This window comes from Vibrio mediterranei (assembly GCF_900088415.1).
GTDB lineage: Bacteria > Pseudomonadota > Gammaproteobacteria > Enterobacterales > Vibrionaceae > Vibrio > Vibrio mediterranei.
On record NZ_FLLQ01000002.1, the window covers coordinates 346,029 to 402,823 of the forward strand.

64 protein-coding genes and 1 riboswitch (2 of these 65 cut by a window edge) are annotated in these 56,795 nt (G+C 44.6%); of the genes, 17 read left to right on the forward strand and 47 right to left on the reverse strand.

The window, feature by feature from the left end:
* The 4 genes from purR to VME0621_RS07660 all read left to right on the forward strand — a co-directional run.
* Window positions 1–914, forward strand: partial view of an HTH-type transcriptional repressor PurR gene (purR, locus tag VME0621_RS07645; protein ID WP_038229597.1) — the 3' portion only. 91 nt of this gene lie to the left of the window's left edge; only the last 914 of its 1,005 coding nucleotides appear in the window; its start codon lies off the left edge, out of view; its stop codon occupies window positions 912–914.
* Between the two features lie 179 nt (window positions 915–1,093).
* Window positions 1,094–1,181, forward strand: a riboswitch (cyclic di-GMP riboswitch).
* A 115-nt stretch (window positions 1,182–1,296) separates the two neighbouring features.
* A complete protein-coding gene (locus VME0621_RS07650) occupies window positions 1,297–1,887 on the forward strand; it encodes a TfoX/Sxy family DNA transformation protein (protein WP_006074950.1) in 591 nt (196 codons plus the stop codon).
* 119 nt (window positions 1,888–2,006) lie between these two features.
* A complete protein-coding gene (locus VME0621_RS07655; protein WP_062457071.1) occupies window positions 2,007–2,690 on the forward strand; it encodes a TVP38/TMEM64 family protein in 684 nt (227 codons plus the stop codon).
* The gene (locus VME0621_RS07660) at window positions 2,690–3,025 is read left to right on the forward strand and encodes a putative signal transducing protein (protein WP_062457068.1); all 336 of its coding nucleotides are present in this window, start codon (window positions 2,690–2,692) and stop codon (window positions 3,023–3,025) included. Before VME0621_RS07655 ends, VME0621_RS07660 begins: the two co-directional genes overlap by 1 nt.
* On the opposite strand, the gene VME0621_RS07665 is transcribed toward VME0621_RS07660, so the two are convergent.
* The 4 genes from VME0621_RS07665 to topA form a co-directional block, all read right to left on the reverse strand.
* Window positions 3,003–3,803, reverse strand: a complete 801-nt coding sequence (locus VME0621_RS07665) for an alpha/beta fold hydrolase (RefSeq protein ID WP_006074947.1) — start codon at window positions 3,801–3,803, stop codon at window positions 3,003–3,005. The two genes, VME0621_RS07660 and VME0621_RS07665, sit on opposite strands and share 23 nt — an antisense overlap.
* A gap of 161 nt (window positions 3,804–3,964) precedes the next feature.
* Window positions 3,965–5,428 (reverse strand): glycogen synthase GlgA, encoded by a 1,464-nt coding sequence (glgA, locus tag VME0621_RS07670; RefSeq protein WP_062457065.1) that lies wholly within the window; start codon window positions 5,426–5,428, stop codon window positions 3,965–3,967.
* A gap of 1 nt (window position 5,429) precedes the next feature.
* Entirely contained in the window at window positions 5,430–6,647 is a 1,218-nt protein-coding gene (gene glgC, locus VME0621_RS07675) for a glucose-1-phosphate adenylyltransferase (RefSeq protein WP_062457062.1), read from the reverse strand.
* A 537-nt stretch (window positions 6,648–7,184) separates the two neighbouring features.
* On the reverse strand, window positions 7,185–9,812 hold the full coding sequence (topA, locus tag VME0621_RS07680; RefSeq protein WP_038229594.1) for a type I DNA topoisomerase: 2,628 nt from the start codon (window positions 9,810–9,812) through the stop codon (window positions 7,185–7,187).
* A 332-nt stretch (window positions 9,813–10,144) separates the two neighbouring features.
* Here topA and VME0621_RS07685 point away from each other — a divergent pair, with 332 nt between their 5' ends.
* The gene (locus VME0621_RS07685) at window positions 10,145–10,393 is read left to right on the forward strand and encodes a YciN family protein (protein ID WP_031494484.1); all 249 of its coding nucleotides are present in this window, start codon (window positions 10,145–10,147) and stop codon (window positions 10,391–10,393) included.
* Between the two features lie 40 nt (window positions 10,394–10,433).
* Here the strand turns inward: VME0621_RS07685 and aroA are convergent, their stop codons facing one another.
* A complete protein-coding gene (gene aroA, locus VME0621_RS07690; RefSeq protein ID WP_062457058.1) occupies window positions 10,434–11,714 on the reverse strand; it encodes a 3-phosphoshikimate 1-carboxyvinyltransferase in 1,281 nt (426 codons plus the stop codon).
* 227 nt (window positions 11,715–11,941) lie between these two features.
* Between aroA and aat the strand changes: the two genes are divergently transcribed.
* The 3 genes from aat to infA all read left to right on the forward strand — a co-directional run bounded on the left by aat (window position 11,942) and on the right by infA (window position 13,664).
* Window positions 11,942–12,667 (forward strand): leucyl/phenylalanyl-tRNA--protein transferase, encoded by a 726-nt coding sequence (gene aat, locus VME0621_RS07695; protein ID WP_062457055.1) that lies wholly within the window; start codon window positions 11,942–11,944, stop codon window positions 12,665–12,667.
* Window positions 12,667–13,365: an arginyltransferase gene (locus VME0621_RS07700; RefSeq protein ID WP_062457048.1), complete on the forward strand. Its 699-nt coding sequence runs from the start codon at window positions 12,667–12,669 to the stop codon at window positions 13,363–13,365. The genes aat and VME0621_RS07700 overlap by 1 nt, the downstream gene beginning before the upstream one ends.
* An 80-nt stretch (window positions 13,366–13,445) precedes the next feature.
* Entirely contained in the window at window positions 13,446–13,664 is a 219-nt protein-coding gene (gene infA / locus VME0621_RS07705) for a translation initiation factor IF-1 (RefSeq protein WP_006075347.1), read from the forward strand.
* An 85-nt stretch (window positions 13,665–13,749) separates the two neighbouring features.
* Here the strand turns inward: infA and clpA are convergent, their stop codons facing one another.
* Both clpA and clpS read right to left on the reverse strand, forming a co-directional pair.
* On the reverse strand, window positions 13,750–16,032 hold the full coding sequence (clpA, locus tag VME0621_RS07710; RefSeq protein WP_006075346.1) for an ATP-dependent Clp protease ATP-binding subunit ClpA: 2,283 nt from the start codon (window positions 16,030–16,032) through the stop codon (window positions 13,750–13,752).
* A gap of 41 nt (window positions 16,033–16,073) precedes the next feature.
* A complete protein-coding gene (clpS, locus tag VME0621_RS07715; protein WP_031494481.1) occupies window positions 16,074–16,394 on the reverse strand; it encodes an ATP-dependent Clp protease adapter ClpS in 321 nt (106 codons plus the stop codon).
* A 563-nt stretch (window positions 16,395–16,957) separates the two neighbouring features.
* On the opposite strand from clpS, the gene cspD reads away from it, so the two are divergent.
* Entirely contained in the window at window positions 16,958–17,179 is a 222-nt protein-coding gene (gene cspD, locus VME0621_RS07720; protein ID WP_006075342.1) for a cold shock domain-containing protein CspD, read from the forward strand.
* A gap of 197 nt (window positions 17,180–17,376) precedes the next feature.
* Here the strand turns inward: cspD and VME0621_RS07725 are convergent, their stop codons facing one another.
* The 23 genes from VME0621_RS07725 to VME0621_RS07820 all read right to left on the reverse strand — a co-directional run bounded on the left by VME0621_RS07725 (window position 17,377) and on the right by VME0621_RS07820 (window position 28,831).
* Complete coding sequence (locus tag VME0621_RS07725; protein WP_062463835.1) at window positions 17,377–18,231, reverse strand: DUF6236 family protein; 855 nt, start codon at window positions 18,229–18,231, stop codon at window positions 17,377–17,379.
* Window positions 18,232–18,299: 68 nt separating this feature from the next.
* A complete protein-coding gene (locus tag VME0621_RS07730) occupies window positions 18,300–18,704 on the reverse strand; it encodes a hypothetical protein (protein WP_062463833.1) in 405 nt (134 codons plus the stop codon).
* On the reverse strand, window positions 18,683–19,099 hold the full coding sequence (locus VME0621_RS07735; protein ID WP_062463831.1) for a hypothetical protein: 417 nt from the start codon (window positions 19,097–19,099) through the stop codon (window positions 18,683–18,685). The genes VME0621_RS07730 and VME0621_RS07735 overlap by 22 nt, the downstream gene beginning before the upstream one ends.
* Before the next feature lie 177 nt (window positions 19,100–19,276).
* Complete coding sequence (locus tag VME0621_RS26570; protein WP_167542850.1) at window positions 19,277–19,435, reverse strand: hypothetical protein; 159 nt, start codon at window positions 19,433–19,435, stop codon at window positions 19,277–19,279.
* Window positions 19,428–19,628, reverse strand: a complete 201-nt coding sequence (locus VME0621_RS07740; RefSeq protein ID WP_031493849.1) for a hypothetical protein — start codon at window positions 19,626–19,628, stop codon at window positions 19,428–19,430. Before VME0621_RS07740 ends, VME0621_RS26570 begins: the two co-directional genes overlap by 8 nt.
* A 97-nt stretch (window positions 19,629–19,725) precedes the next feature.
* Window positions 19,726–20,196: a hypothetical protein gene (locus VME0621_RS07745; protein WP_062463829.1), complete on the reverse strand. Its 471-nt coding sequence runs from the start codon at window positions 20,194–20,196 to the stop codon at window positions 19,726–19,728.
* A gap of 13 nt (window positions 20,197–20,209) precedes the next feature.
* On the reverse strand, window positions 20,210–20,860 hold the full coding sequence (locus VME0621_RS07750) for a hypothetical protein (protein ID WP_062463827.1): 651 nt from the start codon (window positions 20,858–20,860) through the stop codon (window positions 20,210–20,212).
* Window positions 20,861–20,862: 2 nt separating this feature from the next.
* Window positions 20,863–21,582, reverse strand: a complete 720-nt coding sequence (locus VME0621_RS07755; protein ID WP_062463825.1) for a hypothetical protein — start codon at window positions 21,580–21,582, stop codon at window positions 20,863–20,865.
* On the reverse strand, window positions 21,579–22,076 hold the full coding sequence (locus tag VME0621_RS07760) for a hypothetical protein (RefSeq protein WP_062463823.1): 498 nt from the start codon (window positions 22,074–22,076) through the stop codon (window positions 21,579–21,581). The genes VME0621_RS07755 and VME0621_RS07760 overlap by 4 nt, the downstream gene beginning before the upstream one ends.
* A gap of 3 nt (window positions 22,077–22,079) precedes the next feature.
* Entirely contained in the window at window positions 22,080–22,454 is a 375-nt protein-coding gene (locus tag VME0621_RS07765) for a hypothetical protein (RefSeq protein WP_062463821.1), read from the reverse strand.
* Window positions 22,451–22,642 carry a hypothetical protein gene (locus VME0621_RS07770; RefSeq protein WP_062463819.1) on the reverse strand — a complete coding sequence of 64 codons (192 nt, stop codon included), beginning with the start codon at window positions 22,640–22,642 and terminating at the stop codon, window positions 22,451–22,453. Before VME0621_RS07770 ends, VME0621_RS07765 begins: the two co-directional genes overlap by 4 nt.
* A gap of 1 nt (window position 22,643) precedes the next feature.
* Window positions 22,644–22,769, reverse strand: a complete 126-nt coding sequence (locus tag VME0621_RS26980) for a hypothetical protein (RefSeq protein ID WP_256200733.1) — start codon at window positions 22,767–22,769, stop codon at window positions 22,644–22,646.
* A complete protein-coding gene (locus VME0621_RS07775; RefSeq protein WP_062463817.1) occupies window positions 22,769–23,101 on the reverse strand; it encodes a hypothetical protein in 333 nt (110 codons plus the stop codon). The genes VME0621_RS26980 and VME0621_RS07775 overlap by 1 nt, the downstream gene beginning before the upstream one ends.
* Window positions 23,102–23,112: 11 nt before the next feature.
* Window positions 23,113–23,943: a major capsid protein P2 gene (locus VME0621_RS07780; RefSeq protein ID WP_062463815.1), complete on the reverse strand. Its 831-nt coding sequence runs from the start codon at window positions 23,941–23,943 to the stop codon at window positions 23,113–23,115.
* A 3-nt stretch (window positions 23,944–23,946) separates the two neighbouring features.
* A complete protein-coding gene (locus VME0621_RS26985; RefSeq protein WP_256200732.1) occupies window positions 23,947–24,075 on the reverse strand; it encodes a hypothetical protein in 129 nt (42 codons plus the stop codon).
* Window positions 24,076–24,199: 124 nt separating this feature from the next.
* Window positions 24,200–24,949, reverse strand: a complete 750-nt coding sequence (locus VME0621_RS07785) for an ATP-binding protein (protein WP_062463813.1) — start codon at window positions 24,947–24,949, stop codon at window positions 24,200–24,202.
* Entirely contained in the window at window positions 24,924–25,361 is a 438-nt protein-coding gene (locus VME0621_RS07790) for a hypothetical protein (RefSeq protein ID WP_062463836.1), read from the reverse strand. Before VME0621_RS07790 ends, VME0621_RS07785 begins: the two co-directional genes overlap by 26 nt.
* Window positions 25,354–25,872 carry a hypothetical protein gene (locus VME0621_RS07795; RefSeq protein ID WP_062463811.1) on the reverse strand — a complete coding sequence of 173 codons (519 nt, stop codon included), beginning with the start codon at window positions 25,870–25,872 and terminating at the stop codon, window positions 25,354–25,356. Before VME0621_RS07795 ends, VME0621_RS07790 begins: the two co-directional genes overlap by 8 nt.
* Entirely contained in the window at window positions 25,859–26,182 is a 324-nt protein-coding gene (locus VME0621_RS07800) for a hypothetical protein (protein ID WP_062463809.1), read from the reverse strand. The genes VME0621_RS07795 and VME0621_RS07800 overlap by 14 nt, the downstream gene beginning before the upstream one ends.
* 72 nt (window positions 26,183–26,254) lie before the next feature.
* The gene (locus VME0621_RS07805; protein ID WP_062463807.1) at window positions 26,255–28,147 is read right to left on the reverse strand and encodes a replication endonuclease; all 1,893 of its coding nucleotides are present in this window, start codon (window positions 28,145–28,147) and stop codon (window positions 26,255–26,257) included.
* A gap of 7 nt (window positions 28,148–28,154) precedes the next feature.
* Window positions 28,155–28,373, reverse strand: coding sequence for a hypothetical protein (locus VME0621_RS07810; protein ID WP_062463805.1), 219 nt, complete (start codon window positions 28,371–28,373; stop codon window positions 28,155–28,157).
* A 1-nt stretch (window position 28,374) separates the two neighbouring features.
* Window positions 28,375–28,572 (reverse strand): hypothetical protein, encoded by a 198-nt coding sequence (locus tag VME0621_RS07815; RefSeq protein ID WP_370736763.1) that lies wholly within the window; start codon window positions 28,570–28,572, stop codon window positions 28,375–28,377.
* Window positions 28,573–28,579: 7 nt separating this feature from the next.
* A complete protein-coding gene (locus VME0621_RS07820) occupies window positions 28,580–28,831 on the reverse strand; it encodes a hypothetical protein (RefSeq protein ID WP_062463801.1) in 252 nt (83 codons plus the stop codon).
* A gap of 107 nt (window positions 28,832–28,938) precedes the next feature.
* On the opposite strand from VME0621_RS07820, the gene VME0621_RS07825 reads away from it, so the two are divergent.
* Entirely contained in the window at window positions 28,939–29,601 is a 663-nt protein-coding gene (locus tag VME0621_RS07825; protein WP_062463799.1) for a helix-turn-helix domain-containing protein, read from the forward strand.
* Window positions 29,598–30,578: a phage integrase gene (locus VME0621_RS07830; RefSeq protein WP_062463797.1), complete on the forward strand. Its 981-nt coding sequence runs from the start codon at window positions 29,598–29,600 to the stop codon at window positions 30,576–30,578. Before VME0621_RS07825 ends, VME0621_RS07830 begins: the two co-directional genes overlap by 4 nt.
* Window positions 30,579–30,736: 158 nt before the next feature.
* On the opposite strand, the gene VME0621_RS07835 is transcribed toward VME0621_RS07830, so the two are convergent.
* On the reverse strand, window positions 30,737–32,959 hold the full coding sequence (locus tag VME0621_RS07835) for an NADP-dependent isocitrate dehydrogenase (protein WP_062462896.1): 2,223 nt from the start codon (window positions 32,957–32,959) through the stop codon (window positions 30,737–30,739).
* 313 nt (window positions 32,960–33,272) lie between these two features.
* On the opposite strand from VME0621_RS07835, the gene VME0621_RS07840 reads away from it, so the two are divergent.
* Window positions 33,273–33,995 (forward strand): pseudouridine synthase, encoded by a 723-nt coding sequence (locus tag VME0621_RS07840; RefSeq protein WP_062462893.1) that lies wholly within the window; start codon window positions 33,273–33,275, stop codon window positions 33,993–33,995.
* A gap of 18 nt (window positions 33,996–34,013) precedes the next feature.
* On the opposite strand, the gene kdsB is transcribed toward VME0621_RS07840, so the two are convergent.
* From kdsB to VME0621_RS07865, 5 genes are read right to left on the reverse strand one after another with little or no spacing between them, the layout of a single operon-like run.
* Window positions 34,014–34,769 carry a 3-deoxy-manno-octulosonate cytidylyltransferase gene (kdsB, locus tag VME0621_RS07845; protein WP_038229583.1) on the reverse strand — a complete coding sequence of 252 codons (756 nt, stop codon included), beginning with the start codon at window positions 34,767–34,769 and terminating at the stop codon, window positions 34,014–34,016.
* The gene (locus VME0621_RS07850) at window positions 34,769–34,948 is read right to left on the reverse strand and encodes a Trm112 family protein (protein WP_038229582.1); all 180 of its coding nucleotides are present in this window, start codon (window positions 34,946–34,948) and stop codon (window positions 34,769–34,771) included. Before VME0621_RS07850 ends, kdsB begins: the two co-directional genes overlap by 1 nt.
* Window positions 34,929–35,939, reverse strand: coding sequence for a tetraacyldisaccharide 4'-kinase (lpxK, locus tag VME0621_RS07855; RefSeq protein WP_062462890.1), 1,011 nt, complete (start codon window positions 35,937–35,939; stop codon window positions 34,929–34,931). The genes VME0621_RS07850 and lpxK overlap by 20 nt, the downstream gene beginning before the upstream one ends.
* On the reverse strand, window positions 35,936–37,690 hold the full coding sequence (gene msbA / locus VME0621_RS07860) for a lipid A ABC transporter ATP-binding protein/permease MsbA (protein ID WP_038229578.1): 1,755 nt from the start codon (window positions 37,688–37,690) through the stop codon (window positions 35,936–35,938). The genes lpxK and msbA overlap by 4 nt, the downstream gene beginning before the upstream one ends.
* A 31-nt stretch (window positions 37,691–37,721) precedes the next feature.
* On the reverse strand, window positions 37,722–40,004 hold the full coding sequence (locus VME0621_RS07865) for a DNA internalization-related competence protein ComEC/Rec2 (protein ID WP_062462888.1): 2,283 nt from the start codon (window positions 40,002–40,004) through the stop codon (window positions 37,722–37,724).
* Between the two features lie 8 nt (window positions 40,005–40,012).
* On the opposite strand from VME0621_RS07865, the gene VME0621_RS07870 reads away from it, so the two are divergent.
* Window positions 40,013–40,522: a DUF2062 domain-containing protein gene (locus tag VME0621_RS07870; RefSeq protein WP_006075333.1), complete on the forward strand. Its 510-nt coding sequence runs from the start codon at window positions 40,013–40,015 to the stop codon at window positions 40,520–40,522.
* Window positions 40,523–40,658: 136 nt separating this feature from the next.
* Here VME0621_RS07870 and lolE read toward each other — a convergent pair whose 3' ends face one another.
* Genes lolE through lolC form a run of 3 tightly spaced genes read right to left on the reverse strand, consistent with a single transcriptional unit; the run spans window position 40,659 to window position 43,802 of the window.
* A complete protein-coding gene (gene lolE / locus VME0621_RS07875; protein WP_006075332.1) occupies window positions 40,659–41,897 on the reverse strand; it encodes a lipoprotein-releasing ABC transporter permease subunit LolE in 1,239 nt (412 codons plus the stop codon).
* 14 nt (window positions 41,898–41,911) lie between these two features.
* Entirely contained in the window at window positions 41,912–42,601 is a 690-nt protein-coding gene (gene lolD, locus VME0621_RS07880) for a lipoprotein-releasing ABC transporter ATP-binding protein LolD (RefSeq protein ID WP_038229573.1), read from the reverse strand.
* A complete protein-coding gene (gene lolC, locus VME0621_RS07885; RefSeq protein WP_062462899.1) occupies window positions 42,594–43,802 on the reverse strand; it encodes a lipoprotein-releasing ABC transporter permease subunit LolC in 1,209 nt (402 codons plus the stop codon). The genes lolD and lolC overlap by 8 nt, the downstream gene beginning before the upstream one ends.
* A gap of 174 nt (window positions 43,803–43,976) precedes the next feature.
* Between lolC and VME0621_RS07890 the strand changes: the two genes are divergently transcribed.
* The 4 genes from VME0621_RS07890 (at window position 43,977) to VME0621_RS07905 (ending at window position 49,523) form a co-directional block, all read left to right on the forward strand.
* Window positions 43,977–44,546 carry a PilZ domain-containing protein gene (locus tag VME0621_RS07890; RefSeq protein ID WP_062462884.1) on the forward strand — a complete coding sequence of 190 codons (570 nt, stop codon included), beginning with the start codon at window positions 43,977–43,979 and terminating at the stop codon, window positions 44,544–44,546.
* A 5-nt stretch (window positions 44,547–44,551) separates the two neighbouring features.
* Complete coding sequence (gene mfd / locus VME0621_RS07895) at window positions 44,552–48,010, forward strand: transcription-repair coupling factor (RefSeq protein WP_062462881.1); 3,459 nt, start codon at window positions 44,552–44,554, stop codon at window positions 48,008–48,010.
* A 108-nt stretch (window positions 48,011–48,118) separates the two neighbouring features.
* Window positions 48,119–48,919 carry a peptidoglycan binding protein CsiV gene (locus VME0621_RS07900; RefSeq protein WP_062462877.1) on the forward strand — a complete coding sequence of 267 codons (801 nt, stop codon included), beginning with the start codon at window positions 48,119–48,121 and terminating at the stop codon, window positions 48,917–48,919.
* Window positions 48,920–48,977: 58 nt separating this feature from the next.
* Window positions 48,978–49,523, forward strand: coding sequence for a GNAT family N-acetyltransferase (locus tag VME0621_RS07905; RefSeq protein WP_062462874.1), 546 nt, complete (start codon window positions 48,978–48,980; stop codon window positions 49,521–49,523).
* Between the two features lie 61 nt (window positions 49,524–49,584).
* On the opposite strand, the gene VME0621_RS07910 is transcribed toward VME0621_RS07905, so the two are convergent.
* From VME0621_RS07910 to hinT, 8 genes are all read right to left on the reverse strand, one after another.
* Window positions 49,585–50,874: an NAD(P)/FAD-dependent oxidoreductase gene (locus tag VME0621_RS07910; RefSeq protein ID WP_062462871.1), complete on the reverse strand. Its 1,290-nt coding sequence runs from the start codon at window positions 50,872–50,874 to the stop codon at window positions 49,585–49,587.
* A 396-nt stretch (window positions 50,875–51,270) separates the two neighbouring features.
* Window positions 51,271–52,332: an Ig-like domain-containing protein gene (locus VME0621_RS07915; protein WP_062462867.1), complete on the reverse strand. Its 1,062-nt coding sequence runs from the start codon at window positions 52,330–52,332 to the stop codon at window positions 51,271–51,273.
* A 187-nt stretch (window positions 52,333–52,519) separates the two neighbouring features.
* Window positions 52,520–53,059, reverse strand: coding sequence for an alpha/beta hydrolase YcfP (ycfP, locus tag VME0621_RS07920; protein ID WP_062462864.1), 540 nt, complete (start codon window positions 53,057–53,059; stop codon window positions 52,520–52,522).
* Between the two features lie 115 nt (window positions 53,060–53,174).
* Window positions 53,175–54,017 carry a phosphotransferase gene (locus VME0621_RS07925; protein WP_062462861.1) on the reverse strand — a complete coding sequence of 281 codons (843 nt, stop codon included), beginning with the start codon at window positions 54,015–54,017 and terminating at the stop codon, window positions 53,175–53,177.
* A gap of 10 nt (window positions 54,018–54,027) precedes the next feature.
* Complete coding sequence (gene lpoB, locus VME0621_RS07930; RefSeq protein ID WP_006072984.1) at window positions 54,028–54,618, reverse strand: penicillin-binding protein activator LpoB; 591 nt, start codon at window positions 54,616–54,618, stop codon at window positions 54,028–54,030.
* A 40-nt stretch (window positions 54,619–54,658) separates the two neighbouring features.
* Complete coding sequence (locus VME0621_RS07935) at window positions 54,659–55,051, reverse strand: YcfL family putative periplasmic lipoprotein (protein ID WP_006072983.1); 393 nt, start codon at window positions 55,049–55,051, stop codon at window positions 54,659–54,661.
* Entirely contained in the window at window positions 55,051–56,454 is a 1,404-nt protein-coding gene (locus VME0621_RS07940; RefSeq protein ID WP_062462858.1) for a COG3014 family protein, read from the reverse strand. The genes VME0621_RS07935 and VME0621_RS07940 overlap by 1 nt, the downstream gene beginning before the upstream one ends.
* Window positions 56,455–56,531: 77 nt before the next feature.
* Window positions 56,532–56,795 carry the 3' portion of a purine nucleoside phosphoramidase gene (gene hinT, locus VME0621_RS07945; RefSeq protein ID WP_006072981.1) on the reverse strand. Its footprint extends 87 nt past the window's final position, so 264 of the gene's 351 nt are visible here — the last part of the coding sequence; its start codon lies beyond the right edge, outside the window — the gene reads right to left on this strand; the stop codon is at window positions 56,532–56,534.

Sequence of the window (56,795 nt, forward strand, 5' to 3'; positions counted from 1 at the left end):
CCACACAAGAAAAAGTGATGGCAGCGGTAGATGAACTTAACTATGCACCAAGTGCGGTTGCTCGTAGTTTGAAATGTAACTCGACCAAAACGATTGGAATGCTTGTCACTCAGTCTACAAACTTGTTCTTCTCGGAAGTCATCGACGGTGTTGAAAGCTACTGCTATCGCCAAGGCTATACTTTAATCCTATGTAACACAGGTGGTGTCTACGAGAAACAGCGCGACTATATTCGCATGCTCGCAGAAAAACGTGTTGATGGCATTTTGGTTATGTGCTCCGACTTAACTGAAGAGCTACTAGAAATGCTAGACCGTCATTCAGATATTCCGAAAGTGATTATGGACTGGGGCCCAGAAAGCTCTCAAGCCGACAAGATCATTGATAACTCGGAAGAAGGCGGCTATCTCGCAACTAAATATCTGATCGATAACGGTCATACTGACATTGCATGCTTGAGCGGACACCTAGAGAAAGCCGTTTGCCAAGAACGTATTATCGGCTATCAGCGTGCTCTAGCGGAAGCGGGTATCGAGATGAAAGATGACCGAATCTTAGAAGGTAACTTCGAATGTGATACGGCCGTGATTGCCGCTAACCGTATTGCAGCAATGGAAGTTCGTCCTACTGCCGTATTCTGCTTCAACGACACCATGGCATTCGGTTTAATGAGTCGCCTTCAACAATTAGGTGTAAAAGTTCCAGAAGATATTTCCGTTATCGGTTATGACAATATCGAATTGGCTGAGTATTTCTCTCCACCACTGACAACAGTGCACCAACCGAAGCGTCGTGTAGGTAAGAATGCGTTTGAGATTCTTCTAGAACGAATCAAAGATAAAGGTCACGAAAAACGCATTTTCGAAATGCACCCTGAGATTGTAGAACGTGATTCTGTCAAAAAACTCACATAATCCTGAAAAAAGTGCCTTTCTAGGCGCTTTTTTTTGATCCTCATCCAATAAACTGAACGCTTTATTGTTTGTTTCGACACACTCTCCCGCACAAATCCCAATCGATTATCTGAAGCAATATCACACTTTTACCATACAACCGTCATAGATGTGAGTCATTTTCATTTATTCTAAATATGTCACGCACAGGGCAAACCACTTGAAAGGGTGGGACGCAAAGCCACCGGCCTAAACCAAATTTATTTGATAGGTAGCGGGGTTACCGATGGCAAAGGTATTAGCATTCTTTTGGTTTACCGCTAACAGAAGGCTGACACCCGTTTGCTATACTCTCGGACCTGATTTTGGTGACACAATCAATAACACCGAGAAAAGAATAAGCATGGACAATCCTATACTAAAAAACTCGATGCAATTGTTCGCTCAGCTTGGAAGAGTTAAGTCTCGTTCTATGTTTGGTGGATTTGGTATCTTTATTGACGATACCATGTTTGCATTAGCAGTGAATAACAAATTACATATCAGAACTAACCGTCAGACGATCGCTAAATTTAAGCAACTTGGCTACAAGCCATACGTTTATAAGAAGCGTGGGTTCCCCGTTGTCACTAAGTATTTCGCACTCCCTGAGGACTGTTGGCAAGATCAGGATGTTATCTTGACTCATGCTCGCTCTGCCTTAGAGTTTGCAAAAACAGAAAAAGTGCAACAGTCGGAAACAAAACCCAATCGACTCAAAGATTTACCTAATTTAAGACTGGCTACTGAGCGTATGCTTAAGAAAGCTGGAATTGAATCGGTATACGATCTGCAAGAGCAAGGTTCTGTGGAGGCTTTTAAAGCAATCCAACGAACTCACTCAAATACTGTAGGTCTTGAGTTACTTTGGGCGCTAGAGGGTGCCATTAATGGCACGCACTGGTCCGTGATTCCGCAAAATAAAAGAGAAGAATTGGCCAGTCTTATAAACTAGCCCTTATCGCTCTATACAAAAAATCAGCCTAACGGCTGATTTTTTTAGTTTATGATGAAAGTAAATCTATCCACGCCCTGTCTACTAAACTAATACAGAGTCGTCACAAGGACAGCATCATGAGCAAAAAGCTAATACTCGGAATCGCACTTCTCGCCGTCATTATCATTCTAGGTGTTAATTTTGGACAATATTTAACACTGGAAAATGCTCAGGCTCAGCAAGCTGCACTCAGCGAATATATCAGTCAGAATTTTGTTACTGCCACATTAGTGTACTTTTTTGCCTATATTGCCATTACCGCATTCTCAATTCCGGGAGCTGCAGTTGTTACGTTACTAGGTGCTGCTTTATTTGGCTTTTGGACCAGTCTTCTTCTTGTCTCTTTTGCTAGTACCATTGGTGCAACCATTGCGTTTTTGAGTAGTCGCTTTTTATTGCGTGACTGGGTTCAAAGCAAGTTCGGTTCAAAGTTAGAAACTATCAATAAAGGTGTAGAAAAAGACGGTGCTTTCTATCTGTTCTCGCTAAGATTGATTCCGGTATTTCCGTTCTTCTTAATCAACCTATTAATGGGCTTAACGCCAATTAAAGTGTCAAAGTACTATTTAGTGAGCCAGCTAGGCATGTTGCCTGGTACTGCGGTTTACTTAAATGCCGGCACACAGCTCGCCAGTATTAACAGTTTGTCAGGTATCGTTTCCCCAGCAGTTGTGGCCTCATTTGCCTTATTGGGATTATTTCCACTGATTGCTAAGTGGATTATGGCGCGAATTTCTCGCTCACCACAGGTACAAGAATAATGAAGGTTTTTATTGGTAATAGTCCGGCGGAAGCACATATCGTTCAACAACAGTTGGAAAATGAAGGAATCCTTTGTGAAGTTAGAGGTGAAGGGGTTTACACGCTTCGAGGTGAAGTGCCATTTGATGAAAATACTTTGCCTTATGTCTGGCTAATCGATAACAAACAACACGTTAAAGCGAGAGCTATCATCGCTGAGTGGCAAGAACAGTTAAAAGCAGATTCGGAAAAAAGGGATTGGGTGTGTCCAAGGTGTCATGAAGTGAATGAAGCGCAGTTTGGCGCCTGTTGGAGTTGCCAAGCGTTAGCACCTACTGAGGTGTCACCGACTTAATAAAGGCAATTGAGTGACGATTGAACTCTTCGGGGTTCTCGACATTACAAACATGACCACAATCTTTAATCTCTAATAGTTGGCTGGACTTATGTTCAGCCACCATTTCTTTCACCGGCTTGATGAACATGTAGTCTTTCTCACCCATTAGGTACAGGGTCGGAATCGGTAGTTCTCTCTCCTTGAAGTAACGATTAAGTGGGTTGACTTCAGTAGTTAGTCGATACCAACGCTTAAATTCGTTTTGGCACAGTTTCTTAGCTTCCCTAACAAACAAGTGGCGAGACTCTTTCTGCCCTCTCTGAGGCATCACAATGTACGCAAATAAGCTGTAGAGCCACATATAAGGGATTATGTGCTTACTCATGTTGCCAATTTTTACCAGTATTTGTGAGCGTGTGTTAAAGCGTGTTACCGCTCCACCCAGAACCATCGAGCGTACTCTTGGCATTGCCAGTTCGGCAATATTGCGCACTATGATGGTACCAAGAGACATGCCGACAAAATGGGCCGATTGTATTTTAAGGTGATCCAGCACACGAACGATATCCATTGTTACCGTTTTGAATGTGTACTTGTTGGCCATGATATCTTTTAAGAACTGATTCGATTTACCATGCCCACGCAAATCAATGAACAGTAAGTTGAAATGCTCACGATAAGCTCGTATCTGCTTAAACCATATAGATGAGCTGCCCCCTGCCCCATGCACAAATACCACCCATTCATCACTTGTAGGATGGGTATACGTTTTATGAAATAGTAGGCTTTCGGACATAGTTCTCGGATTGGTTAGTAGTACGAAAATAAAGTTATCACAACTCTACACGTCTCAGGAGAAAATTGCGCGGAAATTTAGAAAAAATGATTTCCAATTGTGTCAAAAAATGCCAACAAGTGCATATAAAAGAGCGGCATTACGCCGCTCTTCCAATGATATTAGCAATGTGAGGCTTCAAGTGCCAAATTATACATTTTGATGTATTCCTTGGCAGATTCTATCCAACTAAAGTCTTTGCGCATTGCTCGAAGTTGCATCTCACGCATCTCTTCTGGGTGTTGCAAATAGAACAGAAGCGCTCGCTGTAAGACAATCAACAGCGCGTCATGGCAAGGCTCATCAAACCCAAAGCCCGTTGCCTGCTGTGGACTATCATCAAAGTCGATTACCGTATCTTTCAGCCCACCAACTTTACGTACAATAGGTAAGGTACCGTAAGCCATACTGTAGATTTGGTTCAGGCCACATGCTTCAAATTCAGAAGGCATTAGGAAAAAGTCTGAGCCTGCCTCCACTAAATGGGCAAATCGGTTGCTATACGCCTCTACAAACGCCAACTTATCCGAAAACTGCTCAGCAATATCGTTAAGATGGGAAGCGATTTGTGGCTCACCAGTTCCGATAATGACAACCTGAACATCGTTTTTCAGAAACTTATCCAATATTGGCAGTATGTAATGGAAACCTTTTTGGTGAGTCAATCGACATACCATGCCAACCATTGGAACATTGCGTTCTGGCAGCGATAGCTCCTTTTGCAGCGCCTGCTTAGCAGCGAGCTTACCATTTAGCATACTCTCTAACTCGTCGTCGTAATTGACCGGTAGAAAGCCATCAAGCTTAGGGTTCCACTCTGAGTAGTCACAGCCATTAACAATACCATGAAGATCTTTGGAACGATGAACAAAATCGTCTACCAAACCATGTGAACCTAGAGGTGTCACTAGTTCAGCGGCATAGTTAGGGCTTACTGCGTTGATTTTATCTGCAAAGGCGATGCCCGCTCGAAGTGTGCTTACCCAACCGTCACCATACTGTAGAAATTCCATTCCAGAGAGATGAAGTTCCGGAATAATTTCCAACTGACTGTAGGAAAAGATGCCTTTAAAAATAGCGTTGTGAACCGTTAGTACTGACTTCATTCCTGCAAAACGCTCGTCATCAGCGTAGCGTGTTTTAAGCAGGAATGGGATCAAACCAGTATGCCAGTCGTTGGCATGAACAATAGAAGGCCGAATACCGAGTTTCGGTAACACATCCAGACTCGCTGCCGCGAAGAAACCAAATCGTTCGCCATTGTCAGCATAAGCTCGATTGTGCTCAGCATACAATTCAGGCCTATCGAAGTATCGATCACATTCGATCACGAACACATCAACGCCGTCGAGTTGCGTTTTCTTAACTTGGTACGGTGTATGTGGCCAGTGCTCTAACTCCGTAGCTAGAACAAACTCATACTGACCCTTGTTAGGCAGTGACTGGTAACCGGGTAAAGTAATGGCTACGTTTTTACCCAGTTCTTGCAGAGCTTTAGGCAGAGCCTTGGCAACATCTGCCAAGCCTCCACTTTTTACAAGTCCTTGCGCTTCTGAAACTGGAAACCATACATCTATGTTTCGCATTTTAGAATCCAACTTTCGTCCCTTTCTTGATGACTACAACGCCACCTGGGGAGACATGGAAACGTTTCGCATCCAATTCAAGATCTTCACCAATCACAGTCCCAGGGGCAATTTCTACGTTCTTATCGATGATCGCGCGCTTGATTGTACAACCAGCACCAATCTTAACGTCACCTAGGATAACAGATTCACTCACCACAGAACCAGCTGCAATGTTACTTCTAAAGCCTAATACAGAGCGATAGATTGATGAGCCACGGACATAACTACCACCAGCAATCAAGCTGTCAGTAATTTTGATTTTTTGATGCTCAGCGTCAACGAAAGTTGCTGGCGGTAACGGAGGATAATAAGTGTGAAGCGGCCATTTACGGTTGTATAGCGAAAACTGAGCATCTTCCTGAAGAAGATCCATGTGAGCCGCCCAGTACGAGTCGATCGTACCTACATCACGCCAGTAAGTAGTGTCTTTCTCACCGCTGATTTTGTTGGTAGAGAAATCATAAACATAGACATCTCCTTCAGGGAACATCTTAGGAATGATATCTTTACCAAAATCATGGCTAGACTCAGTATTCTCGGCATCTATACGTAGCTCATTGCAGAGACTTTCTGCTTCAAAGATATAGTTGCCCATAGACACTAACGCCATATCAGGGTGACCAGGGATTGATTTCGGGTTTTGTGGCTTTTCTTCAAAGCCAATCATTTTGCCTTCTTCATCAACTTCAATCACACCAAATTCAGACGCTTCCGCTAATGGCATTCGCAGTGCTGAAACGGTTAGTTTCGCTTCCTTGCGTTTGTGAAAGTCTAGCATCTGACGAATGTCCATTTTATAGATATGGTCAGAACCAAAGATACATACATGCTCAGGATTGGCTAACTCGATAAAACGAACGTTTTGATAAATCGCATCCGCAGTACCTTCATACCAACGTTTACCATCACGCATTTGTGCAGGAATGGGGTCAATGAATCGATCGGTGATTCCCGTCAGATTCCAACCCTTGCGCATGTGTTGATAGAGTGATTGAGACTTAAATTGAGTGAGGACATAAATTCGCATTAAGTCAGCATTGATAAAGTTGTTCAGAGCGAAGTCAATCAGACGATAGCTTCCTCCAAATGGTACCGCAGGTTTGCTACGTGATTCGGTTAAAGGACGTAGGCGAGAGCCTTCTCCACCAGCAAGAATCATTCCCAATACACCAGCCATTGATATCTCCGTTTTATTACAGCTTTTTCCATTTATTGTCGGGTAGTTAAATTACATTTGGGGGTACCCGACTTCTTTATTAACGGATGACAATGTCGATTATTTCATCGACCATTCAAACGTTGAATTTTGTATATAAAATAGGTTTTAGGCCAAGTTGTTTAATTATTGGCCTTGAGCCAACCATTTTTTTAATATGGTTTTTATCTAAATTATCGTTTTGAAATAAGAATACAATGCATCATGACGCATTATTTGGCATTGAACACAGTTGCATCAAAACTTATGTCTTTAGTCACAGAATGGCATACCGACATCACCTTATCAACACATATTGTTAACATGCAATTCACCTCAACTGCACTTTGGTGAAAACTGCCTGAAAAACAATAAGCTAAACTGCTATGACCAGTTCAATGGATATATAAAGATAATGAATGTACTAAATATATACAGTCATTTACAAAATGAAGGATTTAATAGCGAGGATAAAAAAACAGCACTCAAATGAGTGCTGTTAATTAGAAAGTTCAGAGATTATTTTTTAGGCTTTTTACGCTTATCGGTAATTTCCCATTTACCATCAACATATAGCCCAGTCCAACCCGATGGTTTACCATCGATTTCAGAACGAACATAATTCTCTTTCGTCTTACGACTGAAACGAACTACCGTTGGTCTACCATCTGGATCTTCTGTTGGTGCATCCGCAAGATAGTGGAACTTCGGCGATAAACGTTCTTTGTATTTCGCAAGTTCACTGACAAGCGGTGCGCGAGTCTCACGAGATTTAGGGAAGTTGCTAGCAGCCATAAATAGGCCTGATGCACCATCACGCAGTACAAAGTAAGCATCCGAGTTTTCACAAGGAAGCTCTGGGAAATGAACTGGGTCTTCCTTAGGAGGTGCTATTTCACCGTTTTTAAGGATCTTACGGGTGTTTTTACAGGTCTCACTGGTGCAGTCCATGTACTTACCAAAACGGCCGTTCTTAAGTACCATTTCAGAGCCACACTTGTCACATTCGACCGTCGGGCCATCATAACCTTTAACTTTAAACTCACCCTGTTCAACCACATGGCCTTCACAATTTGGGTTATTACCGCAAACATGAAGCTTACGCTTATCATCAATCAGATAAGCATCCATTGCCGTCTCACAAATTGGGCAACGTTTCTTAGCACGCAGAGCTGCCGTTTCGACGTCTTCTTCAAGAACGTTAATAATGCCTTCTTCATCACCCAAGTTAATCGTCGTTTTACAACGCTCTTTAGGTGGTAAAGCATAGCCAGAACAGCCCAAGAATACGCCAGTTGAAGCGGTACGAATACCCATAGGGCGTGAACATGTAGGACATTCAATTTCTGTCATAACGATATGATTTGGCTTCATACCGCCATGCTCTTCGTCTTGCTCAGCTTTGCCTAAATCAGTAGTGAACTCTTCGAAGAATTCGTTCAATACATTTTTCCAGCTTGCATCACCTTCGGCGATTTGATCGAGCTTCTGCTCCATGCGAGCAGTAAAGTCGTAGTTCATCAAATCGGTAAAGCTGTCATCAAGACGATCGGTCACTATCTCACCCATCTTCTCAGCATAGAAACGACGCTGGTCAACTTTTACATAACCACGATCTTGAATCGTTGAGATGATTGATGCATAAGTAGAAGGACGACCAATTCCACGTTTCTCTAGCTCTTTAACTAAAGCCGCTTCGGTGTAACGTGCAGGTGGCTTGGTAAAGTGTTGCTTAGGATCTAACGCAACAAGGTCAAGCTTATCGCCCAGCTGTACTGCAGGAAGGATAGCATCTTCGTTTTTGCCCATTGGACGCTGAACACGAGTCCAACCATCAAACTTAAGAATGCGACCCTTCGCCTTCAACGTATACTCATCAGCTTTCACGCTGATCGTTGTGGAATCGTACTTCGCTGGTGTCATTTGACAAGCCACGAACTGGTTCCAGATAAGTGCATATAGCTTATGAGCGTCGGCTTCCATACCTGAAAGATCATCAACTTTCACGTTAACGTCTGAAGGACGAATCGCTTCGTGCGCTTCCTGAGCACCTTCTTTGCTTCCGTAGAAGTTTGGTTTTTCAGGAAGATAGGCACCACCAAACTCACTATCAATATAGCCACGGACTGCATCAACGGCTTCTGCACTCAAGTTGGTAGAGTCGGTACGCATATAGGTGATATAACCCGCTTCATACAGCCTTTGAGCCAACATCATGGTCTTTTTAACACCATAACCTAGGCGCGTACTTGCAGCCTGCTGCAGCGTAGAAGTGATGTAAGGTGCTGATGGCTTACTTTGAGTTGGACGGTCTTCACGTTTACAAACTTCGTACGTCGCCTTATCCAATACAGAAACAGCGGCTTGCGCTTCTGTTTCATTAGATGGTTTGAACGCCTTGCCCGCTTTTTGAGCAACTAGTAGACGGAAATCTGTCTTATCCGAAGTTTTAGTATCCGCATGAATATCCCAAAATTCTTCTGGGATAAACGCATTAATTTCACGCTCACGCTCTACGAGAAGCTTAACGGCAACTGACTGGACCCGACCAGCAGATAGGCCTCGTGCGACCTTCTTCCAAAGAAGCGGAGACACCATAAAACCAACAACACGGTCTAAGAAACGTCGTGCTTGCTGTGCATTCACGCCATCCATATTCAGTTCACCAGGATCTTGGAATGCCTGTTGGATCGCGTTTTTGGTAATTTCGTTAAATACTACTCGTTTATATCGCTCTTCATCGCCACCGATGATCTCACGAAGGTGCCATGCGATAGCCTCTCCTTCGCGGTCCAAATCGGTTGCGAGATAAACATGGTCAGCGTCTTTCGCAAGTTTTTGTAGCTCGGCAACTACTTTTTCTTTGCCAGGCAATACTTGATAGTTTGCGGCCCAATCATCATATGGGTTAATACCCATTTTTTTAATTAGCGCTTTGCGGTCTTTTTCTTTTTTAATACGTGCTTTTTCTTCAGCACTTAAGCCTTTTGTAGAGACAGCTGCTGCTTTTTTACCAGTACTTTGCCCTGCAGTTGGTAAGTCACGCACGTGACCTACACTCGACTTCACGATAAAGTCTTTACCGAGGTATTTGTTAATGGTTTTAGCCTTAGCGGGTGACTCCACTATAACCAGTGACTTTCCCATAATGACACTAACGTCCTATATCACATTGCGACATTTAATCGCACGATGTTCGAAATTTATGCTTCTTTTTACTATTGAGCGAGAACAAAAGAAGATCAACCAGTTTTTTTGCAATTAGATTCTGATTGCTCGACAAATGTCCGATCAAATAGAACTCATCGCTTGAAAAATGGCGCAATATTAAACGCCATTTATGATTGTTGCCTAGCAACATTCACCAAAATTTGTTGCTTATCACAAATTGCTGCTAACTATAGCCGAGATATTTGTCCTTGCAAAATGTGTTGGCACTCATACACTACGCGGTAATGTTTTATATAGAGGACATCAATATGTCACAGAAAACCGCCATCACAGAGTTTGATTTGTTGCTCATCGCCAACCAAATCATTCAGGAACATGATGATTTCATTGAAGGAATGCGTGCAGACAGCGTCGAAGAAAAAGACGGTGTCCTAGTTTTCAAAGGTAACTACTTCCTCGATGATAAAGGGCTACCAACCGAGAAAACAACGGCGGTATTTAATATGTTTAAATACCTTGCACACCACCTTTCGAAAGAGTTTACTCTACAGAACTAAATAATAACGCCCCGATTCAGGGGCGTTATTGTTCAATATGTTACTGGCTTAAATCTGCCAATTTATCAAAGTAGTCAGGGAACGTTTTTGACGTACACTTAGGATCGTTGATCGTCACTGGTGTGTCACTCAACGCAACGAGAGAGAAACACATTGCCATTCGGTGATCATCATACGTGTCAATCGCAGCATGTTTTAGGGCATCCGTTGGCTCGACGGTAATATAGTCTTCACCTTCTTCTACTGTGGCACCTACTTTTCTCAATTCGGTAGCCATAGCCGCAAGACGATCTGTTTCTTTTACTCGCCAGTTGTATACGTTACGAATTGCCGTTGTGCCCTTTGCAAAGAGTGCCGTCGTAGCAATAGTCATGGCAGCATCAGGGATATGATTATAGTCCATATCAATACCCACTAATTCACCTTTACGACACAGAATGTAGTCATCACCCCATTCAATCTCTGCGCCCATTTTTTCTAGCGCGTCGGCAAATCGAATATCACCCTGAATACTGTTCTTACCAATACCCGTCACCTTTATCTCACCGCCCTTGATGGCAGCAGCAGCAAGGAAATAGGAGGCTGAAGACGCATCCCCTTCTACCAAAAACTGGCCTGGAGACTGGTATTGTTGACCACACTTAATAATAAACTGTTGATAGTCACGATTTTCAACTTTAACACCAAACTGCTCCATTATATGCAGCGTAATATCGATATATGGTTTTGATACCAATTCACCGACAATTTCGATGGTGACATCAGCCTTTGCCAATGGTGCAGACATCAAGAATGCTGTTAAAAACTGACTGGAAATGGAACCATCAATTTTGACCAGTCCACCTGTCAAACCGGTACCAACGATCTTTAGAGGCGGATAGTTTTCTGCTTCTAGATATTCGACGTCCGCACCAGCTTGCTTAAGCGCATCAACCAAGTGACCAATGGGTCTTTCCTTCATCCTTGGTTCGCCAGTAAGAACATATTCGCCTTCACCAAGGCAAAGCGCAGCTGCTAGAGGACGCATCGCGGTACCTGCATTGCCAAGAAATAGTTCTTTTGGTTCCGAGACACTGAATGGTTGACCTAAACCTTTAACGATGCATTGAGTTTTGTCTTCGGATAACTGATACTCGACACCCAAACTGGTGAGGGCGTTGAGCATATGACGAATATCATCACTATCTAGAAGATTGGTAAGTGTGGTCGTACCTTCTGCCAACGCAGCAAGCAATAAAGCACGATTCGAGACACTTTTTGAACCTGGAAGGTTAACCGTTCCGGATACTTTTTGGATGGGTTGGAGTGTTAAGCTTTCCATTAGTTGAATCTAATCCTTTGTAGACACTTCAGTCCTTGTAATGAAGCGTCTTAAATAATTTTTGGTAGTTGCAGCGTAACTAAAATACAAGGTAAACACCAGAGCTAATACACCTCTAGATGGTCAATATCTCGACACTTAGTACTAGCCAACTAGTACTAATGAAAATTAATAAATGAGTCGGTATTGCTTATAATTAATAGAAAGGAACGCAACATTACAGCACTATGACGATCTACCTGACAGAACTAGACAGCAATGACTTTACATTCCCCTCTCCTTTCGAAGCGCTTGATGAGCCAAATGGCTTACTAGCGTTTGGCGGTGATCTTAACCCACAACGACTGCTGTCTGCCTATCAACATGGCGTTTTCCCTTGGTTTGGTCCAAATGAACCACTGCTATGGTGGAGTCCAGCCCCGAGAGCCGTATTTGATCCATCTCTTTTCCGTCCATCAAAAAGCCTGCGTAAATTTCAGCGCAAAACAAATTATCGAGTCACGATGAATACATGTACATCGCAAGTCATTGAATATTGCGCAAGTACACGTCCTATCGAAGAAACTTGGTTAAATGAGGATATGCGTTCTGCGTATGGAGAGTTAGCAAAAAAAGGCCACTGTCATTCCGTCGAAGTTTGGAACCATAATGCCCTAGTCGGCGGCCTTTACGGACTTTCCATTGGCCAAGTCTTTTGTGGCGAATCGATGTTTTCTCTGGAAACTAATGCTTCCAAGATTGCTCTTTGGTACTTTTGTCATCACTTTAAAAACCATGGAGGCAAACTCATCGACTGCCAAGTTATGAACCCGCACTTGAACTCACTAGGAGCACAAGAACTGACCCGTGAACAGTTTATAGCGGCTTTGCATAATTTACGTGAACAAACCGTACAAGATTCCTGTTTTTCTCAACAAGAGCTATCATTTCCTATACAACAGGAGATGAGTTGATGAACATGGCTGTCCAACAGATCCGAATTGGTCTGAGTCGCAAACAAGCTTGTAGTTACTTGCCTGCTCAACAAGAGCGAGTCGCTATAGTTTTGGAAAAAGAACTGCATGAAGCCAATCAATACGAAATGTTATTAGCTAATGGCTTTAGAAGAAGTGGTGACGCCATTTATAAGCCTCAATGTGACCATTGCAGTGCCTGTCATGCGCTCAGAGTAGCTATCGATGATTTTAAGTTATCTAAGAGCCAGAAACGTCTGCTAGCCAAAACCAAATCATTTCGCTGGGAGATCAGACCAACATTAGATGAAGAATGGTTTGACCTTTACTCTCGATATATTGAGAAACGTCATTCAACAGGCAGTATGTATCCACCAAGACAACAAGAATTTTTTGAGTTTGCACAGTGTTCATGGATGACCATGCACTATCTGCACATCTTTGACGATGATAAGCTGATAGGGATCGCCATCACCGATATTCTCTCTGATAGCGCCAGTGCTTTTTACACCTTCTTCGACCCTGACTACACGTTGTCTCTCGGCACATACGCTGTTTTGTGTCAAATCGAATACTGCCAACGATATAACAAACAATGGCTCTATTTGGGCTACCAAATCGATGATTGTTCAGCAATGAACTACAAAACACGGTTCCAACGTCATCAAAGGCTAGTAAATCAGCGATGGCGAGGGTAGAATACACCGCAACTTTACTTATTAAGATTTTAACGGCACAATGCCTGCCGTTAAAACGCCGCATTTCGAAAGAGGATTAAATGGCTAAAGAAGACGTAATTGAGATGCAAGGTACAGTCCTTGATACTCTGCCAAACACAATGTTCCGTGTTGAACTAGAAAACGGTCACGTAGTTACTGCGCACATCTCTGGTAAGATGCGTAAAAACTACATCCGTATCCTTACTGGTGACAAAGTAACTGTAGAGATGACTCCATACGACCTAACTAAAGGCCGCATCGTCTTCCGTGCTCGTTAATCTCAACGTTTAACCGAACACAAAAAAACGGAGCTTAGGCTCCGTTTTTTGTTATCGACTCACTAACGATTCAGATGAAGAAGCGCTAGTGATGCGCTTCTGCTTCTTCCTTAGCGCCTACATACTCAAACGCTAAATCATCGTCTTTAAGGGACACTTTCACTGTTCCGCCATCAACCAACGAACCAAATAAGAGTTCATTCGCCAGTGGCTTCTTAAGCTTATCTTGGATAACACGACCCATAGGTCTTGCACCCATTGTCTTGTCGTAACCCTTAATCGCAAGCCAATCGCGGGCATCATCTGACACTTCTAACGAAACGCCTCGAGAATCCAACTGCGCTTGAAGCTCGACAATAAACTTATCAACCACTTGATGTATAACCGTGTCATCTAGGCTGTTGAACCAGATGATACCATCAAGGCGGTTGCGGAACTCCGGAGTGAACACACGTTTAATGGCACCCATAGCGTCTGGCTTGTGATCTTGTTGAATCAGACCAATAGATTTCTTCTCAGTCTCAGCAACACCTGCGTTACTCGTCATTACCAAAATCACATTGCGGAAGTCAGCTTTTCGGCCATTGTTATCCGTTAGCGTACCGTTATCCATGACTTGCAGTAGCAAGTTGAAGATATCAGGGTGCGCCTTCTCAATCTCATCCAGTAATACTACAGAGTGCGGATGCTTGATAACCGCGTCGGTTAGCAAACCACCTTGATCGTAGCCCACATAACCTGGAGGAGCACCGATTAAACGGCTTACTGAGTGACGTTCACCATACTCCGACATGTCGAAACGAAGCAGTTCGATACCCAATAGCTTAGACAATTGAACGGTCACTTCTGTTTTACCAACCCCAGTTGGGCCAGCAAACAAGAATGAGCCAACAGGTCTATCATCATTACCTAATCCAGCGCGAGTCATCTTGATTGCTTCACAAAGCACGTCAATGGCTTTGTCTTGACCAAAGACCAGCATCTTCATCTTGTCATCAAGGTTTTGAAGAATATCCTTGTCTGAAGAAGATACAGACTTTTCTGGAATGCGCGCCATCTTGGCAACCATCGCTTCGATATCTGCCACACCAACCGTTTTCTTACGACGGCTTACCGGAACCAAACGACTGCGAGCGCCCGCCTCATCGATAACGTCAATAGCCTTATCAGGTAAATGGCGCTCGTTGATGTACTTCGCTGACAATTCAACGGCAGCACGCAACGCTTTGTTAGTGTAACGAACCTCATGGTGCTCTTCATATTTTGGCTTAAGACCCATCAAGATCTTAGTCGTATCATCTAAAGAGGGTTCCACTACATCAATTTTCTGGAATCGACGTGATAGTGCACGCTCTTTATCAAAAATGTTGCTGTATTCTTGGTAAGTTGTAGAGCCAATACAGCGCAGTTTGCCGCTGCTTAGAAGAGGTTTAATAAGGTTTGCTGCGTCTACTTGTCCACCAGAAGCCGCACCCGCACCGATAATTGTATGGATCTCATCAATGAATAGAATGGCGTCATCTTCTTTTTCCAGTTGCTTGAGAATTGCTTTGAAGCGTTTCTCGAAGTCACCACGGTATTTAGTACCCGCAAGTAGCGAGCCGATATCGAGAGAGTAAATAACACTGTTTTGGATAACATCTGGCACTTGGCCTTCAACGATTCTCCATGCCAAACCTTCAGCGATAGCAGTTTTACCAACACCGGCCTCACCCACCAATAATGGGTTGTTCTTACGACGGCGACATAGCACTTGAATCGTACGCTCAAGCTCTTTATCACGGCCAATAAGAGGGTCTATGTTGCCTGCTTTCGCCACTTGGTTCAGATTCGTTGCAAAGCTTTCAAGACGATCTTCACCGTTGGCTTCTTCAATGTTCTCACTACCACCACCAAGTGAGCCACTCGATGGTTCGTCACCAGTTGGACCGATGTTTTTGGTGATGCCGTGAGAAATAAAATTAACGATATCTAAACGGCTAATGTCATTTTTCTTAAGAAGGTAAGCAGCATGTGATTCTTGTTCACTAAAAATCGCTACTAAGACGTTAGCGCCTGTTACTTCACTGCGCCCAGAAGACTGTACATGGAATACGGCGCGTTGAAGAACACGTTGGAAACTTAAAGTAGGTTGTGTTTCTCGCGTGTCGTCGGCATCAGGGATAAGAGGAGTTGTTTGATCAATGAAAATGTCGAGCTCATTACGCAGATTCTCTAAATTTGCGTTACAAGCAGTTAGTGCCTCTTTAGCCGAGTCATTTTCCAACAAAGCTAAAAGGAGATGCTCTACGGTCATGAATTCATGTCTTTTGTCACGTGCACGAGCAAATGCGCCGTTCAGACTCGATTCTAATTCTTTATTAAGCATAAGTACCTCCTAAGGAATGACAAACGTCATTCATGCGAAAATTAGGCTTTTTCCATGGTACACAAAAGTGGGTGTTCATTTTCCCTTGAATACATGGTCACTTGAGCAACTTTCGTTTCCGCGACTTCAGATGTGTAGGTGCCACAGACAGCTTTACCTTCATAATGCACCGCTAACATCACTTGAGTCGCTTTATCTTCGTTGAGTGAAAAAAAGCGTTCCAAGATTTCTACTACAAAGTCCATCGGCGTATAGTCATCATTGTTTAACACAACGTTGTACATTGCCGGCGGCTCAACCTTAGTTTTTTCTTTCTCCAGTAAGTCTGAGTCTGGAGTCACCCATTCAAAATTTTTACTCATGGCCAAATGTTGAGAGTTTTCTTTTAATTTCAAAACACTGTGCTGAATTTCAATGCTCAAAGCTTCGCTAGAAACACCTAAGACCCAACACTCAAAAAACATCTCTATTTAAGAGACTAATGCACCAATTGTATCGCTGCAAACAAAACAATGCTATTAGTGTGTGTCACATATGAGCCAAGTTGAAAAAACTTTCGCCTCCCTCATAAATAGAATACATGAAGCTCATGCAAACAGAAGATAGATTTTACACTTTTGTTAAAACTAAAGCGCATATGTATAGAATATGTGGTTATTTATACGACTTTCCTATTGACTCCGCTCAATGTTTGACTACAGTGGTTAATTAGTGACTAAAATTTAACAAGTTTTGCATCGGTATTCCCCACAGAGTAAGAATACCCTTACAACAAAAAACACATTCAAAACGGATGAATGTGGTATAGAGCCACGACTTAGGTTGTGGCTAGTTAGTTTGAATCACAGCAAAGAAGAAGCAAACACGATTGGTCAGTGTCTTCAAAGCGACTTCAGTAACAAAAAATGCATGAGGGATGTATAGCATGGCTACAGGTACAGTAAAATGGTTTAACAACGCCAAAGGATTTGGGTTTATTTGTCCAGAAGGCGAAGATGGTGACATTTTCGCACACTACTCCACGATTAAGATGGATGGCTACCGTACTCTGAAAGCGGGTCAACAAGTGAATTACGAAGTAGAAGAAGGGCCAAAGGGCTATCACGCTAGCTCAGTTACGCCTGTCGAAGGTGACATAGCGAAGTAGTTTCACAAAACAATCACCCATTACAGAAGACACGACCTATTAAAAAAACCACCTTTCGGTGGTTTTTTAATTGATTTCAACTTTGTGCTATCTTCTTTAAAATCAATCTATTGAGCAAAAATAACAATTCCCAAGGCTTTAGTCTGTCCACAAAACGTCCACCGCTCTAAACATCTACAACACTTAAAGTCGCCTTACTAAAGTTCTCTGTTCATCGATGATAAATAAGCAAAGTGCTTGAAGCGTTCAGGCACTGATTTACCTACGTTCAACTCTTTGTATGCAAACTTAATCGCACATCCTCCTAAAGCTGCAACATTCAGAGTTTGCACATATGGTTGATAGTTCTCAGGTAAATAATCCTTCACTAAGACACCTGCATTAGCTACACCAAACCAAGGGTCAGTAGCTACGGCGGTAAGTGAACGTTTTACTCTCTCGAACTTAGTTTCTTTCAGCACACGATTATAGTCATTCAAATCTCTATGCAACTTATTTATTGCTTTACTTTTTCGTTTCGGTATATCTTGCGAACTTAAAACAGAGTCAACAATCGCATCCATCGAATCCCTCAAAGCTAATAGTTCATCATTCCTTCGCTTCTTGAACTCGTAGACTTCTGCCAGTGGTACATCTCCCGTTGGGATTTGAATAGCATTGTACAACTCAAATTCTAAGCACCCTTGTGTCTTAGCATAGCTTTGGGGTATCAATAGTTGTTGAGTAGGCTGGGCTATACTCCACTCTTGTTCAGGGTTTTTATTATTGTCTTCATACGCTGACATTTGCGTTGCTAAAAAAATCAACCCGTTTTGGTCACCTCTTAGCTCTCGGAAACGAACTGAAGATGATTTTGCAACACCTTCTTGAATTAGAAACTCTATATCGTTGCAGGCTCCTATATGAATCATATTGTTTGTTGGATAATCAATTTTGTCCCAAAACAATACGTACTTTCTCAAATTTATAGGCTCCACAGGTCCATGGATTTGTATACCATGACCACCATTTAAGATATCGTAGTTAGGAGTAACTACTATTCCTCTTTCCACTTCGCCTCCGGATATCCATTAAGGTCTACAAAACACAACTAGCGTTAGGAAGTAAGGTAAGAGCTTACTTACTGCATACGGTATATATAAACATCATCAATAAAATGACCATTTATCGTATTTTTTGAAAACCGAATACCATTGATTGAGTTATCTGTTTTAATCATCATCGATAAAAGTTGAACAATCGGATTTTCAATTGTAGATACGCCAATGTCACTAATTGATATCTTGGCGTAGTCTTTTGACAATAATTTGTTAGCGTCGACAATCCGCTTATAGTACTTTCGCGGTCCCTCTTCTGCGACTTTCTTAGACACAAAAATCAACTTCCATAGATGTTCTTCAGCTAGGTAAAACCAAAAAGCAGACGTGAGAGCCGCATCATTCTCATCCATTTTTCTAACTAACTGAGCTCCAGAATCAATCATCGCATCAGAAAGTGTTTCACTTACCAGTAATTCTTTAACCATCTCAACACACCTGATTCTTCACTTGTGATTGCTTCATAAAGATCAGACGCTTTAAACTGATCTATATGTGTTTCATATCGCGTTATTTCTGACCAGTCTTTTGCAACTGCCCAGTTCAGTTTGAACTCTTCATCTTCATTCTCTTTCTCAACTAGTTTCTGCTTTAATCCAGCAACACCAATCAAATCCCTTAAGTTGTGAGTATGACACGCATTTGCTAGCTTTTTATCTGGAAAATCGTTTTCACGTACTTCTCGACAAATTTTGGCTTTCAGGGCGGCTTCAAGAGCATATCCTGCTAAATAGTATGCCCCTTGAAAGCAACCACCATCAAGTAACAACTTAGCTTCAGCGAGCCTAATATCCACCAAGCTCTCAAAATCTTGCTTGTTCATTATTTAGGTTCCATGACTTAATTATCTGCGATTTTATAGCAACATACCATAAGAGCTCCCCTTAACGCCTATTCGTATAGAACAAGTAACAGGTATGCAACCCAAGTAATATAACATATTGAATAGTTGTTTATCTTGCCTAAGGTAAGTGAAATCATAAAATCTTTTAATGAAAGCTTAATGTGTGCTTTTATTTTCAAGCCGAGTCAAACGCTCATCCATTTTTTCCATCATGAGCCGCAACCATTTAACGTCTGTTTTGAGCGCAACTCCAACCCCAAGACCACTAGAAAGTGCACTTACAGCCGCAACAATAACCGTCTGGTACTCAGCCATTAAATTCATCTCGAATCGCTTCCCATAATCCAAGCAATATAGGTGCAGCCACACCAATCAAACCACCCATTTGCACACCTTCTGGCGTCACACTTGCCGTAAGCAGTTCAGGGTGTCCGGTTGCCAATGCGATACCCGCGCCCACAAGCGCGAGCCCTTTCTTAGTTGATGGTTGTTTCAAATCTATTTTCATGAGGTTAGCTCCTAGCCGTTGATGCGCTTCCAGATATAAGCGCTGATAAGCGCGGTCAGTATCCCAACCGCGAGACGTTGCATTACTTCTTGTTTGGTCATGCGAGTTGCACCCCTTTGGCGGCGTCACTCATTGAGTAGTAGCGCCCCACTTCCATGATGGACATGGCATGAACCAAGCGCGTCATTAAGGCGTCGTCATAGAGGTTCAATGGTGCGTTTTTATTCACTCCGACCTGACCCGACACAAACTGAACGTAGTTATCGGTATCGTTGTTATCACTTTCAGGCGCCCAGCGATGGATAATGCCCGAGAGCGTATTGAGCCCGTAAATATTCTGATAGTTTCGGATAAGCTTGGTTGCCGCTCGAAAGCCGTATTTCGAATCCGAGAAGGTTTCAAACGCTTTGTCTTTTGATGGCGTCACTTTGCCTGTCCACGCATTGTTACTAATGCGAATGTTGAGCGGGTTGTTATTTCGAATCCCGCGATTGAGTTGTGATTTCATAACTTTTTGCCCCTGATACAACGTGAAAATCAAGACGATGACGAGTAGCCAGCGCAACATAAACACCCCCCGATTAGATGGAGGTGGATGACACGCCTAGCCCGACCAAAGTCACCTCACCGACTTGGAACTGTGCATGCTCCAACACATCCCGATGACTCACGCTTTGAGTCATTTGGTAAGTTGGGTCAGCGCGAACCACCACACGAGCAATCACTTTCTCTTTGTCATGGACATTGAGCTTATCGACGGACAACACGACGGTTTCATTTGCCGTGACACGCTGCCCTTGCTCAGACATAGCGCCATGCATGGTGGTGCTGTTTAAGCCAATGCCTATAGGCGTATTAAGACCGTCACGAATCGGTTCGCCGCGCTCATTGACAAGCAAAATGGTGTAAGCGAGCTCACCCGTAAAACCGGATAACATGGCGCTCAGTGACACGCTAAAACACAGCGTGACTAACGGCTCATCGTGTTCAAGCTCTGGCGTAATGAACGGTTTTAAATCCAAATCATTACTCCACCCATTGGCAAAGGTTGGGACAAATGGCTTTAGGACAAACCCATCTAAATCATCATTCCACCCCGTATCTTCGGACGGGAAGAAATTCGTTTTGATAATCGGTAGCGTGCTGCCGCCACCTAAACCCGCCATTTGCTCATAAAGAAATTCAATTTTGTTTCGACTGCTACCCGTTGGTAACGGTGCTAAACCTGACATGATTAATACTCCAATACTTGCGCTTTATCGGGCGCTGAACCTGTTAACGTAAACGCCGCCGCGCTTTCAATGGTGAGTTTTTCCCCTGCCACCAACTCAAAGCCGTTAAGACTTACAATACCTGCATTGCTTGAAGGGGCTTTGATAATGACGCCTTTACGATTGGCATTAGCGGGAATGTCTAAAGGCAGTTCCCCACTGTGCGCCGTGAGTGTGCTTCCCGCTTGAACTCGGATTGCCTGACCCGCTTCAATGCGCACTTTGGGTAAGCTCGTCACCCCGATGTTTTGATTAGCCGCCAGTTGAACGGCGGGTAAAGCGCTGACTTCGATGCTTTGCCCGTTATCGATTTTCATCTTTGGCATGGAACTCACGCCAACACTTTGCCCGCTTTCAATCTCTACTTTGGGTAGCTCGCTGACCTTCATGCTTTGACCAGGCAACAATTCCACTTGAGGCATGGTTTGAATATCGAGCTTTTGCCCTTCAATCGGTGGCGTGAAATCCCCGCTACCATGCTCAATAGATAAGGCGCCTTGACCGCTTAATAAGATGCGACCTAATGGTTTGCCATAGCGAAGCACTGAACCACTTGGCAAAGTGAACTCTTCACCCGTTGAATCAATACGTACCGACAACTTGCCGTGATAGGACTCGATGAATAGCCAGCTCGACTCCACGGTTAACGGCATCACTTGCCCTTGAATCAGGTTGAAGTTCATTTGTTCACCGCCTTAAACAGCACAAAGCCAAGCACGAGCACAATGATTGCCATGAGAATCAATTGCTGTTTGTTCAGTGCGCTTTGTCCGTTGTCTTGTTTGAACTTGGACAGCTCGGTTAGCTTGTCGAGGTTCTTCGTGTTTTGGGCTGCTTGGTTACCCGCGAGCCCCGCTATCATTTGAAGGTTTTCACTGTTGCTAGAGCTGAATTTATCCAGCGCACCAGAGGCAAACTTCATACTGTTTTCTGTGTTTTGGTCTACCAGATTGAGCGATTCACTCATTGCGCCTTTAGCGAACTCATACGATTCATCAAGCGCATCACCCGCAAAATCAAACGACTTGCCTACACTGCCGTGGTCGGTCACGGTGGCATTAATCGTTGAGCCTTCAATACCACTTAGCGCAACCCCAAGGTTGTCGCCGCTAATGGCATTTTGACTACTGGTATTCTTCGTACTGGTGCTATTGCGTGAACTGGAACTGCCGCCCATGCGCTACACCTCCCATCGTAATAATTGGTGGTCGCCTTGCTTTATGGTTGAGACATTGCCTAGCCGTTTGAGCAGCCGAGCCACCAAAGGAAAATAGGTTTTTGTGGTCATCGCTTTCAGACCGCTATTTTTAACGTAGGTCGCCAGTTCACGAGTGGCTTGCACCGCGCCCGTCCCCTCCACTGCCCATACAAAATAGTCATCCCCGACCACCTCACCCGCGACAGCAAGGTGATAGTCATCGCCTTGTATCTGGTAGATGCTCACAAGGTCATCATTGATAGCCTGTTGCATCAGTGCGAAGTCGTCAGGGCAAGCGCGAAAAGCATCACGCAAACGCTCTTGCACGCTTTGGTTTTGCGTTACCACTTGAATCATTTGAGTACCTTTAAGGCAACGACGACGGTAATAGCGATAGCAACGATAAGCCAAGGACTCACGCCACCACCCATATTGATGCCGCCAATGGATTGCCCTGATTGGTTGCTACTCTTCGCCGCCGATGGTCCAGCGCTACCGCCTTTCAAACCACCACCGCCCGTTAAACTGGTCATTGCTCCAAACATATCAACCCATTTTCAGCCATAGAATCAGCGCAAGAATCACCACAATGAGCCACGCTGATTTGTTGATTTCCTTGGCAGTCACAAACCCAAGGGTTAGACCCGCCAAGCCTAGATAGACAATCGGCATTACTTGCCCCCTTTGAGCGCGAACGCCAAGCCGCCTACAACCAGAATCAGCAACACCGCGATAATGGCGACGGTTTGCCATTGGACACCGTGACCCGTGTTCACAGGTTGACCGTTAGCTTGCTGATAGTCGTTATTGTTGGCGCGATTTTCGTCTGGACTGGCAGATTTAGCGCGGTCTAGCTCGTTACCCATCTTGATACCGAGCCAGTCACCACTAAAGTCACCCACCACATCGACAGCGCCACCAACAAGTTCACCCGCACCTTCAAGGATGCCGTCAAACCAACCGCCAGAGCTGGCGGTGGTTTTCGGTTCGTCAGGGAAGGACATTGCTTACCCCCTTAGTTCGCTGAGATAACGCCCACTTGCTCAATGGCTTCAATCAGCACTGGCACACTGCCCGTTTGAGACTTATCAAGCTCGAATTGAAGCTGTTTAGCAGCATTGGTAGGTAAACGACCTTCCACACCAAACCCAGTACGAACAAAATCAAGGCTGAACCAACCCGCGTTTTGCTCTAAACCAGAGATAGCAAGGTCAAAAGCGTTATCGGCTTTGTTGACGTTGATTTCTTCCACGCTGTCACGAAGGACGCGAACGCGGTCAATCGATGAGTCTTTGAAGTGAATACGCTTCAATGACAACAGTGGTGAACGCTCAGAAAAATCAAACGGAGTACGACCCGATGCACTGGCAAACCAAGACAATGAATAAATGCGAGGCAAATAAACACGTTGTGATTGCGCTTGTGTGGTGTGAGAGCGAGCGCGGATACTTGGCGCAGCCGTACCACCCGCTTTAGAGGCTAACTGGATGTACACAAACCAGATTTCACCTTGCAGGGTAACGAGTTCACCAGTACGAACGCCGCCTTTAGTGCGAAGCGTTAAATCCGCAAATGGGATGACATAGCGACCCGCCGCAGTGAATTGCTTACGGTGCTCTTGAAGGTCTACTAAATCTTGACCTGTCAGGTTGTAGACTTCCTTGCCGTTTAGCGTGATACGTACACGCTCAATATCAGCAGGGTCAGTAATACTCGTGACCAGTTCAATGGATTGGTAAGTTGGACCACTCACCAAGCGAAGGCTTGCTTGGTTGCCCCAATTCACACCCTCAACAGGGTCTAAATCAAGTGGACGTGGGTTAAATGGTGTGTTGAGTAGTTCCATAGCTTAAAACCACCCTGTATTACCATTGATTTGCTCTTTGATAGGCTTGAGCGCGCCTACATTGTTGATTACTGCTAATGCAATCAGCATAACGGCGACCGTCATTAGCATGGTTTTATGACTTGCTTTCATAGTTTCCCCTGCTTCACAGCGTTGGAAAGGTTAAAGGAGTCATTATCAAATCAGGTGGCGGGAGTTTCGTCACTAAGGTTCAACCTATAGGTAGAACTTTTAACCTATAGGTTGAAATGTGACATTAACGGTAGTTTCGTGAGAGCTTTTTGCCTGTCTCACAGTTCAAGGCGCCCCGCTCTAGGTTGCCAATCCCATCACGAACGATGAGGTATTCAGCTATCGCTTTACCTATAAGCCGCTTATTTACCTTGGCGCTTTTAAGGTCAGCGACTTCATTCGAGTGAATGCCTTTTTGCTTGGCGACCCAATCCGCATCCACACCAGAGTTCACCGCTCCAAGCCACCACACGCTAGATTGGTTCGTCACGGTTTTGGGGACTTCCTGCCCACGCTGAAAAATGGTGTGAACCACATGCCCAAACTGACGACCACCTCGAAGAAGCTCACCCGTTTTCCCTTCGAGCTTTCCAGAGGTTTCCGCGCAGCTTGCCAACTCTTCAATCACCACATGCAATTTAGGTTTACGACCATCACCCAATGCCCAAGCAATCGCGCTGAAGGTTTCAAGCTCAGACATACACGCGCCCTTTGGCGGGACATACGCCAGCTTGAACGAACAGCCAACACGACGACCATGCACCGCCGCTTTGATGAACTTGGCAGGGTCAGAAAAGCCGTGACACATTTGACCGTGAAACTTTTGCCCCGCGTAGTTTCGATACGGGTCAAAGAACACCGCTTGCGCCTTTTTAGGCACAAGCCCCATGTATTTCACCGCACTGGTTTTGCCGCTACCTGTACCACCTAAATACACAGTGTGTTCGGCATCATGAGAAGGGTTTGAGTTAATCGGGTTGACGACTAGCGACACGTTTTGCCTCCTCTTGTTTTTGCACTTCTAAAGCCGCAATTTGTTGTTTCGATGCCCACCATAGTCCCAAAATCGCCAAGGCTAACGTCATCACATTCATGTAGTCGCCGCACTGCTCAAGCAGCGCCCCGCCATACTGTTTAGCCACAGGTCGAGCCGCACTGATAACGCTTTGCTTGGCGCGTTCATCAAAGACAAACTCAATGTCCTTCATAATCGACACAGCTTGCTCAACCACCACTAGTCCCGTTGAGACCAAGGCGTCAAACGCCTCACTGGTATCAACCTCCGGTTCAGGTTCAGCGCTTCCACTCGGTTGGTTTTCGGTTGAACTACTGCTTTGCAGCTCGGCAACGTACATATCCAGTTCAGCAAGGTTGTCAGCACCCATTTCAACGGTTGAATCACTCATTGGCATCCCCTTCTTGCGTTGGTTGAGGCGTTGCCAATAACCGTTTAATGGCAAACAGCAATACCAGAATCAAACCCAAACATGCGCCCACCTTGAGCAGTTGCGGTTTAAGGCTTGGTTTTGGTGGTGTTACCGTTTCTTCGGTTGGTTCACTGGTAGGCATTGGGTCTACCGTAGTCATTTCGGTTGAATCGGTGTTTTCAACCACTTCGTCAACGGTTGGTTCAACGGTTAACTCAACCGTTGAATCTAGCGCTTCAACCATATCAGGCAAGGCTTGAGGCTTGTCGCTCGTGTCGCGCATATGGTCAACACAATACTCATTCACTTTATTGCTGACTGAACTATTCCCGCACTCAGGGCAACGGTAGTAAAGTTTGCCAAGGTTGCGACTGTTCTTAGGTGGTTCACCCGTATCAATCATGCGACCTTCTCCAACCATGTGAACGGTTGCCGCCGATTGGCAAACAGGGCAATCCACATAGCCGCGTACAGGGTTAGGCGTTTTCATGCTCACCCCCTTCTTGCACGTCGGTCATGTCTATTTCGGACTGTTCGATTAACTGGCGCTTGCGCTGCTCACGAACGATTTTGTTCGCTTTGGCGACCAGCTTTGCTTTGTCTATCAGCTTTGGGTCTAACCCCAACTCAACTAGCGGATTGGCTTTGCTCATCAAAAGCCGTGGTGCGATTGACATTAAATAGGTCGGTGAAAGGTCTTTGACCTTATCAAAGGCGCTTTCAAGCTCTTGCTCAAGTCCATCAATATTTTCAAGGCGCTGTAGCTCTGCTTGGCACTCTTCTTTAGAAAGTGTTTTCATAGTGTTCCCCTGTCTCTCGACGTTGGTGTAGTAATGGTAGGTTTGCCCCTGATTCACATCGTTGGCAGTAATCTATGTCACGCCGCTGGCGTAGAACTCTTCCCATTGCGGTGAACCGAATCTATCGAGTTCATTGAATAGAAAGAAATTGTTGATGATTTTTTGTTGTCTCGGTGGCGATAAGTCCAGCGTACAATTATTGCCACTAGACCAAGGCGCAAGCTCCCGCTTGCTTAGAGCAGCCTCCGACAAGTCGGAAGGCTTTTTGATAAGCTTCCATTCTGTCTCATGAGTTAACACTTCGAGACCGCTTCCCTTCAAGCCAATGACCTTTTGAGTCACTTCGCCGTATTTGTTCTCTGTATTCTCTTTGATGGTGGTAATGGTGCGCATGGATTGCGGCAGACGGTGCCCACCCATGTAATCGAAAAAGGCAGAAAAGAAACCCATATCGGCAGCACGGCGAGCTTTCTCGAACGTGCAATACTCTTGCTCGTCACTGATTCGTCGCAGCTCTCGCCAGATAGTAACGGACGGCGTTTTTTGAAACTGGAACTGACGAAAACAGAACGTGCGTGACCATGAGGTAACGTTTTTAACTGTGTCTTGTAGCTTGGCTTTTTTGTTGTCGAGATCTGATAAATCTTCAAGCCCAAAGCCGTCAACGTTCTTAGAAATGTACTTGGCAAGGTAAGCCACGGCGCCACCTTCTGTCCCATCCAACATTTTCGCCTCAAAGCGGGCTCTCATTGCTCGATAGTTTGGGTCGCCGTTTTTTGTGTAAAGCTCTTGGCTGTCACGCTGAAATTGATAATGCTGTAGTGCTTTGATAAAGGTAGGCACTTGCTCAAGAGGTACAAAGAACACACCATGCCAGTGCGGTGTACCGTCTTGATGGGGTTCAACAACTCGCATCCCATAATACGTAAGCTCATGACGCCCTGCCCACGCTCTAAAGCGCTCCCACGATTTTGACAACCAAGCGTGAGCACCTTTCGGTGTGCTACCGTCCCAATTCTTGTTTTCAATCCAATACTCACCGCGTTTAGTGAGACGATGGAAACGACTAGGCGCGGTCATTGTGACAAACACAGAAGCGTGACTATTTGAGTCAGCGTATTCCTGACAGCCAGCAATACGGGTCATGAGTTCATGACGACGATTCACAGGGTTGGATTGTGACGACTCATGCACAAGCGACATATCAATCACATCACCCTCAAGCGATTCAATCGCCATAAGCTCTAGCCATTCACGCTGTCGCTCTTGGCGTACTTTGAGCCATTCACAAGCAGAAATCGACGCATAAGGGGAAACGTGTGGTGAGACCATACCCGCCGCTCGACGTGCATTTTCAAAAGCGGCAACGGTTTGTTTGTCGATAGCGCGACGCCATACCGCCTCATCCAGCAGACGAGCTAAAAACGAATAAGCTTCATCTTCATCACACGCCATTTCAAATTGAGGCATCCAAAGCGAAGCGCCTACAAACTCATGTATACGCTTAATCGCATCAAACGGTGTGCCGCCAGTTTTAGCGACTGACTCAAAATGAAAACCCGCGCGCCCTGTTAACTCAGTAGCAAGACGTGCACGTTTTAATTCTGTATCCACTTTCCAATAAGGTTCAGGCAATACACCAAGTGCAGCAGACACCGCACCACTTCGTGACTCGATAAAATCCAGTGCGCGTTTAAATCCATATTTGCGAAAGCGAACCGCAGAGGCTTTATCGATGTAATTGCGAATGTCATTAGGTAGCTTGAACTTGTTAGCAACAGCATGAGCAAACTCAAATACTCGTGCCTTTGGCGTTTGACCTCCAAATGTATGGTGATGGTTTGAGACCATCGTTAAGTGCGGCGCGGATACTTGGTTTTTCACAACGTAAGTCGCAAGCTCCTGACGCAAATTGTTCGGGAGCTTGGACAAAGGGTTATTGGTTGGTTTATCGATTTTTCTCATTGGCAGACTAGCGCTTTTTCCACGTAAGAGGGTTAACGTTAAGCTTGCGAGAGCGCGAACGGTTGAAACCAAACTTCGAGCGAAGTTCTTCTACCTTTCGAGCGGAGTTTTCGCACTTATCAGGGTCGAAGTTGGCGCACCCTGCCATATCTTCACAGGGTGCATGTATCGGGTCACTGATTGGTGCGTCCACAATGGAGATTGCAGGCGTGTAATCAATATCCACCCTACACCTCCAAACTTTCTAAAAGCTCAACATCTTGCTTCAACTGCAAATAAACAGGGTGCAGAAATGCAAATTCAGGAGAGCTCGGGCTTAACCAATCCAGACGAGCTTTAACTATCTTGAAAAGCTCCATTGCTTCACTTGAATGTGAGAAATCAATATTGATTGAATGTATCGGTGCAGTGTTGGTTTGCATCATTGCCCCCTTAAATCGCCGCTTTCCAATCTGTGTACTCTTGAGCTTGCTCTTTCGCATACTCTTCAAGAGCTTTCATGTTGATTAACGTGCGTCCACGACGACCACCTTCACGGCGGATAACGGGTAACTTGCCTGTTTGTACCTGACATTTAACGGCGTCTACTGTGAAACCAGCTAGCTCTGCATACTTTTCAGGCGTCACAAATGGCGCATATTGTTTGTTTATATTGTTTCCTGACTGCTCATTATGTTCTAACATTACACGTAACCTCGCTTATGAATTGAATATTGTTAGTCTGTGTTAGTTTACGTTAGTTACAGTAATTCCATTCATTAGTGTTTGTCAATGTTAGTTAAGGGTTATTTATGCGTGAATGGTTCTTGAGTACAGAGTTGATAGGGCTAAAAGGAATGCCAAATTCAACTACTGGAATCTCACAAAAAGCTAAAAGAAACAATTGGATAAGCAGAAAAGCGGCTGGCAATGGACGTGCTCTTGAATACCATGTTTCGAATTTTCATGATGAAGTGTTAAATGCTCTAAATGAGAAGTACGGCACACTTGGAGAAAGTAACGTTTCAGCAATTCACACGACTGCACCTAACAACGATTCGGTATCAATTCCCGAATTTAATGTTAATGCAGCAGCGGGAGCAGGAAAGCTCGTCAGTGGCGAGCATCAAACAGGCACATTTACGGTTTCAGCGCATCTAATTCGTGACTTGGGCTTACAGCCAGAACACACGGCTGTCGTTTTCTGTTCAGGTTCAAGTATGTTGCCGACCATGAATGACAATGACCGAATTCTTGTAGACACAAGAGAGCTAACAGAACCGGTTAAAGATGGCGTTTACGTTATACGTGTCGATGACATGGTTTATGTGAAGCGCTTGAAATGGAACATCCTGCAGCAAGGCTATGAAATCATTTCTGACAATCCAGACTACGATTCATTTTCTATGTTCGGCGAAGATTTAAACCGACTAAAAATCATTGGTCGCGCTGCGATGGTGATGCGCTCACTATGACCGTAAAAAAAGACAACGATAAGTGGCTAGTTGATATTCGTCCTGCGGGTCGAGCGGGAAAGCGATTCCGTAAGAAATTCGACAAAAAGTCAGAAGCGTTGGCTTATGAAAAACACATTTTGGCAACTGAGCATGATAAGAAATGGGTCAGTAAGCCTAAAGATACCCGACTACTTTCAGAGCTAATCGAGGTGTGGTGGGAAATATCAGGGCAATTCAAAAGAACTGCCATTCCTTACAAGCGTGACTTGACTAGGTTCTGTCGTGAACTCAACGACCCACCCGCTCATAAGATTGATTCAAAACTCATTACTGATTGGGTTGCTGACTTACAAGCTAGAAAGCTAAAGGACAGCACAATAAGGCGTTCCATGCAGTGTTTGAGCAACGTCTTCACAGTTCTGATTGAGTCGGGCAATTATCGCCATGAGAATCCACTCAAGGGAATTAAGCGTCCTACAGTTAGAAAACAGGAAATGGCATTTTTGACGCATGAGCAGATAAAAACGCTTAGGTCAGAGATCCAAGGTAATCCGTTAATGTTGAATGCTGTTGATATTTGTTTGTCTACAGGGTCACGATGGCGAGAAATGATAACTCTCAAAGCAAGCAACTTGTCACCCTATAGAATCCGGTTCACCCAAACCAAAACCGATAAGTCTCGGACAGTTCCAATTAGCAAAGAACTGTATGAACGAATCTATCCAGAGGATGGAGGCGCGTTATTCCCTTACGACTTTCAAAAAGAGCTCCGACTAATTCTCATTAGGTTAGGATTCGATTTACCAAAAAGTCAGAAAACCCATATCTTGAGACATTCATTTGCTAGTCATTTCATTATGAACGGTGGCAACATCCTAACGCTCCAAAAAATCTTAGGTCATTCGGATATCAAACAGACGCTAGGTTATGCCCACCTTGCACCGGACTTCTTGCAGGACGCAGTGAGAATGAATCCCTTAGCAGTGTCCACATAATGTCCACACATATGATTTCCAATAACGATTAACAACTTTATTGAAAACTATATAACACTGATTATTAAGCATTTTATTTTAATAGACATTTCCTCAAGGCATAAAAAAACCACCTTTCGGTGGTTTTTTTATGCCTTTCACAATTCGATGTTTAGCGATTAGCCAACAATGTTATTCAATGTAGAGCTTGGACGCATTAACGTTGAAGTCTTCACATCGTCAAATTGATAGTAACCACCAAGGTCGCCTGCAACGCCTTGAGCACTGTTTAGCTCAGAAACAATAACACTCTCGTTTGACGCAAGGTGCTCTGCAATTGGCGCGAACTCATCTGCTAGTGCTTTGTCTTCTGTTTGAAGAGCTAATGCTTGAGCCCAGTATAGAGCTAGGTAGTAGTGAGAACCACGGTTGTCTAACTCACCAACGCGACGTGATGGCGATTTGTTGTTGTCTAGGAACTTGCCTGTTGCTTCATCAAGTGCTTTCGCTAGTACATTCGCTTTTTCTTTACCAGAAACGACCGCCAGATGCTCTAGAGAAGCTGCTAGTGCTAAGAATTCACCTAAAGAGTCCCAACGTAAGTGATTTTCTTTTTGAACCTGTTGAACGTGCTTAGGCGCAGAGCCACCAGCGCCTGTTTCAAATAGGCCGCCACCGTTCATCAATGGAACAATAGATAGCATCTTCGCTGATGTGCCAAGTTCAAGAATTGGGAACAAGTCTGTTAGGTAATCACGTAAAACGTTACCAGTGACAGAAATGGTGTCTTCACCTTTCTTAATTCGGTCTAGTGAGAACAGTGTTGCTTCCAGAGGAGCCTTCACATAAATTTCTAGACATGACGTATCGTGCTCTGGAAGATATTGATTCACTTTTTTGATCAACTCAGCATCGTGGGCACGGTTTTCGTCCAGCCAGAATACCGCAGGCGTGCTTGATGCACGAGCGCGTGTCACAGCCAGTTTCACCCAATCTTGAATCGGTGCGTCTTTCACCTGACACATACGGAAGATATCGCCTTCTTCAACTGACTGCTCGATAAGCACATTACCGGCTGTATCGATAACTTCGACTTTGCCATCACCTTTTAGAATGAAAGTCTTATCGTGTGAACCGTACTCTTCTGCTTTTTGAGCCATCAGACCTACGTTTGGCACACTACCCATCGTCGTTGGATCAAATGCACCATTCTCTTTACAGAAGTCGATAACTGCTTGATAGATACTTGCATAGCTACGATCAGGGATCATTGCTTTGGTATCTTTCTGCTTACCATCCGGGCCCCACATTTGGCCAGATGAACGAAGCATCGCTGGCATAGAAGCATCAACGATAATGTCACTTGGTACGTGTAGGTTGGTAATACCACGGTCAGAGTCAACCATTGCAAGTGCAGGTTGAGTTTCATAAACAGCTGCTAGATCGGCTTCAATCTCAGCTTTTTGAGCAGCTGGTAGTGAGGCGATTTTTGCGTAAACATCACCAATACCGTTGTTTACATCAACACCTAGTTCTTCAAATAGCTGACCGTGTTTTGCAAATACATCTTTGTAGTAAACTTTAACTGCGTGACCAAAAATAACTGGGTCAGAGACCTTCATCATCGTCGCTTTCATGTGCAATGAAAGCAGAACATCTTGCTGTTTCGCTTCTGCAATTTGCTCTTCAAAGAAAGACACCAATGCTTTCTTGTTCATTACAGATGCGTCGATGATTTCACCCGCTTGCAGGGCAACCTTCTCTTTAAGAACACTAGTCTCGCCAGTAGCTGAAGTAAATTGAATCTTCACATCCGTCGCATCAGCAACAGTGACCGATTTTTCACTACCGAAGAAGTCTTTATCTGCCATGCTAGAAACATGAGACTTAGAATCTTTCGACCATGCTCCCATTGAATGCGGGTTTTTCTTAGCATAGTTCTTAACAGATAGCGGTGCGCGTCGGTCTGAGTTACCTTCACGTAAAACCGGGTTTACCGCACTGCCTTTGATCTTGTCATAAGTCGCTTTGATAGCTTCTTGTTCTGGCGTGCCTGGCTCTTCTGGGTAGTTTGGTAAATCATAGCCATTTGCTTGAAGTTCTTTAATAGCAGCCTGTAGCTGTGGGATAGACGCAGAGATATTTGGTAGCTTGATAATGTTCGCTTCTGGTGTTTTCGCCAGCTCACCAAGTTCAGCTAGTGCATCACCAATACGTTGCTCTTCTTTTAGGTATTCAGGGAAGTTAGCAATAATACGCCCTGCTAGTGAAATGTCTCTCGTTTCAACACTGATACCAGATGAAGCAGTAAATGACTGAATGATTGGCAGCAACGAGTATGTTGCGAGCGCTGGAGCTTCATCAGTAATGGTATAGATAATTGTCGGCTTTTCTGTAGGCATGAAATTTCCCTATCGTTCTAATTGGGTATGAGTACCCTTATTAATCAACGTGCCTTCATCAAGGACACGTAAACGTTATGACGGAACGCGATTGAGTGGTTGATACAAAAAGTTTGTACATGAAAACCCTCTCAATTGGGCTTTTTTTGTTCAGTCAAACGAAATCCTAAGCACTTATAATTAAACAAATTTGGGTAATTAGTCTATTATCTTGTGCGTTATTCCTGTTTTTGAGCGCGCTTATGATAGCTCAAAACAACCGTAGACAAAACTACACCACACAGTTTGTTTACATTTTTGCAAGGTAGTTAACATGACGAATAAAACAGCGGCACCTCGTAGTAAGTCGAAAAGCCGCGCTGCTTCTACACGTTTCAAACAGCACTCAGGTCCAGGAAGTAGACCGCGAAAGTCCACTTCGAAACCGGCGTTTAAACGAAAAACAGACACTAACCGAAGCAGACTACCCATTGAAGAACGCAAAGTTATCCTCTTCAACAAACCTTATGACACTTTAAGTCAATTCACAGATGGTGACGGACGTAAAACCCTTGCCGATTACATACCTGTCAAAGATGTATACGCCGCCGGACGCCTCGACAGAGACAGCGAAGGGCTGATGGTTCTTACCAACGATGGTATTTTGCAAGCTAGACTGACTCAACCAAAATCCAAGTCAGAAAAAACCTATTGGGTTCAGGTCGATGGAGCGCCCAGTGAGGATGACTTAGATAAACTGCGACGTGGTGTAGTGCTTAAAGATGGGCCTACATTGCCTGCGAAAGTAAGCCTTATGGAAACGCCTGAAGTTTGGGAGCGTCACCCACCTGTGCGCTTTCGTGCCAACATTCCTACCACATGGTTAAGCATTACAATTATTGAAGGAAGAAATCGACAAGTGCGCCGAATGACAGCCAATATTGGTTTCCCAACATTAAGGCTTATTCGTGCTTCGATGGCTGGGTTTGAGATTGGAAACTTGCAACCGGGTGATTGGTTGGAAATCCCCACCAATCACCCGGCTTTAAAGAGATAAGTAATTTAAGCAAAGCTCTTATTGCTGAGCGACAATCGCCCTAACATGCTCAAGATCTTCAGGAGTATCTACCCCCGCTGGTGGTGCTTCCTGAGCTGCTGCAACGTGGATTTTCTCTCCATACCAAAGCACTCGAAGCTGCTCTAGGCACTCAATTCGTTCAAGTGCACTCGGCTCCCATTCTACATAAGTCTTAATAAACCCAGCACGATAAGCATAGATGCCAATGTGTCTCAGTAGAGGGCTAGTTGCATGTTTTTTCGGCTCTGAAGCGTAAGCATCACGATCCCAAGGTATCGTTGCTCTACTGAAGTACAACGCATAACCTTGCTCATCCGTCACTACTTTTACCGCATTCGGGTTAAAGACTTCCGATTCATTCTCAATCGTTACACCGAGGGTAGCCATTGGCGCCGTGCTGCTCTCAAGATTATTAGCGACTTGCTTAATAATGCATGCTGGAATCAAAGGTTCATCACCTTGCACATTCACAACGATGTGATCGGGTGCGATTTTCATTGACGCTACCACTTCCGCTAAACGCTCGGTGCCAGACTCGTGAGTCGGAGAAGTCATACAAACTTCGGCACCAAATTGTTTTGCTGCGAGCTCCACTCTTTGATCGTCGGTTGCAATGATTACGCGATCGGCACCAGATTGTAGCGACTTCTCATAAACGTGCTGGATCATCGGTTTGCCACCAATATCCGCTAACGGCTTACCTGGTAAACGAGAAGATTCATACCTTGCTGGGATAATGACGGTAAAAGACATTAGCGTCCCTCTTCCATACTCATGTGTCTCGCTTCAGGCTCTAGTAAAACCGGAATACCCTCTTTAATCGGATAAGCAAGACGATCAAGCTTACAGATAAGCTCTTGCTTATCTTTATCAAAAGTGAGTTTTCCTTTACATACTGGGCATGCCACGATTTCAAGAAGTCTGTGATCCATAACTTTCTATTACCTTGTTTATTTTTTTGAGTATTTCACTACCATCCTGCTCGGTAAATTGAGCAGTGACAGGTAAATACCACCAATTGTTTTGTGCAAATGAACGACATTTTACGGCATCTTTCTCCGTCATAATGACGTTATCAGACCCATCACTTAGGGCATATAATTGTTCCGGTTGAAAATCTTTATGGTCTGCAAAGCCTTGGCTGCGCACTACATCTGCATCAAGATCATTCAACGTATTAAAAAAACGTGGAGGATGGCCAATACCAGCAAACGCAGTGAGTTGCCCTAGCTCGGTCACAGCTTTACGCTCATTGGTTGTAAGATTGATAGCAAGCTCAGGCTGTAATTCAAAACGCTTCTCTTGCCCTAAACGAGGCTCCCCGCCATTGGTAACAATAAGGTCTACTTCTTCCAAGCGAGACAGAGTTTCTCGTAGTGGTCCTAGTGGAATAGATTGCTCATTACCAAAGCGACGCACTCCATCAACCACTACAATTTCCATTGCTCTATCAAGCGCATAGTGCTGCAGACCATCATCGGTGATAATCACATCAACACCAAGACTTTCTAGTGCCTTGACTGCATTCGATCTTACCGGATCGACAACAACAGGGACTTTGGTTCTTTCATAAATAAGCTTCGGCTCATCGCCACAGGCTTTAGTACTGGTCTGGGTTTCCACTTGCAAAGGATAATGGTTAGATTTACCCCCGTAACCTCGAGAGACTACTCCAGGTTTGAAACCTTGACGTTGCAAATTCTCAACCAGCCAAATAACGATCGGAGTCTTACCATTACCACCAGCGGTAATATTGCCAACGACAATCACAGGCACAGAAGCGCGGTAGCAATCTTTTGAACCCTCACTGAAAGCCTTCCTGCGTCGCTTCGCAATCGCTCTATATAACGCACTAAGTGGCCACAAAAGCGGCCACCATAAATAGTTTAGTGGATTACGACCAAACCACAGTTTCTCTATCACTCGTTGTCACCAAACTGAATTTTATGCAGTTGAGCGTACGCACCTTTATGTGTAAGTAACGTATTGTGATCACCTCGTTCGATGATCTCACCGTCATCAACAACGAGAATTTCGTCAGCTTCTTCGATTGTTGATAAGCGGTGAGCTATCACTAACACCGTTTTATCCTTTTGAAGTTCATCCAACGCAGATTGAATCGCTCGCTCAGATTCAGTATCGAGTGCAGAAGTCGCCTCATCCAAAATCAGAACGGGTGCATCACGCAACAGAGCTCGTGCAATCGCGATACGTTGTCTCTGACCGCCAGACAAGCTTGCGCCATTTTCTCCAATCACGGTATCAAGCCCGTTGTCGAGACCATTAATGAACTCCATAGCATGAGCTAATTTCGCCGCGTGCTCGATTTGCTCTCGGCTATATTCTCCATCAGTTGCATAGGCAATGTTGTTGGCAATAGTATCGTTAAACAAATGAACATTTTGAGAAACCAATCCGAAATGCTTACGCAAGTTGGTCAGCTTGATATCATCAATCTTGTGGCCGTCAAGTTCAATATGTCCGCTATCGACGTCATAGAAGCGTGTAAACAAGTTGGCGATGGTGCTTTTACCCGAACCCGAACGCCCTACAAGCGCAATGGTTTTACCCGCAGGAAGATCAAAACTAACATGACGTAACGCTGGCTTTTCGGTTCCCTGATAAGTGAAAGTGATATCGTTAACTTTAATGTCGCCTTTCACTTTCGACAGCTCAACTTTACCAGTATCGCGCTCCGTATCTAGGTCCATTAACCCAAATAAAGTTTGGCTTGCTGCCATACCACGCTGGAACTCAGCCGTAACACCAGTCAGTGCTTTCAATGGACGCATCAATGAGAACATAGCCGAGAAAATAACCGTAAAAGTACCCGCGGTAAGTTGCTCACGAATCTCATCGAAACTCGCCAAATAAAGGACCGCAACCAATGCTAATGAGGCAATCATTTGAATCACAGGATTCGCTACCGCTGAGGCTGCTACCATCTTCATGGTTTGCTGCCTCATTTGGTTACTCATCTGATCAAAACGCTCTTTCTCAACTTGCTGACCACCGTAACTCAACACTACCTTATGACCTTTTAGCATCTGCTCGGCTGAGGTGGTCATATGACCCATCGAGGTTTGCATGTTGCGAGAGATCTTTCTAAAACGCTTAGATACAAAGCTAATCGCCCAAGCTACGACAGGAGCGACAGCGAAAAGAACCAGCGATAACTGCCAGCTGCTCCAGAACATCAGTATCAATAGACCAATGATACTTGCTCCTTCTCGAACAATACTGACTAGCGAGCGACTCGTCGCTCCTGCAACTTGTTCTGAGTCATAAGTAATCCGAGAGAGCAGTCCACCAGTTGACTCTTTATCGAAAAAGGAAACTGGCATGTGCATAAAGTGACTGAATATTTTGCGTCGTAGTTCCATGACGACTTTGCCGGATACCCAACTCAAACAGTAGGTCGAGACAAATCCACTGGTACCACGTATGAACATCATTCCAAGAATGATTAAAGGAAGGATTTTCAAGAAATTCGATTCGACATCACCAAAGCCTTCATCAAGTAGAGGCTTAAGTAGTGATAGCATGTAGGTATCTGCAGCAGCATTGATCACCAGTGCGATCACCGCAACGACGAGACCCGCTTTGTACTCTCGAATATAAGTCCAAAGACGCTTAAAGGTCTGCAGCGTCGTTTCATCTTGATTTAGCGACATAATTATTGTTCGTTTTCTTTTATCTATCTGTTCATTCTACTCTGCTTCGCAACATCTGCCTATACCAAGGGTCGAGGTTCTGGTTACGAAGCGTTGAAACGGTTAATTCTCCATCAAAAAAGACGAAATTAACCTGCCCCTGCTTACCTGTTTCATACCATTGAGCACCTCGCTCTAGGTATCGTTGTTTAACCAATTCGTTAGGCAGTTGCCAGTGGGAACGAAATTTCGTAGAGGCCACAACGTGCTCAGCATGAATCAATTGTGTCAAAAACGTAGAAGAGGAGGTCCGGCTGCCATGATGAGGAACACTCATAACATCAACATCTAGTTCAGAGAGTGTTCTGGCGATCAATATTTCACTGACTTTCTCAATATCGCCTGTAAGCAATATTCGATGAACTGAATTGTCTCCCTGAACAAAACTAATCAGAACCACACAAGAGTGTGGGTTGTAAGCTCTATCCACTCTCTTCGGAGGCCACAGTGCCTCAAATCGAACTGCCTTCCATTGCCAAGTTCTACCTCGAATACAGAGTTGCTCTTCTGTCAATCCATCAGGCTTCTTGACCCAATCAGGCTTCCAATAATTACGGAGTTCAATTTCACCACCAGCGTGGTCATTATCAGCATGACTAATAATAACTCCATGCAGGTCTCTAACTCCTATAGCTAAAAGATTGGGAGTCACTACTGCGCTCGCCATAGAGAAAGTTGGACTCGCGCGTCCTGTATCATAAAGTACCGCTTGTTCTCCCTGTTTGATGGCAACAGAGAGCCCGTGGGCTACATCAAAAAAGTGGACACTAACTTTTTGCCCGCTTTGTTTTAATGGCAATGTGACAGCACATAATATCAGTAATAGTGCCAACCACTTCAATGACACTACTTTTCTCAGGACCAACGTGAAAATTAAAGGTATTGCATAGAAAGCAAAATAAGCTGGAGCGTTAAGCCAGAACCAGTTTGATAGGTTCAAAGAGTAATCAAAGGGCATCATCAGCATATCGACCAATGCCCAGATTAAATTCTCCTTCTCCGACAGTACGGTCACTACAGTCGCTAAGAGCAATAAAGGAACGACTAAAAAACTAAACCATGGGACAAACAACAAGTTATAGAAAGGCGATGCGACAGCAACCCCTTGAAATAAGCTGACCACAATTGGAATGAACAGTAAGCAGAGCAAAACATGGGTATACAACACAGTGCGAACACCAAATTGATAGGAAACAACCGAGTTGGTCACCATGAGTGCGGAGACAGCGAGAAAGGAAAGCCAAAAACTGGCACTTGCGGAAGAAAAAGGCATCAAGGTGAGTATGAGAGAGGCCGCTACTAATAAAGTGGTCATACTCATTATCCGGATGTGAATAATGCAAAGCGAGTTGACAATGACAAGCATGAGTAGAGCGCGAACTGTTGATGTAGCAAACCCACCTAAAGCAGCATAAAAAAACGCTAACACCAACCCTGTAAAGATGCCTAACAATAAACAGAACGGTGTCGTTTTACAACGTAGTTCTGTCGGTAGAAGCAAGGTCACCACCAGCAGTGTTCCCCGCCCGACAAGATAGCCAACGGCAAAAACTATTCCAATATGTAGACCAGAGATAGCAACTAGATGAGACAGTCCGCTCTGTTTTAATCGCAACCAGTCTTCACCAGCGAGTTTGCTTCTGTCACCGAAAATTAACGCTAAATAATAACCTTGATGTAGGCTGTTTGCGGTCACAGACGTTACCAACCGATGTATTTTCGAACGCCAATCATACGTACTACGAACCATAAAATGACTGTCATCCGATAGAACACCATCGGCTAAAAACCGATTAGAAAAATAGTATCGCTCTTTGTCGAAGCCAACCTGATTAAGAACACCAACAACGGGTTTGAGTTGAACCAAAGCTTGAAGTTCATCGCCCATCGTTAATGCTCTCGGTGCATATAACTTAACGCTAGGTCTCTCAAAGAATGACAATTTTTCTCCATTAATCGATAAAATCGTCAATTCAACCTCATATCCACGAGTTATTTTTTTAAAATAGCTGTCAACTCGTCCTTTTATGGTAATATCTGTGCCAAATCGGTAAAGCACCTCCGATTGGTGCTTGTAAAGATTCCCTTGTATCAAAGCCACGGACATTGCAATAAAAACCACTGCGATTATCGAGCAGCGTTTTATTAGTAAGGCTATGCTAATTAAGGATGTAGGAATCAACCAGTAGTAATGAGGCATCATTGGCCACCACGCAACACTGATAAGTGTTAGTGAAAAAACCAACGGTGCAACAATGCCTGTTAAGAGAGTCATGTTTCCCTATGCCAAGAAAGTTCATTAAACGTTTCATGCCCGATCACGAGATGATCAAGCGACAAAAGGCATTGAAAGTGTTCGGCAATGTCCTCTATAACCCAAACCTTTGGTGTTTAAATCGACGCTCAGCGGCAGGCGCTTTTGCGGTTGGTTTGTTTATGGCTTTTGTCCCACTACCAAGCCAAATGATTATGGCGGCAGGGTTAGCTATCCTGTTTGGTGTTAACCTTCCATTATCGGTTGCACTTGTTTGGATTAGTAACCCTGTGACCATGCCAGTACTGTTTTATTTTGCGTACAAGATCGGTGCGTTTTGCTTGAATACGCCTCCACAGCCATTCCATTTTGAGTTGTCTTGGCAGTATTTATCCGACCAAATGACCACCATTGGCCCCCCGTTCCTCTTAGGATGCGCCATATGTGGTATTGTTGCTTCTGTTGCCGGGTATTTCGGCATTCGTGGCCTTTGGCGTTACTCTGTGGTTCGCAGTTGGCAGCAACGCGCTACAAGATAACGTTAGCTTGGAACCGACAACAGAGTCGTAAACAGAAACTACGAGTGTGACGACACTTCTAAGTAACAAGACTGTCGACCAAATATGAAAAAGCCCGTCAATGATATTCATTGACGGGCTTTTTCTTGAGATTAAATTACTTGGCGCTCAGCACTGAAGCAGGGTTTAACTGACTTGCCTTTGTTGCTGGATACCATGTCGCAATCAGACTTAACACCGTTGCAGTCCCCGCTACTAAAGCCACATCACTCCAAACCAACTCAGATGGCAGAAAGTCTACAAAGTAAATGTCGCCAGATAAAAACTTATGACCAATGAGAGACTCGAGGCCAGAAACTAATGGTGTGAGATTCAGTGCAACTAAACTGCCCAGCATACCACCGACAATACTACCCACTACGCCAGAAAATACACCTTGCCAGATAAAGATGCGTTTTATGAGGCCATCTGTGGCGCCCATCGTGCGTAATATTGCAATTTCAGATGCGCGATCTTTTACCGCCATCATTAGCGTTGAAACAATATTGAAGCACGCAACACCAATAACCAAAACCATCACCAAATACATAATGGTACGAACTAACTGAATATCTCGATATAGGAAACCATATTTCTGTTTCCAGCTACGTAAATAGACGTACTCCGTTAAGGTATTACCCACCTCTCTAACAATCAAAGGGGCATTGAATACGTCATCTACTTTTATAGAAACGCCAGTAACTTGATTACCTAGTCGAGCATACTGCTGAGCATCTGCTAACGGAACAATCGCCAAGCTATGGTCAATCTGTCCATTTAACTCGAGCAAACCAGAGACTTGGACTCGAACTCTTCTTGGCGCTTGCACTTTGCTGGTGTTACTAGTGGTTGGGATCATTAACGTTACGTAGTCACCTACTTTCGCATCCACTTGATCTGCGACCCCTTTGCCGAGAATCACTTGCTGCTCACCGGCATGAAAATTTTGCCAAGCTGTGCCTTTGACAAAGCCCGGTAGTGTCGACACTTTGGTTTCAAGCTCAGGGTCAACGCCACGAATTTCAACAGCTTTGAGTAGGCTGCCCTTTTCAACCAGCGCTGTCATTCGAATATAGGGCGCAGCCGCCTCCACTTTTGAATGTTCCATTGCCGAGTCCATCACCTTTTGCCAGTTTTTGATAGGAGCATTCACACCTTCAAACTCACCATGGGCAATTACGGATAACACTCTATTCTTCAGCTCGCGCTCAAAGCCATTCATCGCAGACAAACCAATGACAATCACCGCCACCCCAACAGCGATGCCAACAATGGATGAAATCGAAATAAACGACACCATTTTGTTACGTTGTTTGGCTTTGCTAAAACGTTTACCAATAAAAAACGATAGTGACACGTTAGCTCCTTGAATTACGCAATTTTGGCATCGAGTAGCAGGCCGTCTTGCATATGCATCTGCCTATCCATTTTCGCGGCTAACTCATTATCATGAGTCACCACTAGAAAAGCGGTTCCGTATTCTTGGTTAAGTGTTCGCATCAAGTCATATATAGATAAAGCCGTCGTATGGTCAAGGTTACCGGTCGGCTCATCAGCCAACACTAACGCAGGCTTATTGACCAAGGCTCTAGCGATGGCAACTCGTTGGCGCTCTCCCCCCGAAAGCTCAGAAGGTCGGTGCTCTAAACGATGTTTTAGCCCCACTCGCTCAAGTAATGCACTCGCTTCGGCCTTCGCTAGTTTAGTTCCCATACCACCAATAAGTAACGGCATCGCCACGTTTTCTACCGCTGTAAAGTCACTGAGTAGATGATGGAACTGATATACGAACCCTAAGTGCTCATTACGAAGCTTGGCTTGTTGGTTGCTGCTTAAAGTCAGTAGAGGCTCACCAAGGAAAGTAACCTCCCCTTCCGTTGCCTCATCCAAAGCACCTAGTACGTGAAGTAGCGTTGATTTACCGGAGCCAGAAGAACCAATTATAGACACCAACTCACCTTTGGAGATCTCAAAACTCACGCCTTTAAGTACCTCGGTATCCACCGCCCCATCGTGATACGTTTTTCGGATGTTTTGACAGGCGATTAACGGACTACTCATATCTTAAAGCCTCTGCTGGTTTAACGGATGATGCTCGGAAAGAAGGAAACAATGTGGCTGCTAGACTCAGCAACACAGCACAAATAACAACGACAATAATTTGGCTAGGATTCACCACTATCGGTAACTGTCCGCCAAAGCTAAATAAAGCGACACCCATGACTTCCAGTAGGCTATTAAGGTTGTTTGCCAACAACACACCAAGAATGCCACCAACAATGGCTCCGAGTGCACCACTGCTGGCACCCTGAACCATAAAGATGGCGAGCACTTGACGATCAGTCATGCCTTGCGTTTTCAAAATGGCAACCTCTGATTGTTTCTCCATCACCACCATAATCAGTGCGGAAATAATATTGAACGCCGCTACGCCGATAATGAGCCCGAGCATCAGCCCCATCATATTCTTTTCCATTTTTACAGCTTGGAACAATTCGCCACGTTGATCACGCCAGTCACTCCATAACCAACCGTCCGGCAATGGCTGCTCACTTAAACTGGAGACCACAAACGGGTCATTGAAGAACAGTCTCCACCCACTCGCTTCATCGGCTTTGTAACGCATCAACTTGGCGGCATCTTTCAAATGAGTTACGACTAATTGGCCATCCACATCGGAGCCAGTGCTATAAAGCCCAGCAACAGTAAACATTCGCTGACTCGGGATTCGCCCAAGCGGCGTATACTGGCTAGCACTGGTAACCATTAGTCTTACCTTATCGCCAACGCGCACATCGAGCTCTCGGGCAAGCGTATGACCCAACAAAACCTGATACTTTCCTGCTTGTAAATTATCTAGGCTACCACTTACCAGACGATAGCGAATCGGATCATCAGTTTCGGGCTCAATTCCAATCATCATGGCAGCAGACAATCCCTGATGGCTTTGGACCACAGCCTCACTGCGGACAATAGGGACCGCTGGCTGACTAGTAGCAAAACTATTCAGCAACGCATCTGGCTTGTCATTTAAGTCGACTCGACCTGAATCATGTGAAATAACCGCTTGAGGCAAAACGCCAAGAATTCGACCTTTCAGTTGAGCTTCAAATCCGTTCATTACTGAGAGAACAGTAACGAGCGACAAAACACCGATAGTGATTCCTGCGGTCGACATATAAGATACGAACCGACTAAAGCGATCGCCTGAGCGACCTCTTAGGTAACGTAATCCAATAAAAACGGGCAAAGGGTGAAACATAATAATGGCCATGGGACGAAATCTATGAGTAATGTAACCAGAAAACCCATTGGGTTGTAGCCCCGATTGTAAATTTCCTTTTAAATTACGTACTTTTGACCTTTCATTCGGTCATTTTCTTGATAACTCAGACATACACAGAGATAATTAATTCAAGTCGATTAGGAAAAATGTATGCAGCAGAACGAATTCTTCACCGTAAATGGACCTTTAAAAGCCAACATTGAGCCACTAGCACCTGGTAGTACTCTACCCGACCTAGACCAATACATTGCTGAAATTCCAGCTCCATTTATGGCATCGAGTGAATTTAGTCTACTCGATCAGCAAAATGATGCTGCAAAGCACGAACTGAATCAACATAACCTCAAGCATGTTGCCGAGTTAATTGAACAGCAAAACAGCAAGCTTAATTTGCTGCTTAATTATATTATTTCGCAACAAGACGATCCTGCACAGCGCCACGTCACTCACAGTTTTGGCGCAGGTCAACTTACCTATATCACTTCAGAAGCACTGAAAGTTGGTCAAATAGCCAAGGTGAAGCTTTTCCTAGATCACCCACCTGCTGGTATTTATTGTTATGCAGAAGTCACCGATATACAGAACTCCGAATCAGGCCAACTGGCTACGTTGAGTTTTGTACGAATCCTTGAAGAACACCAAGACCTACTAATTAAAGCCGCTTTATACCAACAACAGAAATTGCTTCGACAGCGCTCGCTAGACAGAGACAACCAATAAATACTATGAGTAATTGTCAACTACTTCCTCTTAATGCACCAACGGGTGCCGGTGATAAAAAGTTTCTCGGTAACCTGATTGGTGGCGCATTAGCCCTTGCTATCAGCGAGCATGCTAACGCCTATACTGATCATACTTTACTGGTTGTGCCAGACCCACAGCTTGCTCTTAAACTTCAAGGTGAACTAGAACAGTTCTTTCCAGGAGAGGTTGCGCTATTTCCTGACTGGGAAACCTTGCCATACGATAATTTCTCGCCACATCAGGATATAATTTCAGATCGTATTGCACGGCTATACGCCCTACCGCAACAGTCAAAAGGGATCACTATCGTCCCGGTAAGCACTTTGTTGCAAAGGCAAAGTCCTCGCGATTTCTTAATGCAACATACCTTGATGGTAAAAACTGGTGATTTGTTTTCACTGGATAAACTACGTCTACAGCTAGAAAACTCTGGCTACCGACATGTAGACCAAGTGTTTGGTCCCGGTGAATATGCAAGTAGGGGTTCAATTCTCGATCTCTTCCCCATGGGAAGCTCTGCGCCTTATCGCATTGATTTCTTTGACGATGAAATCGACACTATTCGCACCTTTGATCCGGAAAACCAACGTTCCATCGAAGATATTAGCGAGATTCGACTCCTCCCAGCTCATGAGTTTCCTACGACAAAAGACGCGATTGAAGAGTTTCGTGTTCGCTGGAGACAACAATTCGACGCAAGGCGCGAACCAGAATCAGTCTACATGCAGGTAACAAAAGGCACTTGGCCAGCGGGTATAGAGTATTGGCAGCCTCTGTTCTTTGAGCATACTGAAACGCTATTTGATTACATCAGCCAAGACTCCCAAATTATCGCTGTGGGTGATATTGAGTCCGCCATAGACACCTTTTTATCTGACGTTGAAACGCGTTATGAGCAGCGAAAGGTCGATCCTTTGCGCCCACTGTTAGAACCGAGTGCGCTTTGGCTGCAAAAAGATGAGTTCTATTCACAGCTTAAAGCCTATCCACAGTTGCTGTGCTCAGTTGATTCTGTGGATGAAAAAGCAGGACGCGTCAATGCTCCCGTCGAGGCACTTCCTGATTTAGCAGTACAGCATCAATTAAAAGAGCCGATGGCTCAAATCCGTCAGTTTACGGAGCAGTACGCTGGTAAAGTGATTTTCTCGGTGGAATCTGAGGGCCGTCGAGAGGCGCTACTCGAATTACTGCATCGCATAAAACTGAGGCCACAAGAGAAAGAACATTTTCTCGATGCGCTGAAGAGCGACGATAAGTTCACACTTGTTATTGGTCAATGTGAACATGGTTTTGCTTATCAACAGCAGTTCGCACTGATCTGCGAAAGTGACATGCTCGGCGACCGCGTTATTCAACGACGCAAGAAAGAAAAACGCTCGATTAATAGTGACACCGTCATTCGCAACCTTGCTGAACTCAAGCCAGGCCAACCCGTTGTTCATATTGACCACGGTATTGGCCGCTACGTCGGCTTGCAAACACTTGAAGCGGGCGGCATGACGACAGAATACGTCACACTCGAATACCAAAATGATGCCAAGCTGTACGTCCCTGTCGCGTCACTAAACTTAATCGGACGCTACTCTGGTGGTGCGGAAGAATCGGCACCACTCAACAAATTAGGCAGTGAATCCTGGGCTAAAGCCCGTAGAAAAGCCGCTGAAAAAGTGCGTGATGTTGCGGCAGAGTTGCTCGACGTATACGCCAAGCGCGAGTTAAAACCTGGCTTTAAATTCAGCTTAGATCGTGACCAATATGCGACCTTTAAAGCTGGTTTCCCATTTGAAGAAACTGACGACCAAGCACAGGCCATCAATGCTGTCATGTCTGATATGTGTCAGCCTAAAGCCATGGATCGTTTGGTTTGTGGTGATGTTGGCTTCGGAAAAACAGAAGTCGCAATGCGCGCTGCATTTGTGGCAACCGACAACGGTAAACAGGTCGCAGTGCTGGTTCCTACAACACTGCTGGCACAGCAGCATTTTGAGAACTTCCGCGATCGATTTGCCAACCTGCCAATCCGTGTTGAAGTCTTGTCGCGCTTTAAATCGGCCAAAGAGCAAAAAGCCATCCTACAAGACGTCGCCGATGGAAAGGTGGATATTGTCGTTGGCACCCACAAACTGCTCTCTAGTGACATTCAGTTTAAAGATCTTGGCCTACTCATCGTTGATGAAGAACATCGATTTGGTGTGAGGCAAAAAGAAAAAGTGAAAGCGATGCGTGCCGATGTCGACATTTTGACCTTAACAGCAACGCCTATTCCACGAACGCTGAATATGGCCATGAGTGGCATGCGCGATCTTTCCATCATTGCTACACCGCCAGCGAGACGTCTTGCCATTAAGACCTTTGTGCGTCAAAGCGAAGACAGTGTTGTACGCGAAGCAATACTTCGTGAAATCATGCGTGGTGGTCAGGTCTATTTCCTTCACAATCAGGTTGAAACCATTGAAAAGGTCGCGGCAGACTTAGAAAAGTTAGTCCCCGAAGCACGCGTCACAGTTGCCCACGGCCAGATGCGTGAACGTGAACTAGAGCGAGTTATGAATGATTTCTATCATCAACGTTTTAATTTACTAGTATGTACGACCATCATTGAGACGGGCATCGACGTGCCAACCGCTAACACCATCATCATGGATCGTGCTGATAACCTTGGCTTAGCGCAGCTTCACCAACTTCGTGGACGTGTGGGTCGCTCACACCACCAGGCGTATGCTTATCTGCTGACTCCTCATCCAAAAGCCATGACAAAAGATGCAGTGAAGCGATTAGACGCTATCGCCTCGCTAGAAGATCTTGGGGCCGGCTTTACTCTAGCGACTCATGACCTTGAAATTCGTGGCGCTGGAGAGCTTTTAGGAGATGAACAGAGTGGCCAAATTCAGTCCGTTGGATTCTCACTCTATATGGAAATGTTAGAGCAAGCCGTGGAAGCGCTAAAAGAAGGTAAAGAGCCCTCTTTGGACGATCTACTTCGCGAACAAACTGAAGTGGAATTACGTATCCCCGCTTTGCTCCCTGATGACTATATTCCGGATATCAATACTCGTCTATCTATGTATAAACGGATCGCAAGCGTTATAGATAACGAAGAGCTCGACGAGCTAAAAGTGGAACTGATTGATCGATTTGGCCTGCTGCCAGATGCTGCCAAACACCTTCTTGCCGTCTCACAAATGAAGCTTCGTGGTAGAGCACTGAAAGTTAAAAAAGTAGAAGCCCATGATAAAGGTGGCTATATTGAATTTTATCCGGATGCTGACATTAACCCAGCCTTCTTGGTTAAACTACTTCAAGCGCAGCCAACAAAGTTTGCGATGGAAGGGCCAACTAAGTTCAAGTTTATGGAAGCGTTAACCGATAGGCGTAAACGCTTAAGCTACCTCAATAACATGCTTGACGAGTTTGAAGCCAATCGACTTCCGAACGCATAATTGCTTACAGCTGCAACGATTTTTCACCGTGAAATGTTTCAGCAACGTCCTGTATTAATTGATATAATGGGATTGCACTCAATGATAGTGGCAATCAATGGAGAAACAATGAAAAAACTGATCCCACTGCTACTCCTATTGGTTTCTATGCCAAGTTTGGCGCAGAGACAATTTGATATAGAAGTGATCGTTTTCAAACGTGCGGTAAACCCTGAAAAAGTAAACGAGTCTTGGCCAAACACCATGCCGCAAATAGACTTTAGCCGCGCTGGTTCAATGAACGATGCCAGTTATCGCGCGTCGAAAGGCGTTCAGATGCTGCCTTACTCTTCATACCAATTGAATGATGAAGCGGCAAAACTAAAAAATCATGCAGGCTATACGGTGCTCATGCACAAAGCATGGCGCCAAGGCGATAACGGTAGAGGCTCTGCTCCAATTTTCCATATTCGTGCAGGGAAAGATTACTCAGCTGGTTTTAATGCCGATGGAACAGAGAAGGGCAGCAACAGCAACACCACAAGCCCGGTTGATGGCGTAACGGAAGTGGCCATAGATAAACCGTTGTACGAGCTTGACGGTAAATTACAGATATACGTGCAGCATTATTTGTATGCTGAAGCCCAACTAGACCTTCGCTCGCCAAGCACAAAAGAGGTGATTGTTACTGATTCAGTCACGGCAACAGAACCGATGGAGCCGTCTGCTGACAATTCTGTAGCGACAGGGACTGCAGATAGTAACGTCATTGCTGGCAACTTACAGGCCATAGAGCCTCAACGTGAAGTTCAAACCTTTCTCAAGGACTATCGATTTGATCAGAAACGTCGCATGAGAAGTAGTGAAACGCACTACCTAGACCATCCGTTAATGGGCATGATCATCCAAGTTCGAAGAGTACAGAACTAATCCAGAAAGGGCCTAAAATAAGGCCCTTTTTTCAATTCCTGTTCCATTCCAAGGCATTATGAATACGCATTACACTATCTACACAAAAAGATTATGCCTTCGACTATTGGATGTTAACGATGCCGAGCAACTGGCAGTCGCAATCCAAGAATCTCCCTCATTGCATCAATGGATAGATTGGTGTCATAAAGACTTTACTCAACATGAAGCGATGGATTTCATTGGCGCGACTCGAGTTAACTGGGTGAAAGCCGTGGCATTTGGCTTTGCATTGTTTGACCGAAAAACCGAACAGTTTCTAGGTATGGTGGCGCTCAATGAGTTTTATCATACCTTCAACATGGGAAGCCTTGGCTATTGGCTAAGAGACGATGCTCAAAAGCAGGGCTATGCCTTGGAAGCGCTCGATGCGTTGGTGGAATTCAGTTTTGCCAATTTATTACTCACCCGACTAGAAATTGTTTGCGACCCAGGCAATACCGCTAGCCATAGGCTTGCTGAACGTATCGGAGCAACCTACGAGTGTTTAGCGCAGAATCGCTTTATTTTTGATGGTAAACCAAAAGCTGGACTGGTCTATTCCCTCATTCCCCCTACCCGTTGAACCAGTGGCTCTGAGATAAAAAAAGAGGCGCTTTTCAGCGCCTCTCTGTTATCACTAGGTATTAGTGCAATTTCAAGTTTGGTCTCAATACACGGTTAATACGACCAACCAACATCATTAATCCGGTCTTTAACACGCCATGTAAAGCCATTTGGTGCATACGATAAAGCGAAATGTAAACCACACGAGCGATTCGGCCTTCTACCATCATAGAGCCCTTGGTTAGGTTACCCATTAAACTACCTACGGTTGAGAATCGGCTCAATGATACTAAGGAGCCGTGATCGTTGTATACGTAAGGCTTTAATTCTCTGTCTGTCAGTTTAGCAACGATGTTACTAAACGCACGACTCGCCATTTGGTGCGCAGCTTGAGCACGTGGGGGCACAAATTTACCATCAGCTTGGGTACACTGAGCCAAGTCACCGATAACGAAAATATCGTCATCACGCGTGGTTTGCAGCGTGTCTTTTACTACTAACTGGTTGATACGGTTAGTTTCCAAACCGGCAATGTCTTTCATAAAGTCTGGCGCTTTGATTCCTGCCGCCCAAACCATTATTTGTGCCGGGATTTTTTCGCCATCTTTAGTAGTTAAGCCATCTTTGTCCGCTTGAGTCACCATAGTGGCAGTGCGAACAGTTACACCCAGTTTTGTCAGTTCAGAATGCGCTGCGCTTGAAATACGTGGAGGAAGCGCTGGAAGAATACGCTCACCCGCTTCAATTAAGTTTACGTTCAGCTTACTCGAATCCAGGTCACCGAAACCATAAGTACGAAGCTCTTTGACCGCGTTATGCAGTTCAGCAGACAGCTCTACACCTGTTGCACCAGCACCAACGATCGCAATATCGACAGTACCGTGACCATTTTTCGCATGCAGTTTTAGGAACTCATTGTTCATCTCTGTACGGAAACGGTGTGCCTGTTCTGGGCTATCTAAGAAGATGCAGTTCTCACGAACACCAGGAGTATTGAAGTCGTTTGATGTTGAGCCAATCGCAAGCACTAAGATGTCATAAGCGATCTCACGGCTCGGCATCAATAGTTCATCGTGCTCGTCTCTCAATTCACTTAGCGTAATGCTTTTTCGCTCACGATCAATCTCTTTCAGACTGCCCATTTGAAAATCAAAATGATGATTTTTCGCGTGGGCACGATAGCTTAGCGCATCAACCCCTTCGTCCAATGAGCCGGTCGCTACTTCGTGTAGAAGTGGCTTCCATAAATGGCTTGCTTTACGATCAACAAGCGTAATATTGGCGCGCCCTTTACGTCCAAGTGTTCGGCCTAATTTGGTCGCAAGCTCAAGTCCGCCTGCGCCACCACCAACAACGACAATATTAGTCACAATGGCTCTCCTAAAAAGTGAAATTTGAAAGTTAGAAAATGGTCTTACATCCCGCCTAAAGTCGAAATGCTTAAAATTTGGTCATTATGCGCAAGTATGGACTCCAAGTGGCAGCCCCTAGCGCGGTACAATCATGGTTTCACTTCACAAATTTGTTCAAAATCGTCTTTGTTTGAACATCTTAGGGCAAGTTCTCTTCTTGCTCTCAACTTTTTTTGATATTTATCAAATAATGTAGAATGGTTTTATTATATAGGGCAAATCAATGTCCGCAACTATTCAATGGAATTATTTTTGTTAAGTGAATTAAATGGCCATTTGTTAATCGATAGTTCCATCACTAAAAACGGCTCCTCAAGGGAGCCGTTTTTAACTTCATAATATCAAGGTCAATACCTAGGGCGTTACCGTAACTAACGCATCACCTGTGACATTTTCAAATGATGCAGTGATGGTAGCGGTACCTACCGAAATACCACTTACATATTGCTTGGAAGGGTATGCCACATTCATGTTTGAGCTGTTCCAAGAGACATATTTGGCGTAGTTCTCAACACGACCATCAGAGAAAGTGACATTAACAGTTACCTCAACAGTATCACCAGTAGCAACCGTGATATTTTGTGGCACAATTTCTACCTTTGTCGTTGTGGCAGGGTAGGTTTGCGTTTCAACAAAATCTGTCATGCCTTGGTATGACATCGTAATCGTCGCGCGCCCTCCTTCATAGACACCTTGCGCCAAACCCGCCTTGGCATTTCCGGATTCAATCGTCGCGGCAGTGGTATCGCTGCTCGACCACTCAGCATCTAAGGTAACATCTTTGCTCGACCCACCTTGATAGTATGCAATAGCATGGTATTGGAATGGTGTTCCCGAATAGAGGATATCCTGTCTTGGTTCTATTGCGAATTGTGCTAGAACTAGAGGAGCAACCGTGGTAGTTACCTCATCCTCAACCCCATCTAACTCAGCTTTGATCTGCGCGCTGCCTGCAGATAACGCTTCACCACTACCTCCTAACTCCCCTGTGGTAACCACTTGAATCACAGTAGGGTCACTAGAAGACCACGTCGCTTTTGAAGTTACATCTTCATCAGGCAAGCCTTGATGATATTTAGCAATCGCCTTATATCGTCCTGCAGTTCCTTCTGGAACTGTCTCATTGTCCGGCGTAACGACTAGCTGCCTGATATATGTGTCAACAACACTAACCTGACCTGCTCCTTCGATGTTTTGATAGATCGCATACACTTCACTGTTACCCGCAAATTTTCCTTCTATCAACCCCGTCGTATTCACGGCAAGTTTATCTCTCTGTTGCGCCCGCCAATCACTTAACGCTGTTACATCTTTAAATGAAACCTTATTAGTATTAACGTCTTTGTATATTGCATAAGCAGTAAGTTGCTTTGTATCCCCTACTTTGACCGTAGAATCGGCAGGTTCAACGTTCACGCCTAAGTAGGTCAGGCTACTGAAGAGTGTGAGAATGACCTTGTAAGAGTAACCAACCTAAATTAACTGGGCGTACCATAATAAAATCTTAATGTTGTGTGAAAGTTGTTACCGTATTGAACAAAAAAAGCAGCGAAATCCGCTGCTTTTGTAAAAAGTAGTACACGCCACTCGGACGTTTCTTACATTACGATTCTTTAAACGCCTTCATTGTTTGAAGGTGCTGAGAGATCTTCTTGAATTTATGAGTTTGAGTTTCATCCCACACTACATCGTAATAATCTTTGAGGGCGTCCGCCGTTTTTTGATTGTCATGAATTTCGTCTTCTTTGGACAAAATGACCATACAACGACCCGCATTTTTACTACGGAACTTTTCAACACACTTAGTGGCAATGTCTTCATATTCTTCTGGACGATCAATACGATCTTGCATGTTTACTTCAGGATGCAAGTTAGGGTTGAAGATAACTTGCTTAATGCCACACAAGAAGCCGATGCGCTCTGACCAGTAGCCTCCCAGACCAACACCGCAAATAATCGGCGCTTCGTCTTTCGACTCTTGAACCAACTTGTTTACCTCTTTAAGAAGGTGCTGCATATCATGCTTGGGGTGAAGTGTGCTGTAGTTGACGAAACGAACGTCTTCGTCAATGAATTGCAACTGAAGCACTTTTTCATGGTTGCCTGGGCTTGTTGAATCGAAGCCGTGAAGATAAATAATCATAGTACCTCTCAATCCGTCCTTATTGGTACGCTTTCGTTAAATCTACCACGAAAGCCCTAGTTTCATAGGGGGTAAGATGATTTTTCAGAAAAGATAACGTTAAACAGTGATCCGCTCAACATAATCGTAGATAAATAGCCTCAGCTTCGACTAAAAAACCATCATCTTGCCACACCTGCGCTGCAAGTAGATACCAGAGCATAGCCATCATCTGCGAGTGTCTTTGCCAAATCTCCACATCCTTTTGCCAAGATCTACTATCTATCGTGGGCTGGTGCTGTTTGTAGAGTTCAATTCCTGTAACGACATCCATTTGAAGCATATCCAAGGTCATTGTTAGGTCCAGAACGGGACTGGCAATTGCAGCATATTCCCAGTCAATTACCGCAAGGCCCGTTTCAATCTGCACTAAGTTATGAATGCCAAAATCAAAATGACAAAGCGCTTGTTGCGCACAGCTTAATTTTGGTAGCGTTCGAAGGCTTTCGTAGATCGGACGAAAGCGCCGCTTTAGAACAGAATCGTCAAGCTGAGACCAGTAATGATCCACTTTTTCTTGGTAATCAAAACGTCGCACCTGACTGATAGGTTGAATGGTATGGATATTCGCAAGAAGCGCGATAACCTTTGAATGATCGTCTAACTGACTAACAGGAATGCCATTACACCAACTGAGCGCGATACCCTTTGGGCCGCGAGCGATGACTTTGTTAGTAGGGAGGTGTCCGGCAACCGAGTTCAAAACCTCAGCTTCATTGTCGCGACTGATATCAAATGACTGACATAGCGATGAGTTGGCACGCCAAATCACCCAACCATGAGATGGAGTCAATACACGCCACGCCCGATTTGTCAGGCCGCCAGATAACGGAAGTGCCCCTAAGGGCACTTCGTTTAACAAGGAAGATAATCCAGCCAAATCTGGTGATTGCTGGACCGCATCAATCCAATTAAGCATTGAGCGCTTGTTATAGACCTAGTACTGAACGAGACTCTTGCTTACGAATTTCAGTTTCGTCAGCCCACTCAATCAGACCCGTTTCTAGATCCATAAGACGCATTGTCATTTTGTAGTATACGTCTTTATCGCTGCCCGCTTCTTTAACGATACTACTTAGGTTACCGTAAAGCATATATTGCGCACCAACCATTTTACCGAATTGGATAGCTGTGCTTTGGTTCACTAGCTCATCATTGTTTTGGAAGTTAAGCTGTTCACGTACAGACTCAACACGATCCATATCTACGAAACGGAACTTACCAGAGTTCAGCATTTTGGTGCTGATGCTGTCAGTGATAGACTCGGTATCAATGTGCTCCGTTGTTTTGTTCTTGATACGTTCAACAAATACAATTGGGCGACTGTCGCGCGTGATTGCCGCAACTGAACCAGACATCAGCATGCTATCAACCATATCACCAGCGATCTTCTGTAGGTCAGTTGAACCGAAATCGATTGTTGTCGTTTCAGTAGCTTGCGCGTCGCCGTAACTTACTTTATTTGAACAGCCACCGAGAATGACAGCCAAACCCAACAAAGCAATAATACTTTTTTTCATTTTGTTTCCTTAGTCTTACTTACTTTCCAACGGGTGGAAATTACTCATCCGCTCCGCGCAATTGCACACGGAATTCTTTACCATTAGGATTTACAGACACCTCAGATAGGGTAATAGTTTCATCACCGCGTAAGATGGCTCTTTTCCAAGGGGCTTGTTTAGTATTTACTTCGAGTCCTTGCGCATCATACCAATAGAATCGATATTGGATGATTTGGTCCGTAGATGTCGTATTAGACAATCGCACCACGCCTCTCGCATGACCATTGGTATCAATGGTCGAAATGTCATCAATAGAGAATTTTTTACCCATTTGTGCGTCACCATAAAGCACTGCCTGAGTTTGGCCTTCGATTTTGATCCCTGAGGTTTTACTTGAAGCACAGCCAAACAACGTCAACAGCACACCAATACTCACTAACCATTTTTTCATTACATTCTTCCTAATTGTTTATGCCAAATGGTGGCATTGCCGCCCTGGCGCGACACCCAAACCAAAGTGGTTTGTCTGTCTCTCACATCAAAAGTATAGTCTTGACCATCTAACGTCATTTTGTGGCTGCCCGCTTTAACGATTTGACTTGCACCGTTCACGACACCCGGTAATGTTTGCCAACTCCTAGTATCAGGCTGTTCCGTCAAGGTGTTCCACACGTTGAAGATAAGGTTACCGACATCATCGTCTTTCGCCGTACTCTTACGAATTTGGTCTTTGGCATACACGCGCAGTGCTTGTCGCAACAAGATGGTCGGCATATTCTCGGTAAGCTGCTGCTGCGCCATTAAATTAGTATCCACTAATTCATCCGACTTCAGGGGCTTACCATCCAACATAATATTCGAAAATTTAGGCGTCACCGCTGGAACATAATACGGCAGTGCCACAGTATACAACGCAGTATTACCTTGGCTGTCATAAACAGGCAAAGTCAGATTCCAAGATTGCATGGCGCTCACAACCCCCTGCTCTTCGAGCAGGATGATACGACCTTCACCAGCTTTAATACCTGGTCGATCACCATATTGCTTTTTAAGCTTCGCAAGATCTTGGTTACGACTTGAGCGTTTAGCCACACGAATTACCGCGTCGATAACGGCTTCGTTATCTGGTGCAACAGCAAGTGCGCGAGTATAGTCAATATAGGCCCCATTGAGGTCATTTGAAGCTTCGTACATCAAGCCTGACAAAAACAACAAATAGCCATTTTGAATCGCTTTCAGTTGATTTCCCGCATCAGGATAACGCGACAACACCGACCCTAGATTAGGTGATAACCCCTTCTGCTTCATTTCAGCTTCAGCAGAACGTAAGTCTTTCTCTCGCGCCTGGCGAGCACGCTGTTGAACTTGGTTTGCTCGTCGCACTTCAACCAGTGCACCCTCTAGGTCGTTCTTTTGAATATAGTTGAGCCCTAGATACAGGTGTAAATAACCTAGCTCATAATCTGGCGGCACATACTCGGTTATATTGTCATTGACCGCTAAGGCGCCAACACTAGTCGCAGTGTCAGTAATAGAAATAAGCGCCTTATCTTGCTGAACTCTAACGGCCTTATCACTAACTTCAAGCGCTGATTTACTTTGCGGATAGGATTGGTTTAAGAACTCGACCCTGCCGCGCTCAAAATTATCCAAGATATCACCCGCAACGACATCTTCAGCCTGAGGCAATGCAGCCTGCGCTTTTTCATATTGGCCAGTTTTCACCGCTTGATACACCACCGTATTCTGCTGGGTATAGTGGCTAAACAGATTACCTGCACTTAGTCCCGCACAAGCGGTAAGTGATGCAGCAAGTACGACGATGAGTGCGTGTTTAACGCTACGTATTAACATATGTTTTGAAGAGAATAGATACCTTTAGTGAGGCTTTGACAATTACGTGAGTACTAAGTTGCCAAAGCCTCTCGAAATTAGCTCATCAACAATGGGCCAAGTGGGCGACCACCAACGAGATGCATGTGAATATGGTACACCTCTTGACCGCCGTGAGAATTACAGTTGACGATCAAACGATAGCCATCTTCTGCAATACCTTCATCATGAGCGATCTTCCTTGCAACGGTGAACATACGTCCCATCATTGCTTCATCATCAGTTTCAACTTCATTAACAGTGGGAATCAGTTTGTTTGGAATGATCAACACGTGGCTTGGAGCACGCGGATTGATATCACG

Bases quoted from the DNA above. Each gene is read 5' to 3' on its own strand.
- VME0621_RS07815 (WP_370736763.1), bottom strand. From the start codon at position 28,572: ATGATGCAAACCAACACTGCACCGATACATTCAATCAATATTGATTTC.
- VME0621_RS07665 (WP_006074947.1), bottom strand. From the start codon at position 3,803: ATGTCCGAAAGCCTACTATTTCATAAAACGTATACCCATCCTACAAGT.
- VME0621_RS07795 (WP_062463811.1), bottom strand. From the start codon at position 25,872: ATGAAAACGCCTAACCCTGTACGCGGCTATGTGGATTGCCCTGTTTGC.
- clpA (WP_006075346.1), bottom strand. From the start codon at position 16,032: ATGCTTAATAAAGAATTAGAATCGAGTCTGAACGGCGCATTTGCTCGT.
- topA (WP_038229594.1), bottom strand. From the start codon at position 9,812: ATGGGAAAGTCACTGGTTATAGTGGAGTCACCCGCTAAGGCTAAAACC.
- VME0621_RS07825 (WP_062463799.1), top strand. From the start codon at position 28,939: ATGCGTGAATGGTTCTTGAGTACAGAGTTGATAGGGCTAAAAGGAATG.
- cspD (WP_006075342.1), top strand. From the start codon at position 16,958: ATGGCTACAGGTACAGTAAAATGGTTTAACAACGCCAAAGGATTTGGG.
- kdsB (WP_038229583.1), bottom strand. From the start codon at position 34,769: ATGTCTTTTACCGTCATTATCCCAGCAAGGTATGAATCTTCTCGTTTA.
- VME0621_RS07805 (WP_062463807.1), bottom strand. From the start codon at position 28,147: ATGAGAAAAATCGATAAACCAACCAATAACCCTTTGTCCAAGCTCCCG.
- VME0621_RS07685 (WP_031494484.1), top strand. From the start codon at position 10,145: ATGTCACAGAAAACCGCCATCACAGAGTTTGATTTGTTGCTCATCGCC.
- clpS (WP_031494481.1), bottom strand. From the start codon at position 16,394: ATGAGTAAAAATTTTGAATGGGTGACTCCAGACTCAGACTTACTGGAG.
- VME0621_RS07890 (WP_062462884.1), top strand. From the start codon at position 43,977: ATGCAGCAGAACGAATTCTTCACCGTAAATGGACCTTTAAAAGCCAAC.
- VME0621_RS07700 (WP_062457048.1), top strand. From the start codon at position 12,667: ATGAACATGGCTGTCCAACAGATCCGAATTGGTCTGAGTCGCAAACAA.
- VME0621_RS07750 (WP_062463827.1), bottom strand. From the start codon at position 20,860: ATGTCAGGTTTAGCACCGTTACCAACGGGTAGCAGTCGAAACAAAATT.
- lolC (WP_062462899.1), bottom strand. From the start codon at position 43,802: ATGTTTCACCCTTTGCCCGTTTTTATTGGATTACGTTACCTAAGAGGT.
- VME0621_RS07870 (WP_006075333.1), top strand. From the start codon at position 40,013: ATGCCAAGAAAGTTCATTAAACGTTTCATGCCCGATCACGAGATGATC.
- VME0621_RS07865 (WP_062462888.1), bottom strand. From the start codon at position 40,004: ATGACTCTCTTAACAGGCATTGTTGCACCGTTGGTTTTTTCACTAACA.
- VME0621_RS07650 (WP_006074950.1), top strand. From the start codon at position 1,297: ATGGACAATCCTATACTAAAAAACTCGATGCAATTGTTCGCTCAGCTT.
- infA (WP_006075347.1), top strand. From the start codon at position 13,446: ATGGCTAAAGAAGACGTAATTGAGATGCAAGGTACAGTCCTTGATACT.
- VME0621_RS07905 (WP_062462874.1), top strand. From the start codon at position 48,978: ATGAATACGCATTACACTATCTACACAAAAAGATTATGCCTTCGACTA.
- glgC (WP_062457062.1), bottom strand. From the start codon at position 6,647: ATGGCTGGTGTATTGGGAATGATTCTTGCTGGTGGAGAAGGCTCTCGC.
- VME0621_RS07775 (WP_062463817.1), bottom strand. From the start codon at position 23,101: ATGTCCTTCCCTGACGAACCGAAAACCACCGCCAGCTCTGGCGGTTGG.
- VME0621_RS07765 (WP_062463821.1), bottom strand. From the start codon at position 22,454: ATGATTCAAGTGGTAACGCAAAACCAAAGCGTGCAAGAGCGTTTGCGT.
- VME0621_RS07900 (WP_062462877.1), top strand. From the start codon at position 48,119: ATGAAAAAACTGATCCCACTGCTACTCCTATTGGTTTCTATGCCAAGT.
- lpoB (WP_006072984.1), bottom strand. From the start codon at position 54,618: ATGAAAAAAAGTATTATTGCTTTGTTGGGTTTGGCTGTCATTCTCGGT.
- VME0621_RS07735 (WP_062463831.1), bottom strand. From the start codon at position 19,099: ATGAACAAGCAAGATTTTGAGAGCTTGGTGGATATTAGGCTCGCTGAA.
- VME0621_RS07925 (WP_062462861.1), bottom strand. From the start codon at position 54,017: ATGCTTAATTGGATTGATGCGGTCCAGCAATCACCAGATTTGGCTGGA.
- VME0621_RS07655 (WP_062457071.1), top strand. From the start codon at position 2,007: ATGAGCAAAAAGCTAATACTCGGAATCGCACTTCTCGCCGTCATTATC.
- VME0621_RS07770 (WP_062463819.1), bottom strand. From the start codon at position 22,642: ATGTTTGGAGCAATGACCAGTTTAACGGGCGGTGGTGGTTTGAAAGGC.
- VME0621_RS26980 (WP_256200733.1), bottom strand. From the start codon at position 22,769: ATGCCGATTGTCTATCTAGGCTTGGCGGGTCTAACCCTTGGGTTTGTG.
- mfd (WP_062462881.1), top strand. From the start codon at position 44,552: ATGAGTAATTGTCAACTACTTCCTCTTAATGCACCAACGGGTGCCGGT.
- VME0621_RS07760 (WP_062463823.1), bottom strand. From the start codon at position 22,076: ATGGGCGGCAGTTCCAGTTCACGCAATAGCACCAGTACGAAGAATACC.
- VME0621_RS07660 (WP_062457068.1), top strand. From the start codon at position 2,690: ATGAAGGTTTTTATTGGTAATAGTCCGGCGGAAGCACATATCGTTCAA.
- VME0621_RS07935 (WP_006072983.1), bottom strand. From the start codon at position 55,051: ATGAAAAAATGGTTAGTGAGTATTGGTGTGCTGTTGACGTTGTTTGGC.
- VME0621_RS07730 (WP_062463833.1), bottom strand. From the start codon at position 18,704: ATGGTTAAAGAATTACTGGTAAGTGAAACACTTTCTGATGCGATGATT.
- VME0621_RS07940 (WP_062462858.1), bottom strand. From the start codon at position 56,454: ATGTTAATACGTAGCGTTAAACACGCACTCATCGTCGTACTTGCTGCA.
- VME0621_RS07850 (WP_038229582.1), bottom strand. From the start codon at position 34,948: ATGGATCACAGACTTCTTGAAATCGTGGCATGCCCAGTATGTAAAGGA.
- VME0621_RS07755 (WP_062463825.1), bottom strand. From the start codon at position 21,582: ATGAACTTCAACCTGATTCAAGGGCAAGTGATGCCGTTAACCGTGGAG.
- VME0621_RS07830 (WP_062463797.1), top strand. From the start codon at position 29,598: ATGACCGTAAAAAAAGACAACGATAAGTGGCTAGTTGATATTCGTCCT.
- VME0621_RS07780 (WP_062463815.1), bottom strand. From the start codon at position 23,943: ATGGAACTACTCAACACACCATTTAACCCACGTCCACTTGATTTAGAC.
- VME0621_RS07835 (WP_062462896.1), bottom strand. From the start codon at position 32,959: ATGCCTACAGAAAAGCCGACAATTATCTATACCATTACTGATGAAGCT.
- msbA (WP_038229578.1), bottom strand. From the start codon at position 37,690: ATGTCGCTAAATCAAGATGAAACGACGCTGCAGACCTTTAAGCGTCTT.
- VME0621_RS26570 (WP_167542850.1), bottom strand. From the start codon at position 19,435: ATGGCTGAGTACCAGACGGTTATTGTTGCGGCTGTAAGTGCACTTTCT.
- VME0621_RS07740 (WP_031493849.1), bottom strand. From the start codon at position 19,628: ATGAAAATAGATTTGAAACAACCATCAACTAAGAAAGGGCTCGCGCTT.
- ycfP (WP_062462864.1), bottom strand. From the start codon at position 53,059: ATGATTATTTATCTTCACGGCTTCGATTCAACAAGCCCAGGCAACCAT.
- VME0621_RS07790 (WP_062463836.1), bottom strand. From the start codon at position 25,361: ATGAGTGATTCAACCGTTGAAATGGGTGCTGACAACCTTGCTGAACTG.
- aat (WP_062457055.1), top strand. From the start codon at position 11,942: ATGACGATCTACCTGACAGAACTAGACAGCAATGACTTTACATTCCCC.
- VME0621_RS07840 (WP_062462893.1), top strand. From the start codon at position 33,273: ATGACGAATAAAACAGCGGCACCTCGTAGTAAGTCGAAAAGCCGCGCT.
- glgA (WP_062457065.1), bottom strand. From the start codon at position 5,428: ATGCGAAACATAGATGTATGGTTTCCAGTTTCAGAAGCGCAAGGACTT.
- lolD (WP_038229573.1), bottom strand. From the start codon at position 42,601: ATGAGTAGTCCGTTAATCGCCTGTCAAAACATCCGAAAAACGTATCAC.
- aroA (WP_062457058.1), bottom strand. From the start codon at position 11,714: ATGGAAAGCTTAACACTCCAACCCATCCAAAAAGTATCCGGAACGGTT.
- VME0621_RS07820 (WP_062463801.1), bottom strand. From the start codon at position 28,831: ATGTTAGAACATAATGAGCAGTCAGGAAACAATATAAACAAACAATAT.
- VME0621_RS07800 (WP_062463809.1), bottom strand. From the start codon at position 26,182: ATGAAAACACTTTCTAAAGAAGAGTGCCAAGCAGAGCTACAGCGCCTT.
- VME0621_RS26985 (WP_256200732.1), bottom strand. From the start codon at position 24,075: ATGAAAGCAAGTCATAAAACCATGCTAATGACGGTCGCCGTTATGCTG.
- VME0621_RS07745 (WP_062463829.1), bottom strand. From the start codon at position 20,196: ATGTTGCGCTGGCTACTCGTCATCGTCTTGATTTTCACGTTGTATCAG.